Source organism: Pseudomonas sp. Gutcm_11s (genome assembly GCF_028649395.1).
In the GTDB taxonomy this organism is placed as follows: domain Bacteria; phylum Pseudomonadota; class Gammaproteobacteria; order Pseudomonadales; family Pseudomonadaceae; genus Aquipseudomonas.
In genome coordinates, this window is sequence record NZ_JAQSUW010000013.1 from 202,418 (window position 1) to 249,756 (window position 47,339).

At 65.1% G+C, this 47,339-nt stretch carries 45 protein-coding genes (1 of these 45 cut by a window edge); 30 read left to right on the forward strand and 15 right to left on the reverse strand.

The features are described 5' to 3' along the window. Together PTT45_RS10790 and murB are read left to right on the forward strand one after the other, a co-directional pair. On the forward strand, nucleotides 1-433 hold the 3' portion of the coding sequence (locus PTT45_RS10790) for a low molecular weight protein-tyrosine-phosphatase (RefSeq protein WP_273813255.1). The gene continues 32 nt to the left of window position 1, outside the view; the window shows 433 of its 465 coding nt (coding positions 33-465); its start codon lies off the left edge, out of view; the stop codon is at nucleotides 431-433. Then, nucleotides 430-1,449, forward strand: coding sequence for a UDP-N-acetylmuramate dehydrogenase (gene murB, locus PTT45_RS10795; protein WP_273813256.1), 1,020 nt, complete (start codon nucleotides 430-432; stop codon nucleotides 1,447-1,449). The genes PTT45_RS10790 and murB overlap by 4 nt, the downstream gene beginning before the upstream one ends. 206 nt (nucleotides 1,450-1,655) lie before the next feature. Here the strand turns inward: murB and rne are convergent, their stop codons facing one another. Next, nucleotides 1,656-4,718 carry a ribonuclease E gene (gene rne, locus PTT45_RS10800; RefSeq protein ID WP_273813257.1) on the reverse strand — a complete coding sequence of 1,021 codons (3,063 nt, stop codon included), beginning with the start codon at nucleotides 4,716-4,718 and terminating at the stop codon, nucleotides 1,656-1,658. Between the two features lie 590 nt (nucleotides 4,719-5,308). Between rne and rluC the strand changes: the two genes are divergently transcribed. From rluC to sppA, 3 genes are read left to right on the forward strand one after another with little or no spacing between them, the layout of a single operon-like run. Further along, nucleotides 5,309-6,262 (forward strand): 23S rRNA pseudouridine(955/2504/2580) synthase RluC, encoded by a 954-nt coding sequence (gene rluC, locus PTT45_RS10805; RefSeq protein ID WP_273813258.1) that lies wholly within the window; start codon nucleotides 5,309-5,311, stop codon nucleotides 6,260-6,262. Beyond that, entirely contained in the window at nucleotides 6,255-6,947 is a 693-nt protein-coding gene (locus tag PTT45_RS10810) for an HAD-IA family hydrolase (RefSeq protein ID WP_273813259.1), read from the forward strand. Before rluC ends, PTT45_RS10810 begins: the two co-directional genes overlap by 8 nt. After that, nucleotides 6,940-7,908: a signal peptide peptidase SppA gene (gene sppA / locus PTT45_RS10815; protein WP_273813260.1), complete on the forward strand. Its 969-nt coding sequence runs from the start codon at nucleotides 6,940-6,942 to the stop codon at nucleotides 7,906-7,908. The genes PTT45_RS10810 and sppA overlap by 8 nt, the downstream gene beginning before the upstream one ends. A 19-nt stretch (nucleotides 7,909-7,927) precedes the next feature. Here the strand turns inward: sppA and PTT45_RS10820 are convergent, their stop codons facing one another. Continuing rightward, the gene (locus tag PTT45_RS10820) at nucleotides 7,928-8,506 is read right to left on the reverse strand and encodes a Maf family protein (RefSeq protein WP_273813261.1); all 579 of its coding nucleotides are present in this window, start codon (nucleotides 8,504-8,506) and stop codon (nucleotides 7,928-7,930) included. Between the two features lie 106 nt (nucleotides 8,507-8,612). Here PTT45_RS10820 and PTT45_RS10825 point away from each other — a divergent pair, with 106 nt between their 5' ends. The 13 genes from PTT45_RS10825 to PTT45_RS10885 all read left to right on the forward strand — a co-directional run bounded on the left by PTT45_RS10825 (nucleotide 8,613) and on the right by PTT45_RS10885 (nucleotide 18,694). Next, a complete protein-coding gene (locus PTT45_RS10825; protein ID WP_273813262.1) occupies nucleotides 8,613-9,140 on the forward strand; it encodes a YceD family protein in 528 nt (175 codons plus the stop codon). Nucleotides 9,141-9,153: 13 nt separating this feature from the next. Continuing rightward, nucleotides 9,154-9,336: a 50S ribosomal protein L32 gene (rpmF, locus tag PTT45_RS10830; RefSeq protein WP_021700475.1), complete on the forward strand. Its 183-nt coding sequence runs from the start codon at nucleotides 9,154-9,156 to the stop codon at nucleotides 9,334-9,336. A gap of 3 nt (nucleotides 9,337-9,339) precedes the next feature. Beyond that, nucleotides 9,340-10,350, forward strand: a complete 1,011-nt coding sequence (plsX, locus tag PTT45_RS10835) for a phosphate acyltransferase PlsX (RefSeq protein ID WP_273813263.1) — start codon at nucleotides 9,340-9,342, stop codon at nucleotides 10,348-10,350. Between the two features lie 151 nt (nucleotides 10,351-10,501). After that, the gene (gene fabD / locus PTT45_RS10840; protein WP_273813264.1) at nucleotides 10,502-11,440 is read left to right on the forward strand and encodes an ACP S-malonyltransferase; all 939 of its coding nucleotides are present in this window, start codon (nucleotides 10,502-10,504) and stop codon (nucleotides 11,438-11,440) included. An 18-nt stretch (nucleotides 11,441-11,458) separates the two neighbouring features. Continuing rightward, nucleotides 11,459-12,202, forward strand: a complete 744-nt coding sequence (gene fabG / locus PTT45_RS10845) for a 3-oxoacyl-ACP reductase FabG (RefSeq protein ID WP_273813265.1) — start codon at nucleotides 11,459-11,461, stop codon at nucleotides 12,200-12,202. Nucleotides 12,203-12,381: 179 nt separating this feature from the next. Further along, complete coding sequence (gene acpP, locus PTT45_RS10850) at nucleotides 12,382-12,615, forward strand: acyl carrier protein (protein ID WP_273813266.1); 234 nt, start codon at nucleotides 12,382-12,384, stop codon at nucleotides 12,613-12,615. 109 nt (nucleotides 12,616-12,724) lie between these two features. Then, complete coding sequence (gene fabF / locus PTT45_RS10855) at nucleotides 12,725-13,969, forward strand: beta-ketoacyl-ACP synthase II (RefSeq protein ID WP_273813267.1); 1,245 nt, start codon at nucleotides 12,725-12,727, stop codon at nucleotides 13,967-13,969. Continuing rightward, entirely contained in the window at nucleotides 13,969-14,784 is an 816-nt protein-coding gene (gene pabC / locus PTT45_RS10860) for an aminodeoxychorismate lyase (RefSeq protein ID WP_273813268.1), read from the forward strand. The genes fabF and pabC overlap by 1 nt, the downstream gene beginning before the upstream one ends. A 3-nt stretch (nucleotides 14,785-14,787) precedes the next feature. After that, on the forward strand, nucleotides 14,788-15,825 hold the full coding sequence (mltG, locus tag PTT45_RS10865) for an endolytic transglycosylase MltG (protein ID WP_273813269.1): 1,038 nt from the start codon (nucleotides 14,788-14,790) through the stop codon (nucleotides 15,823-15,825). 9 nt (nucleotides 15,826-15,834) lie between these two features. Next, nucleotides 15,835-16,467, forward strand: a complete 633-nt coding sequence (gene tmk, locus PTT45_RS10870) for a dTMP kinase (RefSeq protein ID WP_273813270.1) — start codon at nucleotides 15,835-15,837, stop codon at nucleotides 16,465-16,467. Then, nucleotides 16,460-17,446 (forward strand): DNA polymerase III subunit delta', encoded by a 987-nt coding sequence (locus PTT45_RS10875; RefSeq protein WP_273813271.1) that lies wholly within the window; start codon nucleotides 16,460-16,462, stop codon nucleotides 17,444-17,446. The genes tmk and PTT45_RS10875 overlap by 8 nt, the downstream gene beginning before the upstream one ends. 36 nt (nucleotides 17,447-17,482) lie before the next feature. Further along, a complete protein-coding gene (locus PTT45_RS10880; RefSeq protein ID WP_043310025.1) occupies nucleotides 17,483-17,839 on the forward strand; it encodes a PilZ domain-containing protein in 357 nt (118 codons plus the stop codon). 72 nt (nucleotides 17,840-17,911) lie between these two features. Beyond that, nucleotides 17,912-18,694: a TatD family hydrolase gene (locus tag PTT45_RS10885; protein WP_273813272.1), complete on the forward strand. Its 783-nt coding sequence runs from the start codon at nucleotides 17,912-17,914 to the stop codon at nucleotides 18,692-18,694. Nucleotides 18,695-18,931: 237 nt separating this feature from the next. On the opposite strand, the gene PTT45_RS10890 is transcribed toward PTT45_RS10885, so the two are convergent. After that, complete coding sequence (locus tag PTT45_RS10890; protein WP_273813273.1) at nucleotides 18,932-20,065, reverse strand: aminotransferase class V-fold PLP-dependent enzyme; 1,134 nt, start codon at nucleotides 20,063-20,065, stop codon at nucleotides 18,932-18,934. Between the two features lie 75 nt (nucleotides 20,066-20,140). Here PTT45_RS10890 and PTT45_RS10895 point away from each other — a divergent pair, with 75 nt between their 5' ends. From PTT45_RS10895 to PTT45_RS10915, 5 genes are all read left to right on the forward strand, one after another. Next, nucleotides 20,141-20,779, forward strand: a complete 639-nt coding sequence (locus PTT45_RS10895) for a TetR/AcrR family transcriptional regulator (RefSeq protein WP_273813274.1) — start codon at nucleotides 20,141-20,143, stop codon at nucleotides 20,777-20,779. A 349-nt stretch (nucleotides 20,780-21,128) separates the two neighbouring features. Next, complete coding sequence (locus PTT45_RS10900) at nucleotides 21,129-22,097, forward strand: GTP 3',8-cyclase MoaA (RefSeq protein ID WP_273813275.1); 969 nt, start codon at nucleotides 21,129-21,131, stop codon at nucleotides 22,095-22,097. A 29-nt stretch (nucleotides 22,098-22,126) separates the two neighbouring features. Beyond that, complete coding sequence (locus tag PTT45_RS10905) at nucleotides 22,127-23,020, forward strand: radical SAM protein (protein WP_273813276.1); 894 nt, start codon at nucleotides 22,127-22,129, stop codon at nucleotides 23,018-23,020. Between the two features lie 82 nt (nucleotides 23,021-23,102). Beyond that, nucleotides 23,103-23,708 carry a DUF4823 domain-containing protein gene (locus PTT45_RS10910; protein ID WP_273813277.1) on the forward strand — a complete coding sequence of 202 codons (606 nt, stop codon included), beginning with the start codon at nucleotides 23,103-23,105 and terminating at the stop codon, nucleotides 23,706-23,708. Nucleotides 23,709-23,745: 37 nt separating this feature from the next. Next, complete coding sequence (locus tag PTT45_RS10915; protein WP_273813278.1) at nucleotides 23,746-24,315, forward strand: DUF1285 domain-containing protein; 570 nt, start codon at nucleotides 23,746-23,748, stop codon at nucleotides 24,313-24,315. Nucleotides 24,316-24,344: 29 nt separating this feature from the next. On the opposite strand, the gene PTT45_RS10920 is transcribed toward PTT45_RS10915, so the two are convergent. The 9 genes from PTT45_RS10920 to PTT45_RS10960 form a co-directional block, all read right to left on the reverse strand. Then, nucleotides 24,345-24,710, reverse strand: coding sequence for a VOC family protein (locus PTT45_RS10920; protein ID WP_273813279.1), 366 nt, complete (start codon nucleotides 24,708-24,710; stop codon nucleotides 24,345-24,347). A 20-nt stretch (nucleotides 24,711-24,730) separates the two neighbouring features. Beyond that, nucleotides 24,731-25,348, reverse strand: coding sequence for a hypothetical protein (locus PTT45_RS10925; RefSeq protein ID WP_273813280.1), 618 nt, complete (start codon nucleotides 25,346-25,348; stop codon nucleotides 24,731-24,733). Nucleotides 25,349-25,371: 23 nt separating this feature from the next. After that, entirely contained in the window at nucleotides 25,372-27,000 is a 1,629-nt protein-coding gene (locus tag PTT45_RS10930; protein ID WP_273813281.1) for a BatD family protein, read from the reverse strand. Next, complete coding sequence (locus PTT45_RS10935) at nucleotides 26,997-28,775, reverse strand: VWA domain-containing protein (protein ID WP_273813282.1); 1,779 nt, start codon at nucleotides 28,773-28,775, stop codon at nucleotides 26,997-26,999. Before PTT45_RS10935 ends, PTT45_RS10930 begins: the two co-directional genes overlap by 4 nt. Next, on the reverse strand, nucleotides 28,775-29,794 hold the full coding sequence (locus tag PTT45_RS10940; RefSeq protein ID WP_273813283.1) for a VWA domain-containing protein: 1,020 nt from the start codon (nucleotides 29,792-29,794) through the stop codon (nucleotides 28,775-28,777). The genes PTT45_RS10935 and PTT45_RS10940 overlap by 1 nt, the downstream gene beginning before the upstream one ends. After that, nucleotides 29,787-30,284 carry a DUF4381 domain-containing protein gene (locus PTT45_RS10945; protein WP_273813284.1) on the reverse strand — a complete coding sequence of 166 codons (498 nt, stop codon included), beginning with the start codon at nucleotides 30,282-30,284 and terminating at the stop codon, nucleotides 29,787-29,789. Before PTT45_RS10945 ends, PTT45_RS10940 begins: the two co-directional genes overlap by 8 nt. Next, nucleotides 30,281-31,222 (reverse strand): DUF58 domain-containing protein, encoded by a 942-nt coding sequence (locus tag PTT45_RS10950; RefSeq protein ID WP_273813285.1) that lies wholly within the window; start codon nucleotides 31,220-31,222, stop codon nucleotides 30,281-30,283. The genes PTT45_RS10945 and PTT45_RS10950 overlap by 4 nt, the downstream gene beginning before the upstream one ends. Nucleotides 31,223-31,244: 22 nt before the next feature. Then, nucleotides 31,245-32,204: an AAA family ATPase gene (locus PTT45_RS10955; RefSeq protein ID WP_273813286.1), complete on the reverse strand. Its 960-nt coding sequence runs from the start codon at nucleotides 32,202-32,204 to the stop codon at nucleotides 31,245-31,247. Nucleotides 32,205-32,333: 129 nt separating this feature from the next. Beyond that, the gene (locus PTT45_RS10960; protein WP_273813287.1) at nucleotides 32,334-33,176 is read right to left on the reverse strand and encodes a DUF1353 domain-containing protein; all 843 of its coding nucleotides are present in this window, start codon (nucleotides 33,174-33,176) and stop codon (nucleotides 32,334-32,336) included. On the opposite strand from PTT45_RS10960, the gene PTT45_RS10965 reads away from it, so the two are divergent. From PTT45_RS10965 to PTT45_RS10990, 6 genes are all read left to right on the forward strand, one after another. After that, entirely contained in the window at nucleotides 33,175-33,297 is a 123-nt protein-coding gene (locus PTT45_RS10965) for a hypothetical protein (protein WP_273813288.1), read from the forward strand. The two genes, PTT45_RS10960 and PTT45_RS10965, sit on opposite strands and share 2 nt — an antisense overlap. A 105-nt stretch (nucleotides 33,298-33,402) precedes the next feature. Next, nucleotides 33,403-38,262, forward strand: coding sequence for an NAD-glutamate dehydrogenase (locus PTT45_RS10970; protein ID WP_273813289.1), 4,860 nt, complete (start codon nucleotides 33,403-33,405; stop codon nucleotides 38,260-38,262). 206 nt (nucleotides 38,263-38,468) lie between these two features. Next, complete coding sequence (locus PTT45_RS10975; protein ID WP_273813290.1) at nucleotides 38,469-39,194, forward strand: type 1 glutamine amidotransferase; 726 nt, start codon at nucleotides 38,469-38,471, stop codon at nucleotides 39,192-39,194. Between the two features lie 351 nt (nucleotides 39,195-39,545). Continuing rightward, nucleotides 39,546-40,955 carry a circularly permuted type 2 ATP-grasp protein gene (locus PTT45_RS10980; protein ID WP_273813291.1) on the forward strand — a complete coding sequence of 470 codons (1,410 nt, stop codon included), beginning with the start codon at nucleotides 39,546-39,548 and terminating at the stop codon, nucleotides 40,953-40,955. A 2-nt stretch (nucleotides 40,956-40,957) separates the two neighbouring features. Continuing rightward, complete coding sequence (locus PTT45_RS10985) at nucleotides 40,958-41,908, forward strand: alpha-E domain-containing protein (protein WP_273813292.1); 951 nt, start codon at nucleotides 40,958-40,960, stop codon at nucleotides 41,906-41,908. Continuing rightward, nucleotides 41,905-42,708: a transglutaminase family protein gene (locus PTT45_RS10990; protein WP_273813293.1), complete on the forward strand. Its 804-nt coding sequence runs from the start codon at nucleotides 41,905-41,907 to the stop codon at nucleotides 42,706-42,708. The genes PTT45_RS10985 and PTT45_RS10990 overlap by 4 nt, the downstream gene beginning before the upstream one ends. Before the next feature lie 828 nt (nucleotides 42,709-43,536). Here PTT45_RS10990 and PTT45_RS10995 read toward each other — a convergent pair. From PTT45_RS10995 to PTT45_RS11005, 3 genes are all read right to left on the reverse strand, one after another. Beyond that, nucleotides 43,537-44,463 (reverse strand): DUF6602 domain-containing protein, encoded by a 927-nt coding sequence (locus tag PTT45_RS10995; protein WP_273813294.1) that lies wholly within the window; start codon nucleotides 44,461-44,463, stop codon nucleotides 43,537-43,539. Nucleotides 44,464-44,603: 140 nt separating this feature from the next. Further along, the gene (locus PTT45_RS11000; RefSeq protein WP_273813295.1) at nucleotides 44,604-45,422 is read right to left on the reverse strand and encodes a c-type cytochrome; all 819 of its coding nucleotides are present in this window, start codon (nucleotides 45,420-45,422) and stop codon (nucleotides 44,604-44,606) included. Nucleotides 45,423-45,427: 5 nt separating this feature from the next. After that, nucleotides 45,428-45,787: a rhodanese-like domain-containing protein gene (locus tag PTT45_RS11005; protein WP_273813296.1), complete on the reverse strand. Its 360-nt coding sequence runs from the start codon at nucleotides 45,785-45,787 to the stop codon at nucleotides 45,428-45,430. 616 nt (nucleotides 45,788-46,403) lie between these two features. On the opposite strand from PTT45_RS11005, the gene PTT45_RS11010 reads away from it, so the two are divergent. Beyond that, a partial coding sequence (locus PTT45_RS11010; RefSeq protein ID WP_273813297.1) for an acetyl-CoA C-acetyltransferase occupies nucleotides 46,404-47,339 on the forward strand: 936 nt, incomplete at its 3' end.

Below are 47,339 nucleotides of genomic sequence, written 5' to 3' on the forward strand. Positions count from 1 at the left end.
CTGCCGCTCGCCCACGGCCGAGGGCGTGTTTCGCCATCGCCTGGCGCAGGCCGGCCTGCACGAACAGGTGACGGTGGATTCCGCCGGCACCGGCGACTGGCATGTGGGCAAGGCGCCGGATGGTCGCTCCAGCCAGGCCGCACTGGGCCGCGGCTACGACCTGTCGAGCCTGCGGGCGCGTCAGGTGCAGCGCGAGGACTTCCAGCGTTTCGACCTGATCCTGGCCATGGATCACGACAACCTGGCGCGTTTGCAGGCGCTGCGGCCATCCTCCGGTGGTGCCGAGCTGGACCTGTTCCTGCGCCGCTACCAACTGGCGCTGGATGAGGTGCCCGATCCCTATTACGGTGGGGCAGACGGCTTCGAGCAGGTGCTGGACATGATCGAGCAAGCCAGCGATGCGCTGCTCGTCGAGATCAAGGGGCGCCTGTGAGTCTGCAGTTCAACGAAGCGTTTTCCCTCAAGCCGTTCAACACCTTCGGTGTGGACGTCGGGGCGCGGCTGTTCTCCGAGGCGCGAGATGACGGCGACATTCGCCAGGCACTGGCCGAGGCCGAGCGCCGGGGCTTGCCGTTGCTGCCCATCGGTGGTGGCAGCAACCTGCTGCTGACCGGCGATGTCGAGGCTCTGGTGTTGCGTATTGCCAGTCGCGGTCTGCGCGTCCTGACCGACGATGGTGAGCGGGTCGTGGTAGAGGCGGAAGCGGGCGAGTCCTGGCATCCCTTCGTGCTCTGGACCCTGGAGCAGGGCCTTTCCGGCCTGGAGAACCTAAGCCTGATCCCCGGCACCGTCGGTGCCGCGCCGATGCAGAACATCGGTGCCTATGGCGTGGAGATCAAGGACGTGTTCGCCGGGTTGACCGCGCTGGATCGCCAGACGGGTGAGCTGCGCGAGTTCGATCTCGGCGAGTGCGCCTTCGCCTATCGCGACAGCCTGTTCAAGCAGCAGCCGGGACGCTGGCTGATCCTGCGTGTGCGTTTCGCCCTGAGCCGGGCGACGACTTTGCACCTGGACTACGGTCCGGTGCGTCAGCGCCTGCAGCAGGAGGGCATCGAGGCGCCGACGGCTCGCGATGTCAGTCGGGCCATCTGTGCCATTCGTAGCGAGAAACTGCCCGATCCGGCCGAGCTGGGCAACGCCGGCAGCTTCTTCAAGAATCCGGTGGTGCCGACCGCGCTGGCCAAACGCATCCGTGCCGAGCATGCTGACCTGGTCAGCTATCCGGCAGGCGAGGGTCAGGTAAAGCTCGCGGCCGGCTGGCTGATCGAGCGAGCAGGGTGGAAGGGCTTCCGCGAAGGAGATGCGGGGGTGCATCGTCTGCAGGCGCTGGTGCTGGTCAACTACGGCGCGGCGTCGGGAGGGCAGCTGCTGGCGCTGGCCCGGCGTATTCAGGCGGATATCGAGCAGCGCTTTGGAGTTTTGCTGGAGATAGAGCCCAACGTGCTCTGAGGGCTTGCCTCGGAGCTTGCGCTCGCCAGCGGGCGGTGTCGCGAGTGGCCGGGGTAGGGCGCCGCTCCCATCTAAATCACCAACTGTCTCTGCCGCTTGCGTGAGTGATCGTCATGCCCTGCCTGGGCGCGGAGAGAGCGAAAACATAACGAGCAGAAACGAAAAAGGGGATGCCGAAGCATCCCCTTTTTCTTGTACCGCCGATCTTAGACCTGCGGTTTGCTCTCTTCCTCGTCCGCCTGCGGGGCGGTCTCGGTGACAGCTTCTACCTGCTCGGCCGCAGGTTCATCGCGGGTCGGCTCGCTCTCGGTGGCCTGGGGAATTTCCTGGACCACTTCGATGGCTGGCTCGGCGATCACTTCGGCCGGTGCGGCCTCCACGACGCTTTCCATTACCGGGGTGGCAGCGACTTCCACAGGGGCTGCTTCGACTACCTGAGGCGCGGCAGCTGCTTCGGCAGCGAGGCGGGCAGCCTCCTGCTGACGGCGGCGCACTTCACGCGGGTCGTTGGCGGCGCGGCCGCCGCTGCTCTGTGCGGCGGCTGCCGGGGCGGCCTCCTCCGGAGCGGCTTCTACGACAGCGACTGGAGCTTCGACAACCGGAGCGACGGGAGCGACCGGAGTCTGTTCGACCGGGGCTGCTTCCACTACCGGCTCGGCAACGATGACCGGAGCAGGAGCGGGCTCTTCGACCGCTACGCTGACTTCAGCCTGTTGCAGCTGCTCGGCTACCGGAGCTTGTTCCGGCTGAGCCAGGACTTCCTCGGCGGCCACGGTGACGGCAGCAGCTACAGCCACGGCCGCGCTCTCGGCGGCGGTGGTGGTAGCGCCTTCGGTACCGGCCTCGACAGTTTCTGCGGCTTCTTCGCCATCATCGACAATCGGATTGCCATCGGCATCACGCAGGCGCTCGCGGCGGTTGCTGCGGCGACGCTGGCCGCGGGAGCGACGGCGCGGACGGTCGCCGCCTTCACCGCCTTCCTGATCGTCGTCGGCCTGCTCGCCATTCAGCAGTACTTCTTCTTCGCTGGCGGCTTCGGCCTGTTCGGCGCGCGGTTGACGCTCTTCACGCGGCGGACGCGGCTGGCGCTCCTCGCGCGGCTTGCGCTCGGCACGCTGTTCCGGCTGCTCCTGTTGCTCCTGCTGCTCTGCAGGGTTGGCGGCAACGGCGTCCAGCGGATCGCGCAGCTCGCGGCGGCGCTCCTCGCGCGGCTCACGGCCTTCACGCGGCTGGCGTTCGCCACGCTCGCGGCGGTTCTCCTGGCCTTCACGCGGCTCGCGCGGCTCACGAGCTTCGCGCGGTTGACGCTCTTCGCGAGGCTGGCGTTCTTCACGGGCTTCACGCGGTTGGCGTTCTTCACGCGGCTCGCGGGCTTCGCGAGGCTGGCGCTCTTCACGCGGTTTGCGCTCTTCGCGTTCGCCACGCTCGCTGCGCTCACCACGTTCACCGCGCTCGCGGCTGCCGCGGCCATCGCGACGGTTCTGCTGGCGGCCGTTTCGGCGCTCGTCACCACGCGGCTTGCGCTCGGCGGGCTTGGCTTCGACGACTGGCTGCTGCTCTTCTTCCTTGCCGGCGAACAGACTGACCAGACCCTTGACCAGGCCTTTGAACAGGCTCGGTTGCGGAGTCGGCGCGGCCGGTGCCAGCGGGGCGGCTGGAGTCGGGGCGGCGGGGCGTGGCGGGGTGGTCTTCAGCGCGGCTTCCTGGCGAACCAGGGTGCGGGTAGCGCTGGCCGGTTGGGCGTCTTCGACTTCCGCTGCAGCCATTTCGTAGCTGGATTGGCCGCTCATCACTTCCGGGCTGTCGTCGCGCAGGCGTTGGACTTCGAAGTGCGGGGTTTCCAGGTGGTCGTTCGGCAGGATCACGATGCGCGCACGGGTGCGCAGCTCGATCTTGGTGATGCTGTTGCGCTTCTCGTTGAGCAGGAAGGCGGCAACCGGGATCGGCACCTGGGCGCGAACCTCGGCGGTGCGGTCCTTCAGCGCCTCTTCCTCGATCAGGCGCAGGATGGCCAGCGACAGAGACTCGACGTCACGGATGATGCCTTGGCCGTTGCAGCGCGGGCAGACGATGCCGCTAGTCTCGCCCAGGGACGGACGCAGGCGCTGACGGGACATTTCCAGCAGGCCGAAGCGCGAGATGCGGCCGACCTGTACGCGGGCACGGTCAGCTTCCAGGGCTTCGCGGACTTTCTCTTCCACGGCGCGCTGGTTCTTGGCTGGAGTCATGTCGATGAAGTCGATGACGATCAGGCCGCCGATGTCACGCAGGCGCAGCTGGCGGGCGATTTCTTCGGCCGCTTCCAGGTTGGTCTGCAGGGCGGTTTCTTCGATGTCGCCGCCTTTGGTCGCACGCGCCGAGTTGATGTCGATGGACACCAGGGCTTCGGTCGGGTCGATGACGATCGAGCCGCCGGACGGCAGCTTCACTTCGCGCTGGAAGGCGGTTTCGATCTGGCTTTCGATCTGGAAGCGGTTGAACAGCGGCACGCTGTCTTCGTACAGCTTGATCTTGCTGGCGTACTGCGGCATGACCTGCTGGATGAAGGCCAGGGCTTCTTCCTGGGCTTCGACGCTGTCCACCAGCACTTCGCCGATGTCCTGGCGCAGGTAGTCGCGGATGGCGCGGATGATGACGTTGGATTCCTGGTAGATCAGGAACGGCGCGGCGCGATCCTTGGAGGCGTCCTTGATGGCGGTCCACAGCTGGATCAGGTAGTCCAGGTCGAGCTGCAGCTCTTCGCTGGAGCGGCCCAGGCCGGCGGTGCGCACGATCAGCCCCATGTCGCCCGGGGCGTTGAGGCCGTTCAGCGCTTCACGCAGTTCGTTGCGCTCTTCGCCTTCGATGCGACGGGAGATGCCGCCGGCGCGCGGGTTGTTCGGCATCAGGACCAGGTAACGGCCGGCGAGGCTGATGAAGGTGGTCAGGGCCGCGCCCTTGTTGCCACGCTCTTCTTTCTCGACCTGGACGATGACTTCCTGGCCTTCCTTCAATACTTCCTTGATGTTGACGCGACCGCCTTCGGGGGCCTTGGAGAAGTATTCGCGGGAGATTTCCTTGAGGGGCAGGAAGCCGTGGCGCTCGGCGCCGAAGTCGACGAAGGCCGCTTCGAGGCTGGGCTCGACGCGGGTGATGCGGCCCTTGTAGATGTTGGCCTTCTTCTGCTCACGGGCGCCGGACTCGATGTCCAGATCGTAGAGCTTCTGGCCATCTACCAGAGCGACACGCAACTCTTCGGGCTGAGTTGCGTTGATTAGCATTCTTTTCATGTTGTACCAATGGTTTCCGGGCTACCGGAAACGGCGTTTGGCACACACGACTCTCAGGGTCGGTGTCAGGGCGCGCTCGGGAGTGGTCGTAAATCACTCCAGTGTCTAGCGGCTCGGGCCAGTAGGGCCGGTGCCGCGACTACGCTCCTGTTTGCTGTGGTGACAGAAGCACTCAGTCAGGGGAGGAATCAACCGGTCGGTGCGGACGAATGTGAAGCGTCTTGGTAAAGCCTGTAGCTACGCTGTCCGACGGTTGTGCATCTCCACCCTACACGTATCGCTGAAATCGGGTGCCGCTCGCTGAATCCGTAGCGGGTTTGCATTACCGCAGGCTGGGCCTGCGCGTCTGTCGAGTCTGGCCGCGATTTCTGCGTGCCAGGCTCTTTGGCTCAAGGCGTTGTTTCCGGGATTCGTCGCGCTCTGTGCGGCGAGAGCCCCGTCGGACGGCCTCACGTCCTGAAAGGGTTGCGCTCGGTAGGGATGGCAGTGTTGTCGATCATCCGCTGACCGGGCCGCTTTTGGCGGCGTTCGCGACTATATCAGTAATGATTAAGTGCTTCAATTCCATAAAAAATTGTTATGATTCCCGCATGACTACTGACAATTCTCCAACCTCCGGCGTCCAGCTGCTTGAGGTTGCGCCGGATCATGCCGGCCAGCGTATCGATAACTTTTTGCTCGCCCGTCTCAAGGGTGTGCCGAAAACCTTGATCTACCGCATCCTGCGCAAGGGTGAGGTGCGGGTGAACAAGGGGCGGATCAAGCCCGAATACAAGCTCCAGGCTGGTGACATCGTGCGCGTTCCGCCGCTGCGTCTGGCTGAGCGCGACGAGCCGGCACCGCTGGCGCAGAGCCTGCTGGAGCGTCTCGATGCGGCCATCGTCTACGAAGACAAGGCTTTGATCGTGCTGAACAAGCCGGCCGGCATCGCCGTGCATGGCGGCAGTGGTCTGAATTACGGCGTGATTGAGGCATTCCGCCAGCTGCGTCCGGATGCCAAGGATATCGAGCTGGTCCATCGTCTGGATCGCGATACCTCCGGTCTGCTGATGATCGCCAAGAAGCGCAGCATGTTGCGCCATCTGCATGAGGCGCTGCGTGGTGATGGTGTCGACAAGCGCTACATGGCGCTGGTGCGCGGTAGCTGGCCGACCTCGAAGAAGAAGGTTGCCGCGCCGCTGCTGAAGAACAACCTGCGTTCCGGCGAGCGCATGGTCGAGGTCAATCCCGACGGCAAGGAAGCGCTCACCGAGTTTCGTGTGCTGCGCCGTTTTGGCGAGTTCGCCACGCTGGTCGAGGCCTGTCCCATCACCGGGCGCACCCATCAGATTCGTGTGCACGCCAAGCATGCAGGGCACTCGATTGCCGGCGACGCCAAGTATGGTGACGAAGAGTTCACTCGCGAGATTCGCGAGCTGGGCGGCAAGCGCCTGTTCCTGCATGCCTATCAGCTGAAGATCGAACTGCCGGATGGCCAGCGCCTGGAGCTGGAGGCCGCAGTCGACGACATGTGGGAAGCGACCCTGGAGCGCCTCGGTGCCTGACTATCAACTGCTGATCTTCGACTGGGACGGCACGTTGGTCGACTCGATCGGTCGCATCGTCGAGTCCATGCGGCGGGCTGCCGATGTGTGCGGGTTGCCGCAGCTGAGCGACGAAGCGATCAAGGGCATCATCGGCCTCGGCCTGCCAGAGGCTATCCAGACCCTGTATCCCGAGCTGGGTGAGGCTGCGCAGATCGAGCGCTTCCGTCTCGGCTATGGCGAGCATTACATGACCCTGGAGAGCGAGCCTTCGGCCCTGTTTCCGGGGGTGGCGGAATCTCTGGAGTCCTTCCGTGAGCGGGGCTATCGCCTGGCGGTTGCCACCGGCAAGAGCCGTCGTGGGCTGCACAAGGTGCTGGAAGGGCATGGCTGGCTGGATTATTTCGATATCACCCGCTGCGCCGATGAGACGGCCAGCAAGCCGCATCCGCTGATGCTGCATGAAATCCTGGCGCACTGCGCCGTGACGCCGGAGCGGGCGCTGATGGTCGGTGATTCGGCCTTTGATCTGCAGATGGCGCGAAACGCTGGAATGGATTCGGTGGCCGTAGGGTTCGGGGCGCAGCCGCTGGACAGCCTGCGTGCTCATGAGCCCAGGCTGGCAATCAACGAGTTTTCCGAATTGCGCGCCTGGCTGGACGGGCGCGCGCCTGTTGGGATTGTCGAGGTAGGCGAGTATGTCTGATCAATGGAATGCGTCGGGTGACGAGAAGGCCTGGAAGCTGCTGGAGAAAACGCTGCAGGCCGGTGTGGTCGAGCAGCGCCGGGCGCGGCGCTGGGGCATCTTCTTCAAGCTGCTGGCTTTCATCTATGTGTTCGGTGCCCTGGCTCTGTTCTCTCCGGCGCTGAAATTGGGCAAGACGGCCTCGTCGGCCGAGCACCACACGGCATTGATCGAGGTGCGCGGCATGATCATGGCTGACGAGCAGGCCAGTGCCGACAATATCGTCAGCAGCCTGCGCGCGGCCTTCGAGGACGAAAAGACCAAGGGTGTGGTCCTGCGTATCAACAGCCCGGGCGGCAGTCCTGTGCAGTCCGGCTACATCTACGACGAGATCAAGCGCCTGCGTGGCGAGCATCCGGACGTTAAGGTCTACGCGGTGATCAGCGATCTGGGCGCCTCCGGGGCCTACTACATCGCCAGCGCAGCCGATCAGATCTACGCCGACAAGGCCAGTCTGGTGGGTTCCATTGGCGTTACCGCGGCCACCTTCGGCTTTGTCGGGGTGATGGAGAAGGTCGGTGTCGATCGCCGGGTTTATACCTCTGGCGAGCACAAGGCCTTCCTTGACCCCTTCCAGCCGCCGAAGGCGGAGGAGACTCGCTTCTGGCAGAGCGTGCTGGAGACCGCGCACAAGCAGTTCATCGACAGCGTGAAGAAGGGGCGTGGTGATCGCCTCAAGGTCGATGGGCATCCGGAGCTGTTCTCCGGCCTGATCTGGTCTGGCGAGCAGGCTCTGGCTCTGGGGTTGGTGGATGCTCTGGGTAGCAGCAGCTACGTGGCGCGTGAAGTGATAGGTGCGAAGGATATCGTCGACTTCACGCGCGAGGAGAGCCCCTTCGATCGCTTCACCAAGAAGCTCGGTGCCAGCGTGGCCGAGAACCTGGCGTTGTGGATGGGCTTCCAGGGGCCGACCCTGCGCTGACGCTTCCTTATATATGCAGTCAGGGAATGGCGATGCCTTCCCTGTCCAGCATCTGCACCAGGCGAATCAATGGCAGGCCGACCAGGCTGGTGCCGTCTTCGCCTTCGGTGGAGCGAAACAGGCTGACGCCCAGGCCTTCTGCCTTGAAGCTGCCGGCGCAGTCGTAGGGTTGCTCAGCGTGTAGGTAGTTGCTGATCTGCTCCTCGGTCAACTGGCGGAAATGTACGGTGAACGGCACAACATCCACCTGGCAATGGCCGCTGGCGCTATTGAGCAGGGCAAGGCCGGTCAGGAAGGTCACGCTGGTGCCGCTGGCGGCCATTAGCTGCTGGCTTGCGCGTTCGAAGTCATGGGGCTTGCCGAGAATTCTGGAGCCCAGTACGGCGACCTGGTCCGAGCCGATGATCAGATGCGCAGGGTAGCTCTCGCTCAGGGCGCGGGCCTTGGCTTCGGCCAGACGTCGTACCAGTGTCTCGGCGCCCTCGTCGGGCTGCGATGCCTCGTCGATGTCTGGTGCGGCCCAACTGAAGGGGTGGCGCAGGCGAGACAGTAGCTCGCGGCGATAGGGCGAACTGGATGCGAGTACCAGTGGCAGCATGGTCGGTCTCCTGGGCGGGCGCGAGATTCTAGCGCTGGCAAAGACCGACGGACAGGGCGGAAATTCCTTTGACACTGGCAGGGTGCATCCCTAGAATACCGCGCCTATGTCAAATGGACCGATTCCACCTCACGTTGATCCGCGCAAGCTTGCCGATCGTGGCGTCACCCTGGAAGGGGAGATGCAACTGGCCAGTCTCGAGCGGTTGTGCGACTCGCTGGAAGATAATTCCGGCAAGGTGCGCGCGAAGCTGGTCTTCGAACGTGGCGAGCGCCGTGCTGTGAGTATTCACAGTGAGCTCGAGGTTGAGGTCAAGATGGTTTGCCAGCGTTGTCTGGAACTGGTCGCCCTGCCGATCCGCAGCGAGTGTCATTATGCGGTGGTGAAGGAAGGTGCGGATACCCAGTCGCTGCCGAAGGGCTATGACGTGCTGGAAGTGGGTGAAGATCCGTTGGATCTGCTGACGTTGGTCGAAGATGAGCTGTTGCTCGCTCTGCCCATCGTTCCGGCCCATGCCCCTGAGGATTGCCAGCAGCCGGCCGGTGCTAATGAGCCCGAGCCGAGCCAGGACGAGGTACCGCGGTCCAACCCGTTCAGTGTTTTGGCGCAGTTAAAGCGTGACCCAAACGTTTAGGAGTTATTGAGTTATGGCTGTTCAGCAGAACAAAAAATCCCGCTCTGCCCGCGACATGCGCCGTTCGCACGACGCTCTCGAGGCCAACGCTCTGTCCGTAGAGAAGAGCACCGGTGAAGTTCACCTGCGTCACCACGTGTCCCCGGAAGGTTTCTACCGCGGCCGTAAAGTGATCGACAAGGGCGCCGACGAGTAATCCTTGTCCGCTTCGCTGATCGCGATTGATGCAATGGGTGGGGACTTCGGTCCCCACTGCATTGTTCCGGCCTGCATTTCTAGCCTGGCCGAATTCCCCTCGCTACACCTGACCCTCGTCGGTCAAGCTCCTCTCCTCGAAGAACTCATCGCCCGCCATCCTGGTGTCGATCGCGCACGTCTGCACGTCGAGCACGCCAGCGAGGTGATCGGTATGGACGAACGTCCTACGCACGCCCTGCGCGGCAAGCCCGATGCGTCGATGCGCGTGATGCTGGAGTTGGTGCGCAGTGGCCGGGCCAAGGCCTGTGTCAGTGCCGGTAATACCGGTGCGCTGATGGCGCTGTCCCTTTATGTGCTCAAGCCCCTGCCGGGTATCGACCGGCCAGCGATGGTCACTGCCGTGCCCACGGCCAAGGGCGTCTGTCATCTGCTCGACCTGGGCGCCAACGTCGACTGCAGTGCCGAGCAGCTCTATCAGTTCGCGGTAATGGGGGCGGTGGCCGCCGAGGCGCAGGGTATGCTGCGGCCGCGGGTGGCGCTGCTCAATGTCGGTACTGAGAACATCAAGGGCAACCAGCAGGTCAAGCTGGCGGCCAGCCTGTTGCAACAGGCCGAAGGGCTGAACTACATCGGTTTCGTCGAAGGCGATGGCCTGTATCGTGGCGAGGTCGATGTGGTGGTGTGCGACGGCTTCGTTGGCAACATCCTGCTGAAGTCCAGCGAGGGGCTCGTCTCGATGATCTCCGCGCGCATCGAGGCGCTGTTCAACGAAGGCTTCGTCTCCAAGCTGGCCGGTGCCGTGGCCCTGCCGTTGCTCAAGCGCCTGCGCGGTGAGCTGGCGCCGGCGCGGCACAATGGCGCCAGCTTCCTCGGGTTGCAGGGCATCGTGGTGAAGAGCCACGGTGCTGCCAGTGCCGAGGGCTTCCAGAGCGCCATTCGTCGAGCTGTAATCGAGGTGCGCGAAAATCTACCGCAGCGCCTGCATGGCCGTCTCGAAGATCTGCTGCTCTGAGCTGCGCGACTTGGCGAACTCGATCGCCTTTGTGTTCTCCAAGGCAAGCGCATCTCGCCATGTCTGTGACCACAGGCGAGGTTGCTCCATCCAACCTTCAGTTCATGACCCGCTCGACGGGTTTCCATCGACTAGATAAGGGATAGTTTCGATGTCCGCCTCCCTCGCATTTGTCTTCCCCGGCCAAGGCTCGCAGTCGCTCGGCATGCTCGCTGAGCATGGCGCCCAGCACGCCCTGATTCGGGACACCTTCGACGAGGCTTCCGAAGCGCTCGGTTACGACCTCTGGGCACTTACCCAGGAAGGCCCGGAGCAGCGTCTCAACGAGACCGACAAGACCCAGCCGGCCATTCTGACTGCCTCGATTGCCCTGTGGCGCCTGTGGCTGGCGGATGGTGGCGCACGTCCGGCCTTCGTTGCCGGCCATAGCCTGGGTGAGTACTCCGCGCTGGTCGCCGCTGGCGCGATTGCCTTCTCCGACGCGGTGAAGCTGGTCGAGCGTCGTGGCCAACTGATGCAGCAGGCCGTTCCGGCCGGGCAGGGCGGTATGGCCGCCATCCTCGGTCTGGAGGATGCCGATGTGCTGGCTGCCTGTGCCGAGGCTGCGCAGGGTGATGTGGTCAGCGCCGTCAACTTCAACGCACCTGGCCAGGTAGTGATCGCCGGCAGCGCGGCTGCCGTCGAGCGTGCCATCGAGGCCTGCAAGGCCCGTGGTGCCAAGCGCGCCATGCCGTTGCCGGTCAGCGTGCCGTCGCACTGTGCGCTGATGCGCCCGGCGGCTGAGCAGTTCGCCGAGGCGGTCAATGCGCTGTCCTGGCAGATGCCGCAGATTGCCCTGGTGCAGAACGTCAGTGCAGCCGTGCCGGCCGATCTGGATACGCTCAAGCGTGACCTGCTGGCTCAGTTGTACAGCCCGGTACGCTGGGTCGAGAGCGTGCAGTTCCTGGCCGAGCAAGGCATTGCCGAGCTGGCCGAGTGTGGCCCCGGCAAGGTGCTGGCAGGGCTGAACAAGCGCTGCGTCAAAGGCATCAATACCCACAATCTGGATACCCCGGACGCCTTCGTCGCTGCTCGTGCGGCGCTGGTCTGAGTCAAAAAGGAGATCAATATGAGTCTGCAGGGCAAAGTCGCGCTGGTTACCGGCGCCAGCCGTGGTATCGGTCAGGCCATCGCGTTCGAACTGGGCCGTCAGGGCGCCATCGTCATCGGTACTGCCACCAGTGAGGCTGGCGCCGCACGCATCGGCGAGGCGCTCAAGGAGCAGGGCATCCAGGGTGCCGGCCTGATGCTCGACGTGGCCAGCAGCGAGTCGGTCGATGCTGTGCTGGAGCAGATCCAGAAGGATTTCGGCGCCGTGGCCATTCTGGTCAACAACGCCGGTATCACCCGCGACAACCTGATGCTGCGCATGAAGGACGAGGAGTGGTTCGACGTCATCAACACCAACCTCAACAGCCTGTTCCGTTTGTCCAAGGCCGTGCTGCGTGGCATGACCAAGGCTCGCTGGGGGCGCATCATCAGCATCGGTTCGGTGGTTGGTGCCATGGGCAACGCCGGGCAGGCCAACTACGCGGCGGCCAAGGCTGGCCTGGAAGGCTTCAGCCGCGCTCTGGCGCGTGAAGTCGGCTCGCGTTCGATTACCGTCAACTCGGTGGCGCCCGGCTTCATCGATACCGACATGACCCGCGAGCTGCCGGACGCCCAGCGTGAGGCGCTGCTGACCCAGATTCCGCTGGGCCGCCTGGGCCAGGCCGAGGAAATCGCCAAGGTGGTCGGCTTCCTGGCATCCGACGGCGCAGCCTACGTCACCGGCGCTACCGTTCCGGTGAATGGCGGCATGTACATGAGCTGAATGTGACTCGGCCTTTCAGGTAACTGTCATAGAACCAGTCTAAAGTCCGTTACAAAAGTGCAACCGGCGGTAGACGGCAGTTCGGAAGGGTATAGGCATTCGGCTTGAAACTTAGAAAACCCTTTCTATACACTGCAGCCCAGCTGCACGGAATTTTTCCATAGGAGTGAAAACAAGACATGAGCACCATCGAAGAACGCGTCAAGAAAATCGTCGCCGAGCAACTGGGCGTCAAAGAGGATGAAGTGACCAACAGCGCTTCCTTCGTCGAAGACCTGGGCGCCGACTCCCTTGACACCGTCGAGCTGGTGATGGCTCTGGAAGAGGAATTCGAGACCGAAATCCCGGACGAGCAGGCTGAGAAGATCACCACCGTTCAGGAAGCCATCGATTACATCAATTCGCATTCCTAAGCGTTTGTAATCGCCGGTTTTCGGCCCCGAGAAGCCGCACTGCCCCTCAAAAGGCGTGCGGTTTTTCTTTATCGGGGCGGCAAGTTTCAACGAGAAAGAGGATTGTGCAGTGTCGCGTAGACGCGTCGTGGTTACCGGTATGGGCATGCTGTCGCCGTTGGGCGTCGATGTGGCGAGCAGCTGGCAGGGAATTCTGGCTGGCCGTAGTGGCATAGGCCTGATCGAGAGCGTCGACCTGTCGGCTTTCTCCACCCGCATCGGCGGTTCGGTGAAGGGCTTCGATGTCGAGCAATACCTGTCGGTCAAGGAAGCGCGCAAGCTCGACCTGTTCATTCAGTACGGTCTGGCGGCCAGTTTCCAGGCGATGCGTGATGCCGGCCTGGAAATCACCGATGCCAATCGCGAGCGCATCGGTGTGGCCATGGGCTCCGGTATCGGCGGCCTGAGCAACATTGAGGCCACCTGCAAGATCCTGTTCGAGCAAGGGCCGCGGCGCATCTCGCCGTTCTTCGTGCCAGGCTCGATCATCAACATGATTTCCGGCTTCCTGTCGATCCACCTGGGTCTGCAGGGGCCGAACTACGCCATTGCCACCGCCTGTACCACCGGTACCCACTGCATCGGCATGGCCGCGCGCAATATCGCCTACGGCGAGGCCGACGTGATGATCGCTGGCGGCGCGGAGATGGCTGCTTGTGCTCTGGGTATGGGCGCTTTCGGCGCGGCGCGCGCAATGTCCACCCGCAATGACGATCCGACCAAGGCCAGCCGTCCCTGGGACAAGGGTCGCGATGGCTTCGTGCTGTCCGACGGTGCCGGTGCCTTGGTGCTGGAGGAGCTGGAGCACGCCAAGGCGCGTGGCGCGACCATCTACGCCGAGCTAGTCGGCTTCGGCATGAGTGGCGATGCCTACCACATGACCTCGCCGCCGGAAGATGGCAACGGTGCTGCGCGCTGCATGACCAATGCTCTGCGCGATGCTGGCATGAATCCGGATCAGGTGCAGTACATCAATGCCCACGGCACCTCGACCCCAGCCGGCGACAAGGCCGAGGCCAGCGCGGTGAAGTCGGTGTTCGGCGAGCACGCCTGCAAGCTCTCGGTCAGCTCGACCAAGTCCATGACCGGTCACCTGCTGGGTGCTGCCGGTGCGGTGGAGGCGATCTTCAGTGTGCTGGCCCTGCGCGATCAGGTCGCTCCGCCGACCATCAACCTGGACGAGCCGGACGAGGGCTGTGACCTCGACTTCGTCGCGCACCAGGCCAAGCCGCTGGCGATCGACGCGGTGCTGTCCAACTCCTTCGGTTTCGGCGGCACCAACGGTTCGCTGGTGTTCCGTCGCTTCAACGGCTGATGCTGCGCTGGGTCGACGGCCGTCCGGCCACGGATCTGCCTCTGGGTGATCGTGGCCTGGCCTATGGCGATGGCCTGTTCGAGACCATTGCCGTGCGCGGTGGTCGCGCCAAGCTGCTGCCGCGCCATCTGGCGCGACTGAGCGAAGGGCTGCGACGCCTGTCCATCGACCTCGACCTGCCGGCGCTGGAAGCCGAGCTGCAAGCCTTCTTCGCCGAGTTGGGCGAGGGCGTGGCCAAGCTGATGATCACCCGGGGCGAGGGGCTGCGCGGTTATGCGCAGCCGCAGCCGGCCAGCCCTCGCCGCATCCTGCTGGGCAATCCGCTGCCCAGCTATGCCGCCGAGAATGCCGAGCAGGGGGTTCGTCTGTTCCCTTGTACCACGCGTCTCGCCGAGCAACCGCTGCTGGCCGGCCTCAAGCACCTCAATCGCCTGGAGCAGGTCCTGGCTCGAGGCGAGTGGCAGGACACCGCCTTCGCCGAGGGGCTGATGTGTGATGTGTCCGGGCGGGTGGTCGAGGGGGTGTTCAGCAACCTGTTCCTGGTCAAGGGTGGCGCACTGCTCACCGCCGATCTGTCGCGTTGCGGCGTGGCGGGGGTGATGCGTGCCGAGGTGCTGGCGCAGGCCGAGCGTCTTGGCCTGGTATGCGAGGTTCGCGACCTCGGCCTCGATGAGCTGTACGCCGCCGACGAGGTCTTTCTCTGCAACAGCCTCTATGGCATCTGGCCGGTTCGCGAGTTGCAGGAGCATCACTGGCCCGTTGGAGCGCTGACCCGTAAACTGCAGGCCCTTATCCGCAGTCTTCTGGATTCCTGATTCGTGATACGCAAGTTGATGCTGCTGCTTGCTGCCGGCCTGGCGTTGCTTGTGCTGGCGTTTGCCCTGGCGGGTTGGCGCCTGCACGTTGCCCTGAACCAGCCGCTCCAGCTGGAGAGCGAGCGCCTGGTTGAGGTCCAGCCGGGTGATACCCCGGGCGGCATGCTCAATCGCCTGGAAGCAGAGGGCGTGCTGGATGGCGCCTTCTGGCTGCGCCTTTACTGGCGCTTCAATCTTTCCGGTGAAGCGCTGCATAGCGGTGAGTATCGTCTGACGCCGCAACAGAGCGTGCGCGACATGCTTGGCCTCTGGCTGCGTGGCGAAGTGGTGCAGTACAGCCTGACGCTGGTCGAGGGCTGGAGTTTCCGCCAGGTGCGTACCGCCCTGGCGCGCCAGGAGAAGCTGGAGCAGAGCCTGGCCGGGCTTGACGACAAGGCGCTGATGGCCAAGCTCGGCTTGCCTGGCGCGAGCCCCGAGGGGCGCTTCTTCCCCGACACCTATCGCTACGTGCGTGGCATGAGCGATCTCGACCTGCTCAAGCAGGCGCGCAGCCGCCTGGACCAGGTACTGGAAGAGGAGTGGGGCAAGCGCGCCGAGGGCCTGCCGTACCGCGAGCCCTACGATGCGCTGATCATGGCCTCCATGGTCGAGAAGGAGACCGGCGTGGCCGAGGAGCGTGGGCAGATCGCCGGCGTGTTCGTGCGCCGTCTGCGCAGCGGCATGCGCCTGCAGACCGACCCGACGGTGATCTTCGGCCTCGGCGAGCGCTACAAGGGCAACCTGACCCGCGCCCACCTGCTCGAGGCGACGCCCTACAACACCTACACCATCGACGGCATGCCGCCGACGCCTATCGCCCTGGCCGGCCGCGAGGCGATCCATGCCGCGCTCAACCCGGTCGCGGGCAAGAGCCTGTACTTCGTCGCTCGTGGCGACGGCAGCCATGTATTCTCGGAAAACCTGGAGCAGCACAACCGTGCCGTGCGCGAGTACCAGCTCAAGCGCCGCGCCGACTACCGCTCCAGCCCCGCGCCCAAATAAGGAAGAGCCGTGAGCGGTCTGTTCATCACCCTGGAGGGCCCGGAAGGGGCCGGCAAGAGCACCAATCGCGAATACCTCGCGGCGCGCCTGCGTGAGCAGGGCGTCGAGGTGGTGCTGAGCCGCGAGCCGGGCGGCACGCCGCTGGCCGAGCGCATCCGCGAGCTGCTGCTGGCGCCCAGCGACGAGGCCATGGACAGCGATACCGAGCTGCTGCTGGTGTTCGCCGCCCGCGCCCAGCACCTGGCCCGCGTCATCCGTCCGGCGCTGGCGCGTGGCGCCGTGGTGCTCTGCGATCGTTTCACCGACGCCACCTATGCCTATCAGGGTGGCGGCCGCGGCCTGGGCGAGGCGCGCATCGCCGAGTTGGAGCGCTTCGTTCAGGGTGAGCTGCGTCCCGATCTGACCCTGGTATTCGACCTGCCGGTGGAAGTCGGGCTTTCCCGCGCCGCCGCGCGCGGTCGCCTGGATCGCTTCGAGCAGGAAGGACGCAGCTTCTTCGATGCAGTGCGCCAGACCTATCTGCAGCGCGCCAGTGCTGCGTCGGCACGCTACCGTGTGCTGGATGCGGCGCAGTCGCTGGAGTCGGTGCAGCGTTCCATCGACGCTCTGCTGCCAGAGATCCTGGAGCGCTGCCGTGGCTGAAGCCTATCCCTGGCAGGCGCAGCTCTGGCAGCAGCTGGCCAGTCGCCCGCGGCACGCCCATGCCTATCTGCTGCATGGCCCGGCCGGCATCGGCAAGCGTGAGCTGGCCGAGCGCCTGATGGCGCGCCTGCTGTGCCAGAAACCCGATGACCTGAACGCCTGCGGCCAGTGCAAGGCTTGTCACCTGCTAGCGGCCGGTACTCATCCGGACGTGTTCGTGCTGGAGCCAGAAGAGGCGGACAAGGCCATCAAGGTCGACCAAGTACGCGAGCTGGTCGGCTTCGTGGTGCAGACTTCGCAACTCGGCGGGCGCAAGGTGGTGCTGCTGGAACCGGTGGAGGCGATGAACCTCAACTCCGCCAACGCCCTGCTCAAGAGCCTGGAAGAGCCTTCCGGCGATACCGTGCTGCTGCTCGTCAGCCACCAGCCGAGCCGCCTGTTGCCGACCGTGAAGAGCCGCTGCGTGCAGCAGGCCTGCCCATTGCCGAGCCGGGAGCAGAGCCTGGCCTGGCTGACCCAGGCGTTGCCGGAGTGCAGCGACGAGCAGCGCCAGGAGCTGCTTGCCCTGGCCAGTGGCTCGCCGCTGATGGCGCGCCGGCTGCATACCCAGGGCGTGCTGGAGCAGCGCGCGCTGGTGGTCGAGGGCGTGAAGAAGCTGATCAAGCAGCAGACCAGTGCCAGCCAGCTGGCCGAAGCCTGGAAAAGCCTGCCGATGATCATGCTGTTCGACTGGTTCTGCGACTGGGCGCAACTGATGCTGCGCTACCAGCTGAGCCGCGACGAAGAGGGTCTGGGCGCCACCGATATGCGCAAGGTGGTGCAGTACCTGGCCGACAAGACGCCGCAGCACAAGCTGCTGGCCATGCAGGACTGGTTGCTGCAACAGCGGCAGAAGGTGCTGGGCAAGGCCAACCTGAACGGTGCTCTGCTTCTCGAAGCCCTGCTGGTGCAGTGGGCAAGCCTGCCCGGGCCGGGCTAGAATCGAAAATCGGATTAAGTCGCAAGGATTTAGTGCATGAGCTTGCCACCCAATTTGGGCCCGCGTAACGGAATTCTGTCCCTGACCATCAAGGACAAGTCCGTGCTGTACGCGGCCTATATGCCCTTCATTCGCAATGGCGGCCTGTTCATTCCGACCGCCAAGAGCTACAAGCTGGGCGACGAGGTGTTCATGCTGCTCAACCTGATGGATGAGCCGGAAAAGATCCCGGTGGCTGGCAAGGTGGTGTGGATCACCCCCAAGGGCGCCCAGGGCAACCGGGCGGCCGGTGTCGGCGTGCAGTTCAACGATGGTGACAACACCGCGCGCAACAAGATCGAAACATACCTGGCCGGTGCGCTGAAGTCGGATCGCCCGACCCACACCATGTAAGTCGCGACTTAGAGCTTCAAGGCAGAGGCGCCCGAATCGGGCGCTTCGTCATTTCAGAGACAGAGAAATTCCATGCTGGTTGACTCCCATTGCCACCTCGACCGCCTCGACCTGGCGGCTCACGACGGTTCCCTCGATGCGGCGCTGGACGCCGCCCGTGCCCGCGGCGTGCAGCACTTCCTGTGCATTGGCGTGAGCGCTGCCAACGCCAGTGCGGTCAAGGCACTGGCCGAGCGCTATGCCGATGTGGACTGCTCGGTAGGCGTGCATCCGCTGGATCTGGAGAAGGGCGAGGCGCCGGCGCTGGACTGGCTGCTCGGTGAGCTGAACCATCCCAACGTGGTGGCTATCGGCGAAACGGGGCTGGACTACCACTACGAGCCCGAGGCTGCCGAGCTGCAGCAACAGTCCTTCCGTCTGCATCTGGAGGCGGCCAAGGTCACCGGCAAGCCGGTCATAGTCCATACCCGCGAGGCGCGAGCCGATACCCTGGCTCTGCTGCGCGAGGCGGCGCTGCCGCAGGCCGGCGTGCTGCACTGCTTCACCGAAGACTGGGAGATGGCCAAGGCGGCTCTGGATATCGGCTTCTATATCTCGCTGTCCGGCATCGTCACCTTCCGCAATGCCGATGCCCTGCGCGAAGTGGCACGCAAGGTGCCGGCCGATCGCCTGCTGGTGGAGACCGATTCGCCGTATCTCGCGCCCATTCCCCATCGTGGCAAGCCCAACTTGCCGCAGTACGTGCGTGAGGTGGCGGAGTTCCTGGCTATGGTCCGTGGCGAGTCGTTCGAGGCCCTGGCCGAGCAGACCACGGCCAACTTCAAGCGCCTGTTCCCGCAGGCTCGCGTGGTCTGATCGGGCCGCTCACAAAAATCGCGGACAAAAAAAACCCGGGTTCTGGGGGATGAATCCGGGTCAAGACCATTAGGAGTAAAACGAAGGTACGCGATCCACGGTACCTCGACTGGCGGGGCACTTGGGGGGAGATGCCGCACGCCAGTCATTCCAGTATTGGCCAGGATTGTCCTTCGTCCATGTTGGTCACACCGGTTTCTTAAACGTATTTGGAATACCGCCGCCGCTGCTGAGCACTCAGCCTTGTCGCAGCTGAGCCAGTACCGTCAGGCTTCGTTCGATCACCGCCGGCTCGGTATAGAAATGTGGCGACAGACGGATGCCCTTGCCGCGCTGTGCACAGATCACCTGCTGTTCCCTGAGGCGCGCGAACAGGGCCTGGTTGTCCCAGCCGGCCAGGCTGAAGGTGAGGATGCCGGCGCGGCGTGCCGGGTTCAGCGGGCTGTGCAGCTGGGCGCCGGCAATACGCTGCAACCCTTCCTGCAACTGCAGCACGCGTTCCTCGATCTGCGCAGCCACCTGCGGCATGCCCACTTCCTCGAGCAGCGACAGGCTGGCCTCCAGCGCCATGGCGCCGAGCATATTCGGGCTGCCGCACTCGAAGCGCCGAGCGCTGCGGGCCGGTTGCCAGTCGTTGCGATCATAGTCGCCGGCATGTTCGAGCATGTGCCAGCCGTATTCGTGCAGGGCCAGTTGTTCGCGCAGGTCACTACGACAATAGAAGACACCCAGGCCCTCTGGGCCAAGCATCCACTTGTGGCCGTCGGCCATGGCGAAGGCACAATCGCAGGACTGCACGTCCAGCGGTTGCGCGCCGAGTTGCTGGATGGCGTCGACGCACAGCAGTACATTTTTGGCGCGACAGCCGGCTCCCAGGCGCGGCAGGTCCAGGCGCAGGCCGCTGGCGAACTGCACCGAGCTGATGGACAGCAGGCGGGTACGAGGGCCGCAGGCGTCCAACAGGGCTCCCTCCGGGTCTTTGCCGCCGAGGTTGACCTGTACCACCTCGACCCCGCGTGGCTTCAGGGCTTCCCAGACGATGCGGTTGGAGGGGAATTCCTCATCGCTGATCACCACCTGGTCGCCGGCTCGCCAGTCCAGCCCGAAGGCGACGAACGACAGCGCCTCCGAGGTGTTCTTCACCAGCGCCACATCAGCCGTGGAGGGGGCATTGAGCAGGCGCTGCAGACGCTCGCGCAGGCGCTTCTCCACTTGCAGCCAGGCGGGGTAGTCACGAGCACCGAGGCTGATGTTTTCCTCGGCGAAGCGGCGCACCGCCTCGGCGGCACGCCTTGGCCAGGGAGCCACTGCGGCATGGTTGAGGTAGCAGAGCTCGGGAGCTAGCGGGAATTCGTCGCTTGGATTGATCATTGGGCCGATGATCCGTGCATTTTTGCGCTGAATAGGCATAATAACGCGCTTCAATTTTCATCTCGCAGTCACTTCATGAACAAAGAACCTCGCAAAGTCCGCGAATTCCGTCGCCGCGAACAGGAAATTCTCGATACCGCGCTCAAGCTCTTCCTTGAACAGGGTGAAGACAGCGTGACTGTCGAGATGATCGCCGATGCGGTCGGGATCGGCAAAGGCACGATCTACAAGCACTTCAAGTCCAAGGCCGAGGTCTACCTGCGTCTGATGCTGGACTACGAGCGCGACCTCAACGCGCTGCTGCTGTCCGAAGACGTAGCCAAGGACAAGGAAGCGCTGGCCCGTGCCTACTTCGAGTTCCGCATGCGTGACCCGCAGCGCTACCGTCTGTTCGACCGCCTCGAAGAGAAGGTGGTCAAGGGCAATCAGGTGCCGGAGATGGTCGAGCAGCTGCACAAGATCCGAACCTCCAACTTCGAGCGCCTGACTCAGCTGATCAAGGGCCGCATCGAAGAGGGCAAGCTGGAAGACGTGCCGCCGTACTTCCACTACTGCGCCGCCTGGGCGCTGGTGCATGGTGCCGTGGCCCTGTACCACTCGCCGTTCTGGAGCAGCGTGCTGGAAGATCAGGACGGCTTCTTCCAGTTCCTCATGGACATCGGTGTGCGCATGGGCAACAAGCGCAAGCGCGACGGCGAAACGCCGGCAGTCTAGGGGCTGTTCCCGTTCAGTTCGCGAACCGCGTTGCTGCGAAAAATCTCGCCAGGCTAGGCGTGGAACGCAGGTTAATGGTGTTCCCTTGCCAAGTTCCACAACGACGCATGGCGAGATTTTCCGCGCAACCCGAAGGGACAGGCCAGTTTTTGCGCGGAACGTCGTTACTCGACAGCTCATTTGGACGACCAAACTTCACGTCTCGTGCCTAGCCCCGCGCAAAAACTGGCTCCGTCGCGGCCGTGAACTGAACGGGAGCAGCCCCTCATGCCATTCAGCCCGCCAATGATGCGTTCTTTGCCATCGGCGGCGGGCATATACTCCGGACTGAACACTGCCGGAGTTCTCCATGATCGTTGACCACCAGGGTCGGCGTTTTCGCAATCTGCGCATCAGCCTGACCGCCGCCTGCAACTATGCCTGCACCTACTGCGTGCCGGACGGCAAGCGCCTGGTGGCTGCTCAGGACGAACTGTCCGCCGAGGCCATGGTGCGTGGCGTGGCCTACCTAATGGAGGCGGCCGGCATCGAGCGGCTGCGCATCACCGGTGGCGAGCCGCTGGTCAGTCCCAAGCTCGATCACTTCCTCCGCGAGACCAGCCGCCTGGGGCTGCAGGACATCGGCCTGACCACCAACGGCCAGTTGCTCGCGCGCAAGCTGCCGCTGCTGCTGGAGTGCGGCCTCAAACGAATCAACGTGTCGCTGGACACCCTCGACCCCGACGACTTCAAGCGCATCGCTCGTGGCGGCGACCTGCCAGCTGTGTTGCAGGGGCTGGAAGAGGCGAGGGCGGCGGGGCTCAGGATCAAAATCAACATGGTGCCGCTGCGTGGGCAGAACCACGAGCAGGTGCTGCCGATGCTCGATTACTGCCTGGAGCGGGGCTTCGAGCTGCGCTTCATCGAACTGATGCGCATGGGCCATCTCGCCCGCGAGGGTGCGAGCTTCCAGCAGCAGTTCTATGGCATGCCCGAGTTGCTGGCAGAGGTCGGCAGCCGCTACGAGTTCATCCAGGCTGCGGCGCCGCTGGATGCCACCGCGCTGCGCTACGAGATTCCAGGGCACGGCTTCTTCGGCGTGATCGCCAACGAGAGCGTGCCGTTCTGCCGGACCTGCTCGCGCCTGCGTCTGTCCTCCACCGGCTGGCTGCACGGCTGCCTGTCATCGAGCAACCGTCACTATGTCGGCGACCTGCTCGACAAACCGCGGCATCAGGCCTTGCCGGCCCTGCAGCGCCTGCTGGTGCGCGCCCTGGGCGACAAGCAGGACGTCGCCTTTGCCGGTGGCGCCACCGTCATGAAAATCATCGGCGGCTAACGCGCCGCCTCATCTATCCGTACGAAGCCATGCCTGCCGAATTCCCCATCGCCTATATCGAACCGGTGTTCCGTCCGCCGAGCGAAGCCAACTCCCTGATCCTGCCGGTGACCAACGGCTGCTCCTGGAACAGCTGTACGTTCTGCGAGATGTACACCCAGCCGCAGAAGAAATTCCGTGCCCGTGACGAAGAGCAGGTGCTGGAGGAGATTCGCCGCGCCGGCGAGCGCCTGATCGTGCAGCGGGTGTTCCTCGCCGATGGCGATGCCCTGGTGCTGCCGACGCGGCGCCTGCTGAATATCCTCAACGCCATTCGCGAGCACATGCCCGAGGTCGATCGGGTCTCCAGCTACTGCCTGCCGCGCAACCTGCGCAAAAAATCGGTGGAGGAGCTCAAGGAGCTGGCCGACGCGGGACTGAAGATGGCCTATGTCGGCTGCGAGTCGGGTGACGACGAGGTCTTGGCGCTGGTCAACAAGGGCGAGACCTTTGATTCCAGCCTCAGCGCCCTGGACAAGCTCGGCCAGGCCGGCATCACCCGCTCGGTGATGATTCTCAACGGCCTCGGCGGCACCTCGCTGAGCGAGCAGCATGCCGACAACTCGGCGCGCCTGATGAACGCTTCGCAGCCGGAATTCCTTTCCACCCTGGTGGTCAGCTTCCCCACGGGCGAGGAGCGTTTCCGTGCCGGCTTCGAGGGCTTCCAGCCGCTCGGCCAGCAGCAGCTGTTCCTCGAGGTCGAGCGCCTGCTGCAGGGCCTGGAGCTGCATGACACGGTATTCCGCAGCGATCACGCCTCCAACTACCTGGTGCTCAAGGGCAACCTCGGCGCCGACAAGACGCGCCTGCTGGCCCAGGTGCGCCAGGCCATCGAGCGCCCGCAGAGTGCCCATCTGCGTCAGGAGTGGCAGCGCGGCCTGTAGGCTGCGCTGTGGCACAGGTTGGCGCGGAAGCTGCTATGTCTTTCTATCCGCCGGTTTTCCGTCACCGGCAGGGAGGAAACCAATGCGTAGCTTGATCCTGTTGCTGGCGCTCTGTGCGCTCGGCGGCTGCATGAAGGTCGGCGACATGGCCGCCGGTACCGAGTACCACTTGCGCGATGCCGGCGTGCTCGACCGCAGCGATACCCGCCGCTCCGCCTCCTGGCGCCTGCAGGCCGACTCTTTCGTGTTCATCGCCCAGGGGCACTACGTGCCGCCGGGTGATGCCCACCCGCGGCCCAATGTTGTGGCCGAGGAAGCCTTCAAGGCCTTCGTCGAATACTTCCCCCTGGTGCGCCGCGCCAGCAAGCCCGAGGGCCTGGACGAGGCGATGAACGAGGCGCGCATAGCTGGCGCCCATTACCTGCTGTACACCCGCTTCGCCGATGCCGACGACCGCATCGGCACGCTGGAGGAGTGGGAGGATCAGGAAGCACTGGACCGTGTCGGTGTGGACTCGGGCGTGATCCAGCTGATGCTGATCGAGACCAGCACCCGCTACCTGGTAGATACCGCACGGATTCGCAACCACGGCGGATTTCTGACGTTTTACGATAACCAGCCCATCGATCAGCTGCGTGCGCCATTCGAGCAATATGCCCGCACCCTGCTGGGTGTGAGCGCACGCTAGCCGCCATACTCGAGGCGGGCACAGGAGAACAGAAGCAATGAGTGATCCGGGCAAGGCCGGCGACCTGCTGGCACAGATTCCCAAGGGCGAAGGCAAGGGCCTGCCGCCGGTACACCTGTGGAACCCGGATTTCTGCGGCGACATCGACATGCGCATCGCCCGCGACGGCACCTGGTACTACCTGGGCACGCCGATCGGGCGCAAGCCGATGGTCAAGCTGTTCTCCACCATCATCCGCCGCGACGACGACAAGTACTTCCTGATCACCCCGGTGGAGAAGGTCGGCATCGTCGTCGACGATGCGCCGTTCGTGGCGGTGACCCTGCAGGTGATCGGCGAAGGCGAGGCGCAGGTGCTGCGTTTCACCACCAATGTCGACGAAGAGGTCGAGGCAGGCGCCGAGCACCCGCTACGGGTCGAGATCGATCCCGCGAGCCAGGAGCCTGCGCCCTATCTGCATGTGCGGCGCAACCTCGAGGCGCTGGTGCATCGCAATGTGTTCTACCAGCTGGTGGACCTGGCGGTGGAGCGGGAGATCGATGGCCAGCTGTGGCTCGGGGTCTGGAGCGGCGGCACCTTCTTCCCGATCGGCCCGCAGCCGGAGTAATCGCAGCTGCGGCGATACGCCTGAAGCGGCTAGATATTCTGGCCGATGCGCCACAACACCCCGGACGGATCGAGCAGCACGAAGTCGCGCATGCCCCACGGCTGGTCCTGTAGCGGATGCAGGCGCACGTTGTAGCGCGCGACCACGCCCGAGTCCTGCACCTGCTGCCACCATGCTTCAACGTCCTCCACCAGCAGGTGCATCATCAGGTTGTCCGCCAGCTCAGGCACATAGAAGTCCTGCAGCAGGAAACTGCTGTTGCCATGGTGGAAATAGGCCACGCCGTCGCCGTCCGAGGCCATGCGAAAGCCCAGGTCCTGATAGAAGGCTTTGGAGCGCTCGAAGTCCTTGGCTGGCACGAAGGCTTTGATTTCCGTGGTGTTCAGGTTGCTCATCGTCGATCTTCCTTGCGTGTTCAATACAGGTCGGTGCGTTTACGCGGCTGAATGGCCTGGATGAAGCTGTAGCCCAGGCCGATATCGGTGACCACGCGGGTGCACATGGCGGGGATGGCGATCAGCGCGTGGATCAGCATCGCCACGGCGGCGTAGCCGGCGAACTCCACTGCGCGTAGGGGGCAGGGCAGCGGATCGCGGCGGCTCTCCAGCAGCGTCTGGCGCAGGGCCGGCAGATCGGCCCAATGCTCGCCGTCGATCTTCTCGCGCATGGCCAGCGGATACAGGTTGCGGCTGCGACAGCCGCGGCGGAAGGCGCGCCACATGCGTCTGGGCTCCAGCACCAGGCCGGTGGAGAGGGCGATCAGGTTCATGGTGCCGAGCAGTGGCGAGTTGAACATCGAACCGGTGCCCAGCTCCCAGGCGCTGACCTCGCCCTCGCCGATGCGCCCGGTGCTGTAGCCGGTCGCCACGTGGTGCAGGTCGTGGTACTTCAGGTAGACGTGGCGGGTCTCGATGTTGGGCAGCGGCACCAGCAGGCAGCCGGTGTAGACCGGCACGGTGCAGGCCTGGCGGTCGGCGGTGTCGCTGAAGCCGCAGCGCCGGTAGAAGGCGGCGAGTTCTTCCTTGAGAGTCATGGCATCCGTCCTTGGCAAAGTAGTCAGCGAGGGTACAGCGGTGGCAGCGGGCTGGGCTCCTGCGGGTTGGCCGCCGCTTCCAGCGCCGGCAGGCTGCGGATGGCCTTCCACAGGCTCTCACCCTGCCACTGGTGGCCAGTCTCGCTGTACAGCGCACCGTTGAGGCCATCCATGGCGTCGGACAGTGGCGCGAAGCGTGCCGCCATGTCGGCCAGGGTTTCCGGCTGCTGGCGCGCCCAGGCGTCCAGGGCCTGGCGCGTGGCGTGTGGGTCATTGGCCAGGCAGGCGCGCTTGAGGTCGTCGAGCAGCGTGCGCGGGCTGGGGCCGGTCTGCGCGGTGGGCAGGATCGCCGGCTGGCGCCGCGCATGCCACCACAGGCCGAAGCCCAGCACGGTGGTCAGGGCGAGCAGGGTGCAGGCCAGCTGCCAGGGCCAGAGCAGGGCGCTGCTCTGCTCGCCGAGAACCGGCTGGCCACCGACCGGGGCCTCGACCTCCAGGCTCGGGTTATTCGCTACTTCCAGGGTGCGTGGCGCGAGACTGGCGGTTTCCAGGCGATCCTCCACGGTGTTCCACCACAGCACCTGTACTTCCGGCAGGCCGACGCGGCCGCTTTGGCTCGGCACCAGGGCTTCGCTCTCCTCGCGGCTGCCGATCAGGCCCTTGTCGTTCACCTCGTTGCGCTGCTGCGGCTGGTCCGGATAGCGACGCAGGCCTGGGCTGTCCTGGATCGGCAGCGGCGGCAGCTGGGAGCTGGACAGGCCCTGGGCACGCAGCATGATGCTGCGGGTCAGCGAGTCGCCCACGCGGGCCTTGTTCGGCTCCGGGTTCCACGCCTCGGTCAGCGTCAGTTCGCGCGCCGGCAGCCAGGGCGCGTCGGCGGGCCAGCTGGCGGGGCGCGGCTTGACGGTGAGCGGGATTGCCGGCGATTTCACCCGGGTCAGACGCCCCGGGCGCGGGCCGAACGGGTTGTAGTCGCGGTCGCGGACCGCTGGCGTGGCGCTGAATACCTGCGAGGGAATGCTCAGCTCGCCGCTCTGCTGCGGGAAGATCGCATAGCGCAGCTCGATCACGCCGTGGCGCACGCCGTTGACGTCGGTCTCGAAGGTGCGTGGGTCGCCGAGCTGTTCGACGCGAGCATTGGGCATGCTCAGGGGCGTCAGGCTGCTGTCGTCATACAGCGATACCGAGTGGTAGATGCGCAGGGTCAGCACCACCTGGGCCTGCACGTAGACGCTCTCCTGATCCAGGCTGGCGTCGATGAAGATGGGCGCCAGCTGACCGTTGCCGCTGGCATCGCCTTTGACCACCTGCAGGGTGATCGGTTGGCTCTGCGCATCGCCCAGCTTGAGCGGCGGCACCACCACGAAGCCGGTCTGCTGCGGCAGCAGAGTGATGATCCAGCGCGTGCTGGAGCGAGCCTTGCCGCCCAGGGTCGAGAGCTGGTTCTCCTGGCGGGTGCTGATCACCTCGAACTGCTGCTTGAGCGGCGCCAGGTCCGGCATGCCGAATTCGGTGGCGTCGTCGGATTCGAGGATCAGGTCGAAGGTCTCGCCCTCGTTCAGGCGAGCCCGGTCGACGGTGGCGGAGAGGTCGGCGGCCCAGGCCTGCATGCCGAGCAGGCAGAGGAGGAGGGCGCAAAGCAGGCGATTCATCGGGGTTGTTCCTGGCGCTGCTGTTGTTCGTAGAGGAATTTGCGCCGCAGCAGCTCGCCCGGATCGTCGGGGATCTGCCGCAGCCATTGTTCCAGCGCGTCGCGCTGTTCGCCATCCAGCGGCTGAGCGGTGGCCTGAGTGGGTTCGCCGGGCGGCTGCGCGGTGTCTGCCTTCTCGGGGCCCTGCTGCTGGCCTTGCTGTTGTTGCGCGGAGTCCTTGGACTCTTGCGTCTGGCCATCCTGGTGTGGCTGTTGGGCCTGCTGCGACTGCTGTTGTGGGTCGCTGCTCTTGTCGTCCGGCTGCGGCTGGCCGGCAGCGGATTGCTGCTCGCCCTGCTGATTCTGCTGGTCTTGCTGCTGGCCCTGGTCCTGCTGTTGGGCTTGCTGTTGCTGTTGCTGTTGCTGCTGCTCTTTCTGCTCACGCAGCAGCTGCTCGACCAGTGCCTTGTTCTGCTGCGCCTGCTGCAGCTCCGGATCGCGCTCCAGGGCCTGCTCGTAGGCGTCCACGGCGGCCTCCAGTTCGTTGCCCTTGGCCAGGGCATTGCCGCGGTTGTAGTGGGCGATGGCGCTATCGGCCTTGGCGAAGCGTTCGGCCGCACCGGCATAGTCGCCGGCGTGGTACAGCGCCTCGCCCTGCCACTGCGGGTCCTGGAAGTGTTCGGCGGCGTCCTTGGGCTTTTCCGCCTGCAGCAGGCGCTGGCCCTGCTGGTCCGGACGCAGCCACAGGTCGCCCCAGCCGAAGGCGTAGCTGGGTTGCGGCGCCAGGCACAGCAACAGTGGCAGGCAGAACAGCCAGCCCCGGCGCCCGGCGCAGGCGGCGATCAGCAGCAGTGGCAGCAGCAGCCAGTGGCCCTGGTCGGCCCAGGCCGCCAGTTGGGTCGGTTCAGCGCCTTCGCGCAGCTGCTCCGGGCCATCGAGCAGCTCCAACCCCTGCAGGTCGCTGTCGTCGAGGCGCAGGGTGCGGTAGCGGCCGCCCAGCTCGTTGATGAAGCTGCGCAGGCTGGCGCTGTCCAGGCGCGGCACCAGGATGGCGCCGTCGGCACCCTTGACCAGGCTGCCGTCCTCGCCACGAATCGGCGCACCCTGGGCGGTGCCAACACCCAGCAGCGCCAGGCGCTCGCCGCGGCTACCGAGGGCGCGGCGGATGCCGTCGCGCTCATTGCTATCCAGTTCGCTGCCGATCAGCAGCAGGCGACCGCGGCCCTGGGCGCCGTGATCGAGCAGCTGCATGGCGCGCTCTACCGCCAGGTCGGCGCGGCGGCCTGGCTCCGGCATGATTGATGGCTTGACCGCCTCCAGCAGGTTGCGCGCGGTGGACAGGTCGTCGGACAGCGGCACCAGAGTGTGGGCGCTGCCGGCGTACACGATGATCGCGGTCTGCGCGTCGCTACGCGCCTGCAGCAGGTCGAGCAGCTTGCGCTTGGCCTGCTCCAGGCGATTGGGCGCGGCGTCGGTGGCTAGCATCGCCGGGGTCAGTTCGAGCAACACCACCAGCGGGTCGGCGCGCTTCTGGCTGGCCTGCTCCAGGCGCTGCCAGCTGGGGCCGAGCAGGGCCAGCAGGGCCAGCAGCCAGGCCAGGCCGAGGGCGATCCACGGTAGCTTGTTGCTGCGCGTGCGCCCGCCGGAGAGCAGCACGGCCTGGAAGGCGGCCGGCAGCAGCAGTTGCCAGCGCCCGCTGCGTTTCTCGCGGTGCCACAGCTGCCAGAGCAGCCAGCAGAGCAGCGGCAGCAGGAGCAGCCAGAACGGGCGCAGCCAGTGTGGCCAGAGCATCTCCATCAGGCCGCGCCTCCGAAGCGAGAGGTCAGCGCCTGCCAGCGTTGCGGCCACAGCTCGCGGGCGATCAGCAGCATGCTGATCAGCAGAGCGGCGGCCAGCGGCCAGGGATACAGGGCCTTGGCCGGGCGCGCGCGGGTCGGCAGCTGGGCGGCCGGCTCCAGCTGGTCGAGGGTTTCCTCGATGCGTTGCAGTTCCTCGCTGGTGCGGGCGCGGAAGTAGGTGCCTCCGGTCTGCTCGGCGATGGCGATCAGCGTCGGCTCGTCGAGATCGACGCCGGGGTTGAGCCCGAGCATGCCCATGATGCCGCTCTGCTGCGGGTCGGCGCCGATACCGATGGTGTAGATCTTCACCTGCTGCTCGGCGGCCAGGCGCGCGGCGACCTTGGGTTCGATCTCGCCGCCGTTGTTGGCGCCGTCGGTGATCAGCACCAGCACGCGGCTGTCGGCCGGGCGCTGGCGCAGGCGTTTGACCGCCAGGCCAATGGCATCGCCGATGGCGGTCTGCGGCCCGGCGATGTTGATCAGCGCCTCGTCCAGCCAGGTGCGCACGGTGTGGCGATCGAAGGTCAGCGGCGACTGCAGGTAGGCGCGGCTGCCGAACAGGATCAGGCCGATGCGGTCACCGCGGCGGTCCTCGATGAAGTCACCGAACAGCTTCTTCACCAGTTCCAGGCGCGGGATGTCTTCGCCTTCCCACTGCATGTCGTCGTGGTCCATGGAGCCGGACACGTCTACCGCCAGCAGCAGGTCGCGGCCGCTGGTGGGCAGCGGCAGCGGCTCGCCGACCCATTCCGGGCGGGCGGCGGCGATGATCAGGAACATCCACAGCAGCACGAAGGGCGCCTGCTGGCGCCAGGCTGGCAGGTTGGCGCGGGCACGGCGGCCGCTGAGGCCTTCCAGTTCATTGAGGAAGCTGACCTTGAGTGCCGCCTCGCCGCTGTCCGCCGCCGGCAGCAGCAGGCGCAGCAGCCAGGGTAGCGGTGCGAGCAGGATGATCCACGGCCAGGCGAACTCAAACATGCTTGCGAATCCAGGTGTCGACGGCCTGGTTGAGGCCGTTGATGGCCTTGTCGTCGAGGCTGCAGTGGCTGCGGTAGGTGCCTTCCACCAGGATCATCCAGCGGGTCAGGCCGGCGGCCGGACAACGGCTGTCGAGGAAGGCCAGCCAGGCGCGGCCACTGAGCACGTGGCTGTTGTCCGTGGGGTAGTCGGCACGCGCCAGGCGCTTGAGCAGGGCATTGAGCTGCTGCAGCCAGGGGCCGGCATGCTGGCCGTCGTAGGGGCGCACCAGGCGCGCCAGCTCGGCCAGGGCCGCCTGGCGCATGGGGTCGAGCGGCTGTTCGGCCTGCAGCGCCTGCTGCTGCCGGCGTGGCAGGTAGCGGCGCAGGTACCACAGGCCCCAGAGCAGCAGCGGGATCAGCACCAGCAGTGCCCACCAGCCAGGCGCCAGCGGCCACCAGGATACCGGCGGCGGGGCGATGGTCGGCTGCAGCTGGTCGAGCGGGTTCATGTGCGCTTGCCCGCCTGCGGGCCGCTGAGGTGGTCGCGCAGCTGCTCGACCAGGTCCTGCGCGCTGCTCAGCGCCAGCAGCGGCACGCCGAGCTTCTGTGCCAGGCGTTGCCAGCGGGCGCGGCGTTGCTCGGCCAGGCCGCCGTAGGCCACGCGCAGGTCATCGCCACGGGTATCCAGCTCCAGCAGTGCGCCGCGCTCGGCGAAACGCAGCAGGCCGGCGCTCGGCAGCTCGTGGTCGAGCGGGTCGGACACCGGCAGCAGCACCAGATCGGTGTGCCGCGCCAGCAGGACCAGCTGCTGTTCGGCGGAGTCGTTCAGCGTGCGTTCGTCGCAGATCACGATCACCAGGCTGCCGGGGCGCAGCACCTCGCGGGCGCGGCGCAGGGCCAGGCCGAAGCTGTCGCGTTCGCCGGTGGCTTCTGCATGTAGGGCCTGGTTGGCGCGGGTCAGGCGGTTGAGCAGCTGCAGCAGGCTCTGCTTGCTGCGCCGTGGCTTGATCTCGTGGTGCTCGGCGTCGCCGAACACCAGGCCGCCGATGCGGTCGTTGTGCGCCAGCGCGGCCCAGCCGAACAGGCTGGCGGCCTGGGCGGCGAGCACCGACTTGAACTGCAGTGCCGAGCCGAAGAACAGCCGGCGGCTCTGCTCGACCATGATGAAGATCGGCCGCTCGCGCTCCTCGTGGAACATCTTGGTGTGCGGTTCCTGGGTGCGCGCGGTGACGCGCCAGTCGATGGTGCGCACGTCGTCGCCGGCCTGGTACACGCGCACCTGGTCGAAGTCGACGCCACGCCCGCGCAGCTTGGAGTGGTGCAGGCCGATCAGCGGGCTGCGCCGGGCCGGGGTGGAGAACAACTGCACCTCGCGCACGCGGTGACGCATCTCGATCAGCTCGGCGAGGCTGACACGAATGCCCGGTGGGGTCGGTTGCACATGCATGGAGAGGGCTCGCCGGTGGCCGTCAGGCCACCGCCACCACGTCGAGGATGCGCTGCACTACGCGGTCCTGGTCGATACCGGCGGCTTCCGCCTCGAACGACAGGATGACGCGGTGGCGCAGCACGTCGAACAGTACCGCCTGGATGTCTTCCGGGCTGACGAAGTCGCGGCCGGCCAGCCAGGCATGCGCGCGGGCGCAGCGGTCGAGGGCGATGGTGCCGCGCGGGCTGGCGCCATAGGCAATCCACTCGGCCAGCTCGGCGTCGTGCTTGGCCGGGGTGCGGGTGGCCATCACCAGTTGCACCAGGTATTCCTCCACGGCATCGGCCATGTACAGGCCGAGGATTTCCTGGCGGGCGGCGAAGATCGCCTGCTGGCTGACCCGGTGCTCCGGCTTGGTCTCGCCGTGCAGGGCATCACCGCGGGCTTGGGCGAGGATCTTGCGCTCCACCGCGGCGTCCGGGAAGCCGATCTTCACGTGCATCAGGAAGCGGTCGAGCTGCGCCTCGGGCAGGGGATAGGTGCCTTCCTGCTCGATGGGGTTCTGCGTGGCCATGACCAGGAACAGGCGCGACAGCTCGTAGGTCGAGCGGCCGACACTGACCTGGCGCTCGGCCATGGCCTCGAGCAGGGCCGATTGCACCTTGGCCGGGGCGCGGTTGATCTCGTCCGCCAGTACCAGGTTGTGGAAGATCGGCCCCTGCTGGAACACGAAGCTGCCGGTTTCCGGACGGTAGATCTCGGTGCCGGTGATGTCGGCGGGCAGCAGGTCAGGGGTGAACTGGATACGGTGGAACTCGGCTTCCATACCCTCGGCCAGCTCCTTGATAGCCTTGGTCTTGGCCAGGCCTGGCGCGCCCTCCACCAGCAGATGGCCGTCGGCGAGCAGGGCGATCAGCAGGCGCTCGACGAGCTTTTCCTGGCCGAGGATCTGGGTCGCGAGAAATTGCCGCAGGGCGACCAGCGCTTCACGATGTTCCATCGAAATCTTCCTGGAGAGGGACTGACGGGGCGGTGAACTCACCCGATCGGGGCGCTAAATGTACTGCATCGCCGCTTGCCGTGCAGGCCCCGCGGCCGCGATTGCCCACTGGTTCCGCTTCGCAGCGGCTCATGCAGACCGCTGCATTTCACACAAGTTCTGTGCCGCCCCGGGCAGTTCGCTGGTGCAGGTCAGCAGGCTGTTGCCGGGGCGTGGACCGCGCACGTCCGGGGCGCCGAACAGGCGCACGCTCAGGTAGTAGACGAACGCCGCCGGCCACCACATGCCGGCCTCGCGCAGCATGCGGAAGAACAGCAGGTCGGCCTCGTGCTTGGCCACCGGCGCGGCGTTCAGGTACTGGTACAGCGCGTCGTGCACCAGGCTGGCGGGGTGGGTCAGGGGCCAGAACACCTCGGTCTCGCAGATCGCGCCACCATGCAGGTGCAGCACCTTGTGCGGCTTCTCCCACCAGTCCGGCACGCCGATGATCGCCAGCCAGTAGAAGGGCACCTTGGGCGTGCAGCCGTCCCAGGCGTAGGTGGTGGGGCAGGCGAAGTCGTAGGCGACCTGCTGGCGCTGCGGGTCCGGCTGCGAGCGGCCGGGGTTGATGATCATCAGCCCGTCGTGGATCACCAGCCACTCGCCATAGAAGTAGCGCCCGGCGAACTCCGGGCAGCGGCGCAGGAAGGGCTGGTCGATGTAGTTGAGCCAGGGGCCGCAGTGGTCGCGGCTGGCGAAGCCCCACTTCTCCTCGCTGGCGGCCAGGGCCGCCGCGGCGCGGCGCAGGCGTTCGCGGCGGCCGATCCAGCGTGGCAGCAGCACGCCGATGTACACCGGCACGCCGGCCCATAGCAGCGGCGTCACCAGGTGCGGCCGCAGCCAGGCGGCCAGGCCGAGCAGGCTCAGGCCGATGGCGGTGATCAGCAGGTTGTTGAGGTTGAGCACCAGACGGCGGCGGAGCGGAGACTGCATGGCTTCCCTTCCCGAATGCACAGAACGAAACCTTATCAGCCACGGTGCCCGCATGGCGATGAACGAATATGTCGCGCCGCTGCAATCCGCCTGCCACGGCCTGTCGCTAAGCTTGGCGTGACCTCATGGTCGCCATGCGCCTGCCGAGTTCCGGGCATCGCCTAGACTGCTTGGAAGCCCGGAGCCGCGTGCCCCTATCGAATAACAAGTCCAGCGGAGCAACAACATGGCGTTCTTCACTGCTGCCAGCAAGGCCGACTTCCAGCACCAACTGCAAGCGGCGCTGGCCCAGCACGTCAGCGACAAGGCGCTGCCACAAGTGGCCCTGTTCGCCGAACAGTTCTTCGGCATCGTTTCCCTCGATGAACTCACCCAGCGCCGCCTGGGCGACCTGGCCGGCTGTACGCTGTCGTCCTGGCGTCTTCTGGAACGCTTCGACGGCAAGCCGCTGGTGCGGGTGTACAACCCGGATTACGAGAAGCATGGCTGGCAGTCCACCCACACTGCCGTGGAAGTGCTGCATGCCGACCTGCCGTTCCTGGTCGACTCGGTGCGCATGGAGCTGAACCGCCACGGCTACAGCATCCATACCCTGCAGAACAGCGTGTTCAGCGTGAAGCGCAAGAAGAACGGCGAGCTGCAGGAGATCCTCAGCAAGGGCAGCGGCGGCAAGGATGTGCAGCACGAAGCGCTGATGTACCTGGAGATCGACCGCTGCGCCAACGTCGCCGAGCTGCGTGCGCTGGAGAAGGCGATCCAGGACGTGCTCGAAGAAGTGCGCATCGCCGTGGCGGACTTCAACCCGATGAAGGCCAAGGCCGAGCAGCTCCTGGCCTGGCTGGACAAGGCCAAGCTCAAGGTCGATGGCGCCGAACTGGCGGAAGTGAAGACCTTCCTCGCCTGGCTGCTGGACAACCATTTCACCTTCCTCGGCTACGAGGAATTCACCGTGGTCGACGAGAAGGAGGGCGGCCATCTGGTATATGACGAGGCCTCGCTGCTCGGCCTGTCGCGTCACCTGCGCCCCGGCCTGAAGAAGGACGAGTTGCACATCGAGAAGGAAGCTGTCGACTACCTGCGCCAGCCGGTACTGCTGTCCTTCGCCAAGGCCGCCACGCCGAGCCGCGTGCACCGCCCGGCCTATCCGGACTTCGTGTCGATCCGCGAGCTGGACGCCAAGGGCAAGGTCATCAAGGAATGCCGCTTCATGGGTCTGTACACCTCGGCGGTGTATGCGCAGAGCGTCAGCCGCATCCCCTATATCCGCCGCAAGGTGGACGAGATCGCCGAGCGCTCCGGCTTCGACCGCAAGGCGCACCTGGGCAAGGAGCTGGAGCAGGTGCTGGAAGTGCTGCCGCGCGACGACCTGTTCCAGACCCCGGTGGACGAGCTGTTCGCCACTGCCATCGCCATCGTGCAGATCCAGGAACGCAACAAGCTGCGCCTGTTCATCCGCCGCGACCCGTACGGCCGTTTCGCCTACTGCCTGGCCTACGTGCCGCGTGACGTGTACTCCACCGAAACGCGGGTGAAGATCCAGCAGATTCTCATGGAGCGCCTGGGCGCCAGCGACTGCGAGTTCTGGACCTACTTCTCCGAGTCCGTGCTGGCGCGCGTGCAGTTCATCCTCAAGGTCGATCCGAAGAACCGCGTGCAGATCGACCCGGCGCGTATCGAGAAGGAGGTCATCCAGGCCTGCCGCTCGTGGAAGGACGACTATGCCAGCCTGATCGTCGAGAGCTTCGGCGAGGCCCAGGGCACCAACGTGCTGGCCGATTTCCCGAAAGGCTTCCCGGCCGGCTACACCGAGCGCTTCGCCCCGCATTCGGCGGTGGTCGACATGCAGCATCTGCTCAGCCTGTCTGACGAGCGCCCGCTGGTAATGAGCTTCTACCAGCCGCTGACCCAGGGCGAGCAGGAACTGCACTGCAAGCTGTACCACGCCGACACGCCGCTACCGCTGTCCGACGTGCTGCCGATCCTGGAGAACCTCGGCCTGCGCGTGCTCGGCGAATTCCCCTACAAACTGCGTAGCGCCGCCGGCCGCGAGTTCTGGATTCACGATTTCGCCTTCACCACCGCCGAGGGCGTGGACGTCGATATCCAGGAGCTCAACGAGACCCTGCAGGATGCGTTCGTGCGCATCGTCGAGGGTGCCGCCGAGAACGACGGCTTCAACCGCCTGGTACTGACCGCCGCCATGCCCTGGCGCGACGTGGCGCTGCTGCGTGCCTACGCGCGCTACCTCAAGCAGATCCGCCTGGGCTTCGACCTCGGCTACATCGCCGCGACCCTGGTCAACCACGCCGACATCGCCAAGGAGCTGGTGCGCCTGTTCCGCACCCGCTTCTACCTGGCGCGCAAGCTGTCCGCCGAGGACCTGGAAGACAAGCAGCAGAAGCTCGAGCAGGCCATCCTCAACGCGCTGGACAACGTCGCTGTGCTCAACGAGGACCGCATCCTGCGGCGCTACCTGGACCTGATCAAGGCCACCCTGCGCACCAACTTCTTCCAGAACGGTGCCGACGGCCAGCCCAAGCACTACTTCAGCTTCAAGCTCAGCCCGCGGGCGATCCCGGAGATCCCGCGGCCGGTGCCGAAGTTCGAGATCTTCGTCTACTGCCCGCGCGTCGAGGGCGTGCACCTGCGCTTCGGCGACGTGGCCCGTGGCGGCCTGCGTTGGTCCGACCGCGAGGAAGACTTCCGCACCGAGGTGCTCGGCCTGGTCAAGGCGCAGCAGGTGAAAAATGCGGTGATCGTGCCGATGGGCGCCAAGGGCGGCTTCATTCCGCGCAAGATGCCGGTGGGTGCCAACCGCGACGAGGTGCTGGCCGAGGGCATCGCCTGCTACCGCATCTTCATCAGCGGTCTGCTCGACATCACCGACAACCTCAAGGAAGGCAAGGTGGTGCCGCCCGAGGGCGTGGTACGCCACGACCCGGATGACCCCTACCTGGTGGTGGCGGCGGACAAGGGCACCGCGACCTTCTCCGACATCGCCAACGGCATCGCCCTGGACTACGGCTTCTGGCTCGGCGATGCGTTCGCCTCCGGCGGCTCGGCCGGCTACGACCACAAGGGCATGGGCATCACCGCCAAGGGCGGCTGGGTCTCGGTGCAGCGTCACTTCCGTGAGCGCGGCATCGACGTGCAGAAGGACGCGACCACGGTGATCGGCATCGGCGACATGGCCGGCGACGTGTTCGGCAACGGCCTGCTGCTGTCGGACCAGCTGCAGATGGTCGCCGCCTTCAACCACATGCACATCTTCATCGACCCGAATCCGGACGCGGCGAAGAGCTTCGCCGAGCGCCAGCGCATGTTTGCCCTGCCGCGCTCGTCCTGGGCCGACTACGACGCCAAGCTGATCTCCGAGGGCGGCGGCATCTTCCTGCGCAGCGCCAAGAGCATCGCCATCAGCCCGCAGATGAAGGAACGCTTCGACATCGCCGCCGACAAGCTGGCGCCCACCGAGCTGATCAACGCGCTGCTCAAAGCGCCGGTCGACCTGCTGTGGAACGGCGGCATCGGCACCTATGTGAAATCGAGCCGCGAGACCCACGCCGACGTCGGCGACAAGGCCAACGACGGCCTGCGGGTCAACGGCAATGAACTGCGCGCCAAGGTGGTGGGCGAGGGCGGCAACCTCGGCATGACCCAGCTGGGCCGCGTCGAGTACGGCCTCAACGGCGGTGCCAGCAACACCGACTTCATCGACAACGCCGGTGGCGTGGACTGCTCCGACCACGAGGTGAACATCAAGATCCTGCTCGGCGAGATCGTCGCCGCCGGTGACATGACCGGCAAGCAGCGCAACAAGCTGCTGGCCGACATGACCGACGACGTCGGCAACCTGGTGCTGGGCAACAACTACAAGCAGACCCAGGCCCTGTCCCTGGCCGAGCGCCGCGCCCGCGAGCGCCTGCCAGAGTACAAGCGCCTGATGGCGGCGCTGGAGGCGGCCGGCAAGCTGGACCGCGCGCTGGAGTTCCTGCCCACCGACGACGAGCTCAACGAGCGCGCCGCCAATGGCCGCGGCCTGACCCGGCCGGAGCTGTCGGTGCTGATCTCCTACAGCAAGATCGACCTCAAGGAAGCGCTGCTGAAATCCCTGGTGCCGGACGACGACTACCTGGCCCGCGAGATGGAAACCGCCTTCCCGGCGCAGCTGACCAAGAAGTTCGGCGAAGCGATGCGCCGTCACCGCCTGAAGCGCGAGATCGTCAGCACGCAGATCGCCAACGACCTGGTCAACCACATGGGCATCACCTTCGTGCAGCGCCTGAAGGAGTCCACCGGCATGAGCGCGGCCAACGTCGCCGGCGCCTACGTCATCGTGCGCGACGTGTTCCGCCTGCCGCACTGGTGGAAGCAGATCGAGGCGCTGGACTACAAGGTGCCGGCCGAGCTGCAGCTGCAGCTGATGGACGAGCTGATGCGCCTGGGCCGTCGCGCCACCCGCTGGTTCCTGCGCAGCCGTCGCGACGACCTCGACGCCGCCCGCGACGTTGGCCACTTCGCCCCGCGCGTGGCCGAGCTGGCCGGGCGCCTGGATGAGCTGCTCGAAGGCCCGGCCCGCGAGCAGTGGCTGGCGCGCTACCAGAGCTTCGTCGAGGCCGGCGCACCGGAGGAACTGGCCCGCGTGGTCGCTGGCACCAGCCACCTGTACACCCTGCTGCCAATCATCGAAGCGGCCGACGTCGCTGGCAAGGATGCCAGCGAAGTGGCCACCGCCTACTTCGCCGTCGGCGGCGCGCTGGAGCTGTCGTGGTACCTGCAGCAGATCACCTCGCTGCCGGTGGAGAACAACTGGCAGGCCCTGGCCCGCGAGGCGTTCCGCGACGACCTGGACTGGCAGCAGCGGGCGATCACCATTGCCGTGCTGCAGATGGCCGAGGGGCCGAAGGACATCGAGGAGCGGGTCAGCTTCTGGCTGGAGCAGCACCGCACCCTGGTGCAGCGCTGGCTGGCGATGCTCGCCGAGCTGCGTGCGGCCACCGGCACCGACTACGCCATGTACACCGTGGCCAGTCGCGAGCTGATGGACCTGGCGCAGAGCGACAAGCAAGGGGTGTGCATCCCCTGATGGACCGGGCGCCGCAGGATGTCTGGCCGCGCTTTGCGCTCAGCCATCCTGGCGGCACCAATCCGCCCGAGAGGGAATTCGAGCCGGCACTAGCCGGTCATCTTCGCCTCGGTTAGCCTGCTCGAAAAAATAAGTTCGTAAGACGGGGGAGGGCTCGGTGTTTCGGCACGGGCCTTGCCTTGGCAAGCGGACAACGGAGAGTAGTCATGACCGACATTCTGATTCTGACGCACGTCGATTTTTGTGCTCCGGGCCACCTCGCCACCGTTCTGGAAGAGCAGGGCCTCGACTTCACCGTATTGCGCACCGACCTCAACGAACTCGACGGCTATGACCTGGATCGCCCCCGCGCGGTGGCGGTGATGGGCGGGCCGATGAGCGTCAACGACGATCTGCCCTGGATCAGGGCGGAGATCGATGCGCTGCGTCATTTCATTCGTCGTGACATTCCCATCATCGGCCATTGCCTGGGCGGCCAGCTGATCGCCCGCGCGCTGGGCGCCTCGGTGCATCGCATGCCCTATACCGAGGTGGGCTGGCAGCCGCTGGTGCGGCGCGATGTCGGCAACCCCTGGTTGGCGCACCTGCCGCGCGAGTTCCCGGTCTACCAGTGGCACAGCGATACCTTCGACCTGCCGACCGGTGCCGAGTGGCTGCTGTCCAGCCCCTGGTGTCCGAACCAGGCCTTCGCCTGGGGTGACAAGGTGCTGGCCCTGCAGGGTCATCCGGAAGTCACCGAGGGCCTGGTGCGCTGGTGGCTGCAGGACTGGGCGCACCTGCTCGACGAGACCCAGGCCAGCCAGCAGGGCCTGCGCCAGATGCTCGCCGACCTGCCGCTGCGCATCGAGTCGCTGAACAAGGTCGCCGAGGGCTTCTATCGCCACTGGCTGAACCTGGCGTTCGGCGAGCCGGCGGTGGCCCAGGCGGTCTGAACCGCCCATAAAAAAGGCCGCCCGAAATGGGGCGGCCACAGGAGTGATCGGCAAGAAGGGGAGCGCCGATCTCGCGGAGCGACGGGCCTGATGCAGCCACCGCTCCGATGCCGCGCAGTCTGCCCAGCCGCGCACCGCGCGGGAAATCGAACCTGGCTATCCCCTCCATAGAAGCCCCGCTGCGCGAAACCTGCCATGCCTTGGGGCGAGCGTCCCAAATGGCAGCTGAAATGCGCCCCAAGCTGGTGCGTTAAGCGTTTCGCTTTTATTCAACTCATTGAAAATAAACAATAAAATTTCGTGGCACGGCCCTTGCGATGACTCTTCTGTCCGGGTGACAAGGAGTACGGCATGGCCCGCACCTTCTACGATGAGATGTACGACGCGAGCGGCGCAGTCCGCCCGCACTATCGGGAATTCGCCCGCTGGTTGGCGGATACCCCCGAGGAGCTTCTGGCCCAGCGCCGCCGTGAAGCCGACCTGCTGTTCCACCGCGCAGGTATCACCTTCACCCTCTACGGGGACGAGCAGGGCACCGAGCGCCTGATCCCTTTCGACACGATTCCCCGCAGCATTCCCGCCAGCGAGTGGCGCATCGTCGAGTCCGGCTGCATCCAGCGGGTCAAGGCGCTGAACATGTTCCTCGCCGACCTCTACCACGAGCAGCGCATTCTCAAGGCCGGCATCATCCCGGCCGAGCAGGTGCTGGCCAACGAGGGCTACCAGCTGGCGATGCAGGGCCTCGACCTGCACCGCGACATTTACGCCCACATCGCCGGCGTCGACCTGGTGCGCGACGGCGACGGCAGCTTCTACGTGCTGGAAGACAACCTGCGTACTCCGAGCGGCGTCAGCTACATGCTCGAAGACCGCAAGATGATGATGCGCCTGTTCCCCGAGCTGTTCTCCCTGCAGCGTGTGGCGCCCATCGACCACTACCCGAGCCTGCTGCTGGACACGCTGAAAAGCTCCAGCCCGATCGATAATCCGGCCGTGGTGGTACTCACCCCGGGCCGCTTCAACAGCGCCTACTTCGAGCACGCCTTCCTCGCCCGCGAGATGGGCGTAGAGCTGGTCGAGGGCGCCGACCTGTTCGTTCGCGACGACAAGGTGTTCATGCGGACCACCTCCGGCCCGCAGCCGGTGGACGTGATCTACCGCCGCCTGGACGACGCCTTCCTCGACCCGCTGGCCTTCAACCCGGACTCCATGCTCGGCGTGCCTGGCCTACTGGCCGCCTACCGCAGCGGCAACGTGGTGTTGGCCAACGCAGTCGGCACCGGGGTGGCGGACGACAAGTCGATCTACCCCTACGTCGGCGAGATGATCCGCTTCTACCTGGACGAGGAGCCGATCCTCAAGAACGTACCCACCTGGCAGTGCCGCAAGCCCGAGGAGCTGTCCCACGTGCTGGCCAACCTGCCCGAGCTGGTGGTCAAGGAAACCCAGGGCTCCGGCGGCTACGGCATGCTGGTCGGCCCGGCCGCCACCAAGGCCGAGATCGAGGCCTTCCGCGAACGCCTGAAAGCGCGGCCGGAGGCCTACATCGCCCAGCCTACCCTGAGCCTGTCGACCTGCCCGACCTTCGTCGAGAAGGGCATCGCGCCGCGCCATATCGACCTGCGCCCGTTCGTGCTGTCCGGCCGCGAGACCCGCCTGGTGCCTGGTGGCCTGACCCGTGTGGCGCTGCGTGAGGGCTCGCTGGTGGTCAACTCGTCCCAGGGCGGCGGCACCAAGGACACCTGGGTGGTAGAGGACTGAGCATGCTTTCGAGAACTGCCTCCGATCTGTACTGGATGTCGCGTTACCTGGAGCGCGCCGAGAACCTCGCGCGCATGCTCGACGTCAGCTACTCGCTGTCGCTGATGCCGCAGGACGGCCGTGGCGACGGCCTCGACGAACTAGCCCTGCCGCTGCTGATCACCGGTACCCTGGACGACTACCTGACCCGCCACGGGCAGATGCACGCCGAGCGCATGCTGCACTTCTTCGCCTTGGATGCGGAAAACCCGGCCAGCATCTACTGCTGCCTGCAGGGCGCGCGGGCCAACGCCCACGCCGTGCGCGGGCGCATCACCGCCGACATGTGGGAGAACATCAACGCCACCTGGCTGGAGATGCGTGGCATCGCCGCCGAGGGCTTGGGCCGCTATGGCATCAGTCGCTTCTGCGAGTGGGTCAAGGAGCGCTCGCACCTGTTCCGCGGCGCCACCTTCGGTACCATCATGCGCGGCGAGTCCTACCGCTTCATCCGCCTGGGTACCTTCATCGAGCGCGCCGACAACACCCTGCGCCTGCTCGATGCACGCTACGAGATGCTTGGCGATGCCGCCGACGAAGTCAGCGATACCTCGGCCCGCGGCTACTACGAGTGGAGCGCGCTGTTGCGGGCGCTGTCGTCGTTCGAAGCCTTCACCGAGATCTACCGCGGCTCGCCGCGCACCCACAAGATCGCCGAACTGCTGCTGTTGCGCCCCGAAGTGCCGCGCTCCCTGCGTGCCTGCATGGAGGAGCTCAACCTGATGCTCGCCGGCCTGCCCGGCGACAACGGCCGCCCGGCCCAGCGCCTGGCCGCCGAGCTGGACGCGCGCCTGCGCTACACCAGCATCGACGAGGTCCTCGACGAGGGCCTGCACACCTGGCTCACCGATTTCATCCTGCTCGTTAGGCAGTTGGGCAGCGCCATCCACACGTCCTATCTGGAGGCCGTATGAGACTCTCGATCCGCCACGACACCACCTACAACTACGACGACCAGGTGCGCGCGAGCATCCAGTATCTGCGCCTGACCCCGCAGGAGAGCGCGCGCCAGCGGGTGATCAGCTGGCACCTCGACCTGCCGCGCCCGGTACGCGCGCAGCGCGATCCCTACGGCAACATCCTGCATGTGCTGACCATGGACGAGCCGCACGAGGCGCTGGTGATCGGCGCCCGTGGCCAGGTGGAGATCGACGAACACTGCGAGTCCGAGCGCGACAGTCGTTCGGCCCTGCCGTATCTGCGCACCACGCGTCTGACCCAGGCCGACGACGCCCTGCGTGAGTTCGCCCGCGCCAGCAGCGCCGGGCGCAGCGACCGCGACGGGCTGATCGGCCTGATGCACGGCCTGCATGCGCAGATGCCCTACAGCCCGGGCGTGACCCAGGTCGACAGCACCGCCGCCGAGGCCTTCGCCGGCCGCGCCGGGGTGTGCCAGGACCATACCCATGCGTTCCTGGCTTGTGCGCGTAGCCTGGGGGTGCCTTCGCGCTATGTGTCGGGTTATCTGTACACCGAGGACAGCGGGCATCTGGCCAGCCATGCCTGGGCCGAGGCCTGGCTGGGGGATGGTTGGTACAGCTTCGATGTGACCAACGAGCTGTCGAGGCCGGAGCGGCATCTGAAGTTGGCGGTTGGGCTCGACTATCTGGATGCCTGCCCGGTACGGGGGATGCGGCGCGGGGGTGGGGGCGAGCAGATGCATGCTCGGGTGAATGTGGCGGCGTTGATGCAGACGCAGCAACAACAGCAGTGAGGTGTGGCGCGCGGAGCGCGCTTCTCTCTTAACCCCTCTCCCTGTGGGAGAGGGGCAGGGGTGAGGGAGTGATGTTCTGCACGTTGGTCTGATGCTGCTGGTTTCGTGCCGCTGCTCGTTTTCGTGCGTGTTGATGCATCAGTTCCGCCCTGCTGGGCGGGTTCCTTTTGGCAGTCGCCCCAAAAGGAACCAAAAGGTCTTGCCCCGCCATTCGGCCCTACGCTTCGCTCCGGGTTCGTTCGCTCCATCGCCGCTCCAGGGGCCCGCCGCGAAGGGCCATCCTTGGCCCATCGCGCCTCTCGCGGCATCCATGCCGCTCAACCCCTTCCTCGACGATTCCACTCACCCTTCTGAAGGGGCGTTTGGCGCTGCCTGACAGTTTGTGTGTGCTTTTTCGATGGTGAGGGTGGCGCTCCTACAGGCCAGCAAAACGATCAAAGAGTTGCCAAGCAACTCGGAGCCCGAATCCCCGTCAGGAGGCCGAGTGGAGGTGTTGTGCAGGGGGACGAGCCGCATGGATGCGGCGAGAGGCGTAAAGGGGCATGGACGCCCCTTGTACGCCGGCCCCCGGAGCGGCACCGGAGGGAGGGAAGTCTGGCCGCAGGCCAGACCCGGATGTCGGGGTGCGCTTTCTTTTGCTTACTTTTCTTTGCGCAAACAAAGAAAAGTGAGGCGCCGTAAGGGCGCAAAGCATGATTCCAAATATGTAGAAAGCCTCGTATGGCCACCGATGGTGGACAAGCAGAAACATTGTCCACCCTACGAATATCCAGAGCTGCTCGCTTGGTAACTCTGTACCGTCGTTAGGACGCCTGATATGTAGAGGAATTAGTAATATGTTGAATGTAATGACCATTGTTTTTCATCGGTCCCATTCTTCCTTAAAGTTTCCAATGACTGATTACTAAATACTGCATCAGAGTACCATTGATCTGGGCAGGCAATGCCACCTGTGTCTAACTCAGACATTACATAGAACTCGGCCATTGGGCGAAGCGAAGGGTCTTCGTAAGCCAAACGCTCCATCAGATGGCAAACGAGTCTGCCAAGGGTGGTTCCATACCATGGGTTATTTGCTTCATCCCAGCCACACGTGTATCCAATATGAACGCCTTCCGAAAGCTCACTGCTGCTCATCAATTTGGGCTGAGATTTCTTCTTGGGTATATTGGGTCCAATCAATATTTCCTTGCTAAGTATGTAGGTTGCTGTGTCGGCTATGGCAATAAGGTCAAGCATTTCTCTAGGATGCTCGATGCTGTGGTATTGGTTTTTCAATATGCTTTGTAGTATTTCAAAGGCGCTGCCATTTTTTCCACTTCTCCAAGCATGAGAGTGAGCTAGAACACCATAAATAATTGGTTGGTGGAGTTCATGATATGGGCTGCCCTCTCTATTTTTGTACAGGCGCTTTATTTTTGATGAGTTGCTGAATATTTTTTTAAGATGAGAGGGTTTTAGCGTGAGCTTACATTCGAAAGCTGCTACAACGCCGCCTGATAAGTAGTATTTCTTTTCCAGTAAATGACGTGGATATGAAGGGTGTAGGACTAGTACATCAACCTGCGGGCTTGCCTCTCCTAGGTGATTTATGATCCGGCCTTTTGTTGTTACGTGGTAATTCGAAGGTAGCCAAGATCGGAGTAGGTCAGCCCAGTTGTTTTCGCCTTCATCGCCAGCCGTGCCTGGGTCTTCTTTTACACGAGCTTGTATGCGGCTATATTCGCTCGCTAGCTGTGCTTTGAATTGACTCATGAACTCGTATAGCTCACTTCTCTGCATGGCGATTGCTCGGTGACTGATTGCTGTATGGTGTTATTTGCGCGCTCGGTAAATAAGTGATACTGCACGCGTGAAAGTGCTTTTGCGAATTTTTTGAGAGTAAGCGTTGGCTGTTAGCGACTGGATTTATGTTTCACCATATGCCCCAAATACCCAATCAATTCCCCCAACTCCCTATCACTCAAAACCGCCCCACTAAATTCTGGCATCCGCCCCTGCGGCCACTTTCGTAGGCTCTGCGGATCACGAATGTACTGCTGCAAAAAATCCCCCGCGAAATACTCCGTCGGGTTATGCGGAATATTCAGGTCCGGACCGAAGTGCGAATCCCCCGCGCCGTTGAGGCGGTGGCAGGCCAGGCAGTTCTTCTGGAACACCGCAAACCCCGCCTGCACCTCGGCGCTGGCATCGGCTGCCGGCAGCAGCGCAGGAAAGCGCTGGGCAACGGGGGCGAGCAGGCGGAAGGTGGAGACCTGGAAGGGCCATTGCTCCGGGCCGATCTGTGCGGCTTCCGGCTGTTGCCAGACGAGATAGAAAGGCCCGGCGCTGGGTTTGTTCTTCGACAGGCGCGGCCAGGGCTGCGCCGGGTCTTCTACTGCCAGCCAGGCGCGGGCGCCCTGGGTGCTCAGTAGCGGGGCGGCGGGCAGTTCGGCGGCGAAGCCGTCGAGGGCCACGGCCTGTAGGTGGTCGCCGGGTTGTACGCCTTCGAGCAGGGCGGCCAGCGGCACGGCGCGGTAGTGCATGGTGCGTTTGTAGGACACGTCGCCCGGTATCTCCACCTGCTGGGCCTGCGGGTGGGTTAGCAGTTGTTCGGTGCTCCAGCTGCGGCTGCTGCCGGAAAGCTCCAGCTTGAGTTCGGCGGCCCAGGCGCCAGGCGTCAGCAGGGCGGCGAGCAGGGGCAGGTGGGCGAGGCGTTGAAGCGTGGTGCGCATGGGTGCTATCGGTCCTTGAGCAGGGGTTGCAGTTGTTCGTAGCCGCCGGCGTTGATCACGTTGCTGTAGCCCAGCTCCAGCAGGCGGTCCTGGGCGATGCCGGAGCGGCGGCCGCTGCGGCAGTAGAGGACAACTGGCGCGTTCTTGTCTGGCGCCACGTTGGCGATGCGTTGGGCGATCTGTTCATGGGGAATCAGGCTGGCGCCGGGCAGGGCGCCGGTGGCGAATTCTTCCTGGGTGCGCACGTCGATCAGCACCGCACCGGGTTGCTGCAGCGCGCTGAGGGCAGCGGCTTGGTCGATGTCGCCGGCAAGCGCGGCGAGGGGGCTTAGGGCGAGGCCGAGGCAGAGCAGCAGATGGCGCATGGCGGCGTTCTCTTTGAGGCGAGAGGCCACGCTAGCACAGTCTTCGGGAGGGAGCGGGAGGGGTTGTTCCGCGGCCCGAGCGCTACGGCATCGGGCCACGGCTAGTGAGGGATGATCAACCGACCAGACGAGGCACGTTGGGCAGGATCAGGATGACGGTGGTGGCAAGGACGATGAGGCTCGCCTGCCGGTATTTGACGTGTTTGAACATGGTTCTACTGCCTTTGTTCTTGTTGGTGCTTCGGCCAGTGCCCGCGAGTAAAGATCGGCGAACGGGGCGTCACACCGTGGCGCAGATAAAAAAGCCGTCCCGGCAGAACCCGGCGACGGCACCTTGCATGAATAACTCTAGGGCCCGCGTCACGCCTGGCTTAGATGACTTGGTTTCTAGCCAAATGCTGGAAAAGCCCAGTGGTTATTGGCAGGCGTCAGGTATTTCCGCTTCGGCCCTTGAGCCAGACACATCGCGCCTCGCGTGCAGATGGCGGGTGGCCAGGTGACCGCTCGTCTGAGCCCAATGGTCAACGGGCCTGAGCGCATCGGTCATTGAGTCCATTGGGCAGGGAATTAAGGTAAGTCCACCCGGCATCCGCCGCTGCCATGTACCGAGGACGTCATGACCGAAGCATATATTTTCGACGCCGTGCGCACGCCGCGCGGCAAGGGCAAGAAGGACGGCGCGCTGCACAGCGTCAAGCCAGTCAATCTGGTGGCCGGCCTGCTGCGTGCGCTGCAGGAGCGCAACAGCCTGGATACCCGCCAGGTCGACGATATCGTGCTCGGCTGCGTGACCCCGGTGGGCGACCAGGGCGCCGACATCGCCAAGACCGCGCCAATGGTGGCGGACTGGGACGTCAGCGTCTCCGGCGTGCAGCTCAACCGTTTCTGCGCCTCGGGCCTGGAAGCGGTGAACATGGGCGCGATGAAGGTGCGTTCCGGCTTCGAGGACCTGGTAGTGGTCGGCGGCGTGGAGTCCATGTCGCGCGTGCCGATGGGCTCCGACGGCGGCGCCTGGGTGATGGACCCGGAAACCAACATCCACACCAGCTTCGTGCCGCAAGGCATCGGCGCCGACCTGATCGCCACCCTGGAAGGCTTCAGTCGCAGCGACGTGGATGCCTTCGCCCTGCGCTCGCAGCAGAAGGCCGCGCGCGCCAGCGCCGATGGCTCGTTCAACAAATCGCTGATTCCGGTGACCGACCAGAACGGCATCATCATCCTCGATCACGACGAATTCATCCGCGGTGACAGCACCCTCGAAGGCCTGGGCAAGCTCAAGCCGAGCTTCGAGATGATGGGTCAGATGGGCTTCGACTCCACCGCGCTGCGCGTGTACAGCCACGTCGAGCGCATCGAACACGTGCACACGCCGGGCAACAGCTCCGGCATCGTCGATGGCGCCGCGCTGATGCTGATCGGCACCCCGGCCAAGGGCAAGGAACTGGGCTTGAAGCCGCGTGCGCGCATCGTCGCCACCGCCGTGACCAGTACCGACCCGACCATCATGCTCACCGGCCCGGCGCCGGCCACCCGCAAGGCGCTGGCCAAGGCC

Excerpts from the sequence above, each read along its gene's own strand:
- PTT45_RS10950 (WP_273813285.1), bottom strand. The coding sequence starts at position 31,222 with ATGCATGTGCAACCGACCCCACCGGGCATTCGTGTCAGCCTCGCCGAG.
- PTT45_RS10885 (WP_273813272.1), top strand. The coding sequence starts at position 17,912 with ATGCTGGTTGACTCCCATTGCCACCTCGACCGCCTCGACCTGGCGGCT.
- PTT45_RS10965 (WP_273813288.1), top strand. The coding sequence starts at position 33,175 with ATGGCTTCCCTTCCCGAATGCACAGAACGAAACCTTATCAGCCACGGT.
- PTT45_RS10915 (WP_273813278.1), top strand. The coding sequence starts at position 23,746 with ATGAGTGATCCGGGCAAGGCCGGCGACCTGCTGGCACAGATTCCCAAG.
- PTT45_RS10940 (WP_273813283.1), bottom strand. The coding sequence starts at position 29,794 with ATGTTTGAGTTCGCCTGGCCGTGGATCATCCTGCTCGCACCGCTACCC.
- PTT45_RS10920 (WP_273813279.1), bottom strand. The coding sequence starts at position 24,710 with ATGAGCAACCTGAACACCACGGAAATCAAAGCCTTCGTGCCAGCCAAG.
- PTT45_RS11005 (WP_273813296.1), bottom strand. The coding sequence starts at position 45,787 with ATGCGCCATCTGCTGCTCTGCCTCGGCCTCGCCCTAAGCCCCCTCGCC.
- PTT45_RS10945 (WP_273813284.1), bottom strand. The coding sequence starts at position 30,284 with ATGAACCCGCTCGACCAGCTGCAGCCGACCATCGCCCCGCCGCCGGTA.
- PTT45_RS10820 (WP_273813261.1), bottom strand. The coding sequence starts at position 8,506 with ATGCTGCCACTGGTACTCGCATCCAGTTCGCCCTATCGCCGCGAGCTA.
- PTT45_RS10890 (WP_273813273.1), bottom strand. The coding sequence starts at position 20,065 with ATGATCAATCCAAGCGACGAATTCCCGCTAGCTCCCGAGCTCTGCTAC.
- PTT45_RS11000 (WP_273813295.1), bottom strand. The coding sequence starts at position 45,422 with ATGCGCACCACGCTTCAACGCCTCGCCCACCTGCCCCTGCTCGCCGCC.
- PTT45_RS10910 (WP_273813277.1), top strand. The coding sequence starts at position 23,103 with ATGCGTAGCTTGATCCTGTTGCTGGCGCTCTGTGCGCTCGGCGGCTGC.
- PTT45_RS10825 (WP_273813262.1), top strand. The coding sequence starts at position 8,613 with ATGTCAAATGGACCGATTCCACCTCACGTTGATCCGCGCAAGCTTGCC.
- pabC (WP_273813268.1), top strand. The coding sequence starts at position 13,969 with ATGCTGCGCTGGGTCGACGGCCGTCCGGCCACGGATCTGCCTCTGGGT.
- rne (WP_273813257.1), bottom strand. The coding sequence starts at position 4,718 with ATGAAAAGAATGCTAATCAACGCAACTCAGCCCGAAGAGTTGCGTGTC.
- PTT45_RS10905 (WP_273813276.1), top strand. The coding sequence starts at position 22,127 with ATGCCTGCCGAATTCCCCATCGCCTATATCGAACCGGTGTTCCGTCCG.
- PTT45_RS10960 (WP_273813287.1), bottom strand. The coding sequence starts at position 33,176 with ATGCAGTCTCCGCTCCGCCGCCGTCTGGTGCTCAACCTCAACAACCTG.
- sppA (WP_273813260.1), top strand. The coding sequence starts at position 6,940 with ATGTCTGATCAATGGAATGCGTCGGGTGACGAGAAGGCCTGGAAGCTG.
- PTT45_RS10880 (WP_043310025.1), top strand. The coding sequence starts at position 17,483 with ATGAGCTTGCCACCCAATTTGGGCCCGCGTAACGGAATTCTGTCCCTG.
- rpmF (WP_021700475.1), top strand. The coding sequence starts at position 9,154 with ATGGCTGTTCAGCAGAACAAAAAATCCCGCTCTGCCCGCGACATGCGC.
- PTT45_RS10955 (WP_273813286.1), bottom strand. The coding sequence starts at position 32,204 with ATGGAACATCGTGAAGCGCTGGTCGCCCTGCGGCAATTTCTCGCGACC.
- PTT45_RS10980 (WP_273813291.1), top strand. The coding sequence starts at position 39,546 with ATGGCCCGCACCTTCTACGATGAGATGTACGACGCGAGCGGCGCAGTC.
- PTT45_RS10990 (WP_273813293.1), top strand. The coding sequence starts at position 41,905 with ATGAGACTCTCGATCCGCCACGACACCACCTACAACTACGACGACCAG.
- fabG (WP_273813265.1), top strand. The coding sequence starts at position 11,459 with ATGAGTCTGCAGGGCAAAGTCGCGCTGGTTACCGGCGCCAGCCGTGGT.
- PTT45_RS10975 (WP_273813290.1), top strand. The coding sequence starts at position 38,469 with ATGACCGACATTCTGATTCTGACGCACGTCGATTTTTGTGCTCCGGGC.
- PTT45_RS10930 (WP_273813281.1), bottom strand. The coding sequence starts at position 27,000 with ATGAATCGCCTGCTTTGCGCCCTCCTCCTCTGCCTGCTCGGCATGCAG.
- PTT45_RS10995 (WP_273813294.1), bottom strand. The coding sequence starts at position 44,463 with ATGAGTCAATTCAAAGCACAGCTAGCGAGCGAATATAGCCGCATACAA.
- PTT45_RS10925 (WP_273813280.1), bottom strand. The coding sequence starts at position 25,348 with ATGACTCTCAAGGAAGAACTCGCCGCCTTCTACCGGCGCTGCGGCTTC.
- rluC (WP_273813258.1), top strand. The coding sequence starts at position 5,309 with ATGACTACTGACAATTCTCCAACCTCCGGCGTCCAGCTGCTTGAGGTT.
- PTT45_RS10935 (WP_273813282.1), bottom strand. The coding sequence starts at position 28,775 with ATGGAGATGCTCTGGCCACACTGGCTGCGCCCGTTCTGGCTGCTCCTG.
- PTT45_RS10970 (WP_273813289.1), top strand. The coding sequence starts at position 33,403 with ATGGCGTTCTTCACTGCTGCCAGCAAGGCCGACTTCCAGCACCAACTG.
- PTT45_RS10900 (WP_273813275.1), top strand. The coding sequence starts at position 21,129 with ATGATCGTTGACCACCAGGGTCGGCGTTTTCGCAATCTGCGCATCAGC.
- PTT45_RS10895 (WP_273813274.1), top strand. The coding sequence starts at position 20,141 with ATGAACAAAGAACCTCGCAAAGTCCGCGAATTCCGTCGCCGCGAACAG.
- acpP (WP_273813266.1), top strand. The coding sequence starts at position 12,382 with ATGAGCACCATCGAAGAACGCGTCAAGAAAATCGTCGCCGAGCAACTG.
- fabD (WP_273813264.1), top strand. The coding sequence starts at position 10,502 with ATGTCCGCCTCCCTCGCATTTGTCTTCCCCGGCCAAGGCTCGCAGTCG.
- PTT45_RS10985 (WP_273813292.1), top strand. The coding sequence starts at position 40,958 with ATGCTTTCGAGAACTGCCTCCGATCTGTACTGGATGTCGCGTTACCTG.